Raw genomic sequence first — 56,624 nt, 5'->3', positions numbered from 1 at the left:
CGCGATGCGCGCGCCAAAACGGTCAAGCAGCGGATGATCGGGCGGCAAATGTCCGGATACGACAACAACATGCCCGTTGGACGACGTGCCGAGGAAGGTTTCGGCCAATTCCCAACCGGATTGTCCGGCATCGAGGTTGAGGTCGGTGACAAGAAGGTCGGGCGTTTCGCCGTTTTTCATCCGGTCGAGCGCTTGCCGGTAGCCGGACGCCGTTTCGGTCCGGCAGCCGAGCGATGTCATCGCACGCGCTATGGCCTGCAATGCGGCAGGTTCGTCATCGACCGCGAGGCAGAGCCGGTTCAAGCCCACCGATAGCGAGGGTGTATCTGCCATCGCTATCGGCAGATACAGCGATACAGCGGTTCCTTCGCCGCGCGCCGAGGTGATCTGGATATCGCCACCCGACTGCCGGATGAATCCATAGACCATCGACAGGCCAAGCCCGGTTCCGGTGCCGTCTGCGCGTGCGGAATAGAACGGCTCCATGGCATGGCGCATGACGTCGGGCTCCATGCCATGACCGTCGTCCTGAACGGTGATGACGGCCCGTCCGCCGTCGGCTTCGGCCAGTTTGATCGAGACTTCCCCCGGCCCCTCGATCGCCTGATTGGCATTCAGGCAGAGGTTCAGGATAGCGCTTTCCAACTGACCGGGATCGACGCGAACATGAAGAGGAGCGTCGGCTGCGTGAACCTTCAAGGTGACATCGTCACGCATCGCAAAGCTGATCAGGTCTGTAAGCCCGTCCATCAGCGTGTTCAGCTCGACGATCTCTGGCTCCAGATGCTGCTTTCGGGCGAACACCAGAAGCCTCTGAGTCAGGGCGACGCCGATATCCACAGCGTCGCGGATTCGGTTGCGCAGGGCTTCATCGCCCGTGTCTCCCGGCTTCCAGAGCTGCAGCGATCCGGCGATGGTCGACAGGATATTGCCGAAATCATGTGCGACCTCGCCCGTGACCTGACCAAGGCTTTCAATGCGCTGAATCTGGGCCAGACGTTCGTCAACCCGCCGCTTTTCGGTCGTGTCGGCAAAGAGCCAGACCGCCCCACCATCGGGAAGGGAATTGCGCCGCGCCTCTACGATAAACCCGTCGCGGCTTTGCCAGTCTCCCTCCCCGCTTCCTTCAAAGGGCGCGGCCGCGCGCAACTCTTCAAGTGTCGGTCTTTTAGAAAGCAGGGCGGGCGGGACGCGCAGAATGCGCGGCAGGCAGGGATTGGCGACCACCAGTCTGCCGTCCTCACCCATGATGGCTACACCGTCGCTGATATTGCCGAAGACCCGTTCAAAGAGTGCGTTCTTCTGGGCAAGTTGCCGGTTGGACCGGTCTAGCCGGAGCGCATTGGCGCGGAATGCCCGGAACGCGTGGAATAGCTTTCCGATTTCGTCGCCGGAGCCTTCCCCCCGTGGCAGGCGGCTGGTGCGGTCGCCCGAGGCGAGTCGCATCATTGCATCGGCGATCGCGGCAAGGTTGCCGGTCACATAGCCCGATACGAAAAGGGCGGCCCCCGCCGCGATGGCGATGCTGGTCAGCGCCGCGCCAATCACGGCGAGGCGCGCGACTGCAATGCTCGATGATGTGGCGTTTCGTTCGCCAGACAGTTTGGCTTCTGCGGTGGCTACGACATCCGCACTCGTCTCACTAAGGGCTTCCGAGGCACGGCGAATGCGAAAAAGCGCATTCTGCCCGGCCAGACGTTCGCTCAGTTCAAGGCGCCTTGTCGTGAACAGCCCGTCCGCGCCAGCGACGAGGCGCGTGACAAGATCGAGCGCCTCCTGCTGGTCTGGATCAAGCTGGTCGGGCACAACCGTGGGCAATTGCAGATAATACTCTCGCTGGAACTCGCCCGCAGCGATGAGGCTGTCGGCCCGCCCCGCGCCGATGGCCGCGCTTGCGAGCCGTTGAAGCTGCAGCCAGCCGCGTCGGACCGGGAGCGCCGCGCCCGGATCGGCGGTGGCAAGCGCGACCCGGCGTTCCACGCGTGAAAGCTCGGCCACCAGCCTGAGGCTACGTTCGCGCACTTCGGTCATCCGGCCGGTGGCGGCAACGAGGTCTTTGACGGCGATGTCCATCGAAGCAAGTGGGCCTGACACGTCATCATTTTCGCCCGCCGTGCTGCGTATCTCCGTGATAGTACGGCCGATCGCATCGGCCTCTTGCCGCACGCGGATAACCGAGGGAAGGTTGAGCAGATAGGGTGCCGAGGTCGCAAGGTCAGCCGCACTGCGTGACAGTTCCGGCGCATCGGCGACTTCCGCAAGTGTTTCGCGGTGCAGGGCCTCTAGCCGCGCTTCGGCGTGGGCGAGCGCGATCATGGCGACGCTTCCGGCGACCAGCGTCGAAGCCGCCAAAGCGGCAAGCGCCGCCCAGAGCCGACCGCGCACGCTCCAGCGAAGGTCGGGCGACCTCATGCGCCTGCCTGCGCCATCACAAAGACATAGCCTTGTCCGCGCCGGGTTTGCAGGTGAATGGGCTTCGAGGGAACCCGTTCGATCTTGCGCCTGAGCCTCAGGATCAGCACGTCGATCGTGCGGTCGACATAGCTGGTCAGATCGCTGCCCAGTTCGTGCAGAAGCTCGGTGCGCGGGATCACCCGGTCGGGATGGCGCAGAAAGTATTCCAGCAGACGGTATTCGCCGTTGGTGAGTGCGATTTCATCGCCTTCCGCATTGAATAGCTCGCGTTTCTGAAGGTCGAGCCGCAGGTCCCCGAATTGGATGGCAGTGTCGGGTACGGTCGGCGCGGTCGCCATGCGCCCGGTCCGGCGTAGAACGGCGCGGATCCGCGCGATCAGTTCACGCGGGTTGAAGGGCTTCATCACGTAATCGTCGGCGCCGACCTCGAGCCCGATGATCTTGTCGATTTCGTCGCCGCGCCCGGTCACCATGATGATCGGCAGATCGCCGCGCGCGCGCAGGTCCATCGCGAGGGTGAGCCCGCTTTCGCCATTGAGCTTGAGGTCGATCAACGCCATGTCGAGCCCATCTGCGCCGTGCGCGCCGAAGGCTGCTATGCCCTCGAAAGCCCGTGCCTGGAACCCGTGTTCGACCAGAAGGTCCGCAACGGTATTGCGCATATTGGCATCGTCGTCGACGACGGCAATGACGGGCAGCTCGTTTCGGGTTTCGGTCATCGACGTTTCGGCTTTGTCCGGTGGTTCAGGACTATGGCATGGTTTGGGTGCCTATACCTTCGGATTTTGGTTTGCTTTGTTAAGGGGGGAGGATGGGGGCTGTAACACTGTTAACCGTTTCCCGCCCCCATGTTAGCACTGTTCACCAAGCCCTGCTCGCTCTGGCGAAGGTGGCTTTCCATCATGGGCAAAGCGGCTGCAGGTGACCCGAACGGCACCGTGGCGCGAACCCAAGGGAGGAACATGTGAAAAAACTGTCTTCGATCAGCCTCGCGGCTGTGCTGGCCGTTCTGGCCGCCCCCGCTTTCGCCGATGAACTGAATGTCGTCTGTTCGAACGAACAGGACTGGTGCGACCTGATGGCCTCGAATTTCGAGGCCGCGACCGGCATCGACGTCGCCATGGTGCGCAAGTCGACCGGCGAGACGCTGGCGCAGGTCCGCGCCGAGGCGGGCAATCCCAAGATCGACGTCTGGTGGGGCGGCACGGGCGATCCACACCTCATCGCCGCCGCCGAAGACCTGACCGAGGCTTCGGGGGCCGATACGTCGGCGCTACTGCCCTGGGCGGTCAATATCGCCGAAATTTCGAGCGGCAAGACGATCGGTATCCATGCCGGAGCGTTGGGGATTGCCTATAACGCCGATGTGCTGGCCGAAAAGGGTCTGAAGGCCCCGGCTTGCTGGAAGGACCTCGCTGATCCCGCCTACAAGGGTGAAATACAGGTTGCGAACCCGAATTCCTCGGGCACCGCTTACACCGAACTGGCGACGCTGACCCAGCTTTTCGGCGAGGATGAAGCCTTCAAGCTGCTGGCCGAGATCGGCGCCAACGTGAACCAGTATACCAAGTCCGGCTCTGCGCCTTCCAAGGCCGCCGCGCGCGGAGAGACGACGATTTCCATCGGCTTCATGCATGACATGGTGAACCTGCGGAAGTCTGGCTTTCCGCTTGAAATCGTCGCACCCTGCGAGGGGACGGGATACGAGGTCGGCGGCGTGTCTGTGATCAAGGGGGCCAAGAACCCCGATGCGGCGAAGAAATGGGTCGATTTCGTCCTGACGGCCGAGGCGCAGCAGGCCGGACTTCAAGTCGGTGTCTACAACGTGCCCTCGAATTCCGGTGCCACGCTCGACCCGGATTCGCCGGACCTGTCGTCGATCAAGCTGATCGACTACGACTTCGCCACCTATGGCGCATCGGACACCCGCGAGCGCCTTCTGGCCCGCTGGGATGCCGAGGTGAAGGGCGCGGGCGGCGCTGTCGAAGAGTAAGCCCGGTGGCGGGCCGCCCCGGCGGCCCGCGTTTCCCGAACGGGACAATCAAGGATAGCGAACGATGAAGCGGACGGCGGGGCTCTGGCTCCTGATCGGGCTTGCGGGCTATGCGCTCCTGCCCTGGTATATGGTGTCAGGCGGGGTCTTCAGCCTCGGCTGGGTTGTGGACATGACCGGAAAGGGGGCGGCTCCCGCCTTCTGGCAGGTCGTGACGCAGGGGAAATGGTGGCTCGCCGGTCCACTTCCGGCTTTCGCCGCCGTGGCGCTGGTGCAGGGTTTTGCGCGGGGTCAACTGACCGCTGCGCGGGCGCTCGTCGGCGCGGCGGCGGCGGGGCTTGGGCTGCTGGTCGCGCAGGGCCTTTTGATCCCCGGCAGCGCCGCACGGTTCGGCTGGATCGCGGGCGAGGGCCAGCCCGGCATGGGCGCCGGGGCTGCCATCACAGCGCTGGCGCTTCTGCTGATCCTGACCACCGGCATTTCCGGCCTTGGCCGGGGCCGGGGCGATGCCTTTGTCACCGGGCTGATCGGCCTGATCGTGGCGCTGGTGGCGATCTTTGTCTTTTACCCCGTCGCGCATGTCCTGATCCGCGCCTTCGAACTGAAGGGCGGCGCGGGATATGGCGTCTCGGAATTCCTCGGACGCTTCTTTTCTGCGAACCTCTGGGGGCTGGGTTGCCTCGCCGGGGGCGAATGCGGCCCGGCGGTCAATTCGCTGGTGCTCGGGGTGATGACGGGGGCGGGGACAACCGCGCTTGGCCTTGCCTTCGCGCTGATCTTCACCCGGACCGGCTTTCGCGCGAAGCCCGTTCTGCGCGTGCTGACGATCATCCCGATCATCACGCCGCCCTTCGTCATCGGTCTTGCCCTGATCCTGCTCTTCGGCCGCGCGGGGACGGTGACAGAGTTCTTCGCCGACACCTTCGGCTGGGAAAAGACCCGCTGGCTATATGGCTTCGGCGGCATCTACCTTGCGCAGATGCTGTCCTTCACCCCCATCGCCTTCCTCGTCCTGATCGGCGTGGTCGAAGGGGTCAGCCCCTCGATGGAAGAGGCGAGCCAGACGCTCGACGCCGACCGCTGGCAGACCTTCCGCCATGTCTCGCTGCCGCTGATGCGACCGGGGCTGGCCAATGCCTTCCTCTTGGGCTTCATCGAAAGCCTCGCCGATTTCGGCAACCCGCTGGTGCTGGGCGGCAATTTCAACGTGCTCTCGACCGAGATCTATTTCGCCATCGTCGGCGCGGTGGCCGATCCCGCCAAGGCCGCGATCCTGTCGATCGCGCTTCTGGTGATGACGCTTGGCGCCTTCCTGGTCCAGCGCCGCTGGGTCGGCAGGAAATCCTATGCCACCGTTACCGGGAAAGCTGATAGCGGCCGCCACGCGGCGCTGAACCCCGCGCTACGCTGGGCCTGCTACCTGACCGCTTTGCCCTGGGCCGCCTTCACCGCCGCGATCTATTCGATGATCGCCTTCGGGTCCTTCGTGAAACTCTGGGGCTACGACCATTCCTTCACGCTGGAACATTACATCCGCGCCTTCTCGGTCTCATTCGCCAATGGCATCCGCTTTACCGGATCGGCCTGGGACAGCTATTTCACCACGCTGACGATCGCCGGCATCTCGGCCCCGCTCACGGCCTTCGTCGGCCTTGCCACGGCCTATCTTCTCGTCCGCCAGAAATTTGCGGGCAAAGAGGCGTTCGAGTTCTCGACCATGCTCTCTTTCGCCATTCCCGGCACGGTGATCGGCGTGGCCTATGTCATGGCCTTCAACTTCCCGCCGATCGAACTGACGGGAACCTCGGTCATCCTCATCATCGTCTTCGTCTTCCGCAACATGCCGGTGGGCGTGCGCGGCGGCATTGCCGCCATGTCGCAACTTGACCGCAGCCTTGACGAGGCCTCGATCATGCTCGGCGCGAACAGTTTCACCACCGCGCGCCGGGTCATCGCGCCGCTGCTTGGCCCCGCGATCCTTGCCGCGCTGACCTACAGCTTCGTGCGCGCCATCACCTCGGTCTCGGCCGTCATCTTCCTCGTCTCGGCCCGCCACAACATGGCGACATCCTTCATCGTCGGCCGGGTCGAGAACGGCGAGTTCGGCTTTGCCATCGCCTATTCGGCGGTGCTGATCCTGACCATGCTCGCCGCCATCCTCATCCTGCAACTTCTCATTGGCAAACGCCGCCTGCGTAGGGCGGATCGTGTCGAGGCCTGATCATCGGAGACCCCAGATGCTGAACAAGACCCAGAAAGGCTCCGTCCGCTTCGAAAGCGTGGTGAAGAGTTTCGGCGAGGTGACGGCGCTAAGGCCGCTCGACCTTGATATCGCGCCCGGCACGCTCGTCACGCTGCTCGGCCCCTCGGGCTGCGGCAAGACCACGACGCTCCGGCTGATCGCGGGGCTGGAAAGCGCCACCGAGGGCCGCATCCTGATCGGCGGCCATGACGTGACGCATCTGTCGGCGACCTACCGCAAGGTCTCGATGGTGTTCCAGTCCTATGCGCTTTTCCCGCATATGACGGTGATCGAGAATGTGGCCTACGGCCTGACCGTGAAGCGAATGCCAAAGGCCGAGGCCCATGCCCGCGCCGAAGAGGGGCTGGAGATGGTCGGCCTGGCCGGTTTCGGCAAGCGCCTGCCCTCGGAACTCTCGGGCGGCCAGCAGCAACGCGTCGCCGTCGCCCGCGCCATCGTGCTGGAACCCGAAGTGCTGCTGCTGGACGAACCCCTGTCGAACCTCGACGCGAAGCTCCGCCGCCATGTGCGTGAGGAGATTCGCCAGATCCAGCAGCGGCTGGGCCTGACGGCGGTCTATGTCACCCATGACCAGGAAGAGGCGATGGCCGTTTCCGACCGCATCATCGTGATGAAGAACGCCGAGATCGCCCAGGAAGGCACGCCGCGCGACCTTTACGAACGCCCGGCAAGCGCCTTCATTGCCGATTTCATCGGTGACGCGAACCTTCTCCCCTGCGAGGTCACAGGCCACAGCGCCGATGGAACGTTCATCAGACTGGGCGACGACAACGTGATCCTTTCCACCGCAAAGGCGCCCGTCGGATCAGCGTCACTGGTCCTGCGCCCGCATCAGGTACGCATGTCCCGCACGCCCGCACCCGGCACTTTCGCCGCCGAGGTCAGTTATGCCGCATATCTCGGCAACCAGATCCAGTACACGCTGACCAGCGCATTGGGAGAGGTCTTTGCCGTCGTGCCGCCGGGCGCGGAACCGTTCGCAACGGGCGACAGCGTATTCGTCGGGTTTCCGAGCGCCGAGGTCCAGCTTGTACCCGCGGTGGCGGCTGATCAGTATATGACCAAGTGAGGTCGCAAGCGCCGTCGCACGAACGGTTGAAATGCGAAGGCCGCCTCGGCCCTTTTTCGCAAGAGATGCGGGACGCGCTATTGTCCAGCTGAACGCGCGCAGGCCGGGCGCTTGTCGTGGCCCGGCCTAGATGTTGGTGGCCCAGGCGAGCGTGGCGATACGGTCGGGACCCAGACGGTAGGTTCCTAGTGTGTCGAGCCTGTAGGCGCCGAGGCGGCTGTAAAAGTCGAGCGCCGGACGGTTCCAGTCGAGACAGCCCCATTCCAGCATTTCGCCGCCCCGGTCGCGGACGAGCCTGCACAGATGTTCCATCATGGCTTTGCCAATGCCCTGTCCGCGAAAGTCTTCCTCGACGAAGAATCCGTCGAGGAAAAGGCCATGCCGCCCGGTGAAGGCCGAGGAGGTTTCGTTGAAGAACATGAACCCGGCAGCTTGCCCGCCCAGTGTCGCAAAGATCGCTTCGCCCTTGCCGGTGCCAAGAAGCAAGGCAAGTTGCGCCTCAGTCGCAGTGATTTCGTCGGACATTTTCTGATAGGCGCCGAGCTTTTTCATGTAGCTCAGGACGAGACCTGCGTCTTCCGGAGCGGCACCGCGGAAGGCAAGATCGGCAGGGCGACGGTGATGGTCGGACATGGCATCCTCGTACGCGGCTCCGGGGTGAGAGTAGTATTTGATCAAATTGAGTCAAGATATTTGATCAAATCCAATCACCCCTTCTCCGCCCCGCCGCGCACTCTTGACCGCACATGGCCTTCCCCCTATACCCCGCCCGTCCGGGGCCCCTTGCGAGTCGTCCGGACCCTTGTGCTTTGGCCGATGCGCCTGCCTTCTTCGGCGGGAACCGGGTTGGGGCACAGGGCCAAAGAGAATGACCCTACCTCTGGCGGGCGCCCGGCCGAACGGCCATGCGGACCCGGATGAAGACCGAGAGCTCTGGGATCGTGTCAGACCTTCGCGGACCAACCGCGAGCAGATGAGGAAAAGCGATGGATATTATCGCCCAATTGGAGGCTGAGCAGATTGCCAGCCTCGGGAAAAAGATCCCCGATTTCAAGGCCGGCGACACCGTTCGCGTCGGCTTCAAGGTGACCGAAGGCACCCGGACCCGCGTTCAGAACTATGAAGGCGTGGTGATCAGCCGCAAGGGCGGCGACACGATCGCGGCCTCGTTCACCGTGCGCAAGATCTCGTTCGGCGAAGGCGTGGAGCGTGTGTTCCCGCTCTATTCGACCAACATCGAAGCTATCGAAGTGGTCCGCCGTGGCCGCGTCCGCCGCGCCAAGCTTTACTACCTGCGCGACCGTCGCGGCAAATCGGCCCGGATCGCCGAAGTCACCAACTACAAAGAAAAAGCCGAGTGAGGAGCGGACCGATGAAACAAGGCACTCATCCCGACTACCACTTCATCACCGTGAAGATGACCGACGGTTCGACCTACCAGACCCGTTCGACCTGGGGCAAGGAAGGCGACACGCTGTCGCTCGACATCGACCCGCTGGCGCATCCGGCCTGGACCGGCGGTTCGGCTAAGCTTCTTGACACCGGTGGCCGCGTGTCGAAGTTCAAGAACAAGTACGCAGGCCTCGGCTTCTGAGATCGACCTGCGGACTGATCAAAACGCCGTCCTTCGGGGCGGCGTTTTTCTTTTGCGGATCGGCTAAGATGGCGGGGGAGCGATCGCGCAAATTTCCCGCGTGCGCTTTTTTCGTCTCGTGCTAGCATCCGCGCGCCGCCGACAGGAAACAATGCGCGCGGCGGGACAAACGGCACAGGGGACTGGAATGATAAAAGAATTCAGGGACTTCATCGCCAAGGGCAATGTCATGGACATGGCCGTCGGCATCATCATCGGCGCGGCGTTCACGGCAATCGTCAGCTCGCTTGTCGCCGATCTGATCAATCCGATCATCGGCTTGATCACCGGCGGGATCGATTTCTCGAATCTTTATGTCAACCTCGGCGACGGCGAATTCGCGTCTCTGGCGGCCGCCCGGGAAGCGGGCGCACCGGTCTTTGCCTATGGCTCCTTCATTACCGCGGTGATCAACTTCCTGATCATCGCCTTTGTCGTGTTCCTGTTGGTGAAGGCGGTGAACAGGATCAAGGACGCGGCGGTCAAGAAGGAGGAGGCTGCTCCGGCCCCGGCCGGCCCGACCGAGCTGGATGTGCTCATGCAGATCCGGGATGCGCTGAAGAAATAAGTGCCGGTCAGACAAGCAAAAGGCCCGCCAGACGGCGGGCCTTTTTTCGTGAGCGGTGGTCTTATTTCAGGACGTCGGCCGCATTGACCGTCGGCAGGTTCAGCGCCTGGCCGACGGCGGCATATGTCAGCTTGCCCGCATGGACGTTCAGGCCGTTCAAGAGGTGCACGTCATCGGCGCAGGCCTTTTTCCAGCCCTTGTCGGCAAGCGCCAGCATGAAGGGCATGGTCGCGTTGCCGAGCGCGAGCGTCGAGGTACGGGCAACGGCGCCCGGCATGTTGGCCACGCAGTAGTGCATGATGCCGTCAACCTCGTAGATCGGGTCCTGGTGGGTGGTGGCCTTCGAGGTCTCGAAACAGCCGCCTTGGTCGATGGCGACGTCTACAAGCGCCGCGCCGGGTTTCAGTTCCTTCAGCTGCGCCTTCGAGATCAGCTTGGGTGCGGCCGCGCCCGGGATCAGTACGGCGCCGATGATCATGTCGGCCTGGCGAGCCAGCTCGATCGTGTTGCCTTCGTTGGCATAGGCGTTCTTGAAGGTGCCGCCGAAGACGTCGTCGAGATAGCGCAGGCGCGGGATCGAGCGGTCAAGAACGGTCACATCCGCGCCCATGCCGGCGGCGATCTTCGCCGCATGGGTGCCGACGACGCCGCCGCCGATCACGAGGACCTTGGCGGGCGACACGCCCGGCACGCCGCCGAGCAGCACGCCACGGCCGCCATTGGCCTTCTGCAGCGTCCAGGCGCCGACCTGCGGGGCCAGACGGCCCGCAACCTCGGACATTGGCGCGAGCAGCGGCAGGCCGCCGTTGCGGTCGGTCACTGTTTCATAGGCGATGCAGGTAGCGCCGGATTTGATCAGGTCGTGGGTCTGATCCGGATCGGGCGCGAGGTGAAGGTAGGTGAAGAGGATCTGGCCTTCGCGCAGCATCTTGCGTTCGACCGCCTGCGGTTCCTTGACCTTGACGATCATGTCGGCCTTGGCGAAGACCTCGGCCGCGGTGTCGAGGATCTTGGCGCCGACGGCGGTGTAGTCTGCATCGGCAAAGCCCGCGCCGGTGCCGGCGTTCTTTTCCATGTAGACTTCATGGCCGTGGCTGATGGCTTCGCGCGCGGCGTTGGGCGTCATGCCGACGCGGAATTCCTGCGGCTTGATTTCCTTGGGGCAGCCGATTTTCATCGTGGATCCTCCGAATGAACGATTGGATCCAGTATGCCGCAGCAGGCGCGCAATTGCTTTGCAAAGAACGGTTGTGGTATTGCTATGGTATCGAAGAATATTCGAAGAGATTCAAGTTCTGTCGAATAATGGTGCGCAGAAATGGAACTGGACGCAACAGATCGCCGGATACTTTCTGCGCTGCAGAAAGAAGGCCGCCTGACCAATGCCGACCTGTCGGAGCGGGTGAACCTGTCGCCTTCGGCCTGCCACCGCCGGGTGGCACGGCTGGAGGAAGAGGGATTCATCGGCGCCTATGTGGCGCTTCTGGACGCGCGCCGCATGGGGCGGCCGACGACGGTTTTCGTCGAGATCACCCTGTCCGGCCAGGCCGACGAGGTGCTGGAAGCGTTCGAGACAGAAGTGCGGCGGGTGCCGGATGTGCTGGAATGCCACCTTATGGCAGGGACGGCGGATTACCTCTTGAAGGTCGTGGCGCAAGACACCGACGATTTCGCCCGCATCCACCGCCAGTACCTCGCCCGCCTGCCGGGCGTCGCACAGATGCATTCGTCCTTCGCGCTGAGGACGGTCTTCAAGACGACGGCGATTCCGGTGTAGCGGGTGCGGCCTCGCTCCGCCGCCGCCGGATCGCGTCGGCGATCCAGAGCCGCGACAAGGCGTGGTACAGAGGCTCGGGCGAGATAAGGCGCGAAACGCCGTAACCTAGCATTGCCGCTGCCATGATCGGCACGACATTGTCGTGATTGCCGGTCATCTCGACCACGATCACCACGGTCGTCAGGGGCGCCTGAACAACGCCCGCGAAATAGCCCGCCATGCCGAGGATGGCGCCGAGTGTCACCGAAGCGCCGAGCAGGAGGCTGATCGAGCTGCCAAGCCCGGCGCCGACCGACAGCGAGGGTGCGAAAAGGCCGCCTGGGATGCCCGAGACGGTTGAGGCGAGGGTGGCGATGAGCTTCGCGAGGAAAAAGACGCCGGGCAGGCCGTCGCCCTCGATCGCGTCGCGCGCCTGGTCGTAGCCGGTGCCGAACGTCGCCCCGCCGGTCGCGACGCCGAGGACGGCAACGATCAGACCAGCGCCGCCGGCCACGAGAAGAAGCCGCCGTTCACGGGTGAAGATCCTTGCCCGCCGCAGCCGCGTGACCAGCCCCACCGTGGCAAGGCTAAAGAGGGCCCCAAATAGGCCGCCCGCGATTCCAGTTGCGGCGACCAGTCCCCAGTCCCCGGGAAAATGCGCGCTGACATGGGTGACGCCGAAGTAAGTATAGCTGCCGAGGATGGAGAGCGAGGCGACACCGGCGAGGATCACCGCCGAAAGGACAAGGCCGTTCGTCCGGGCCTGATAGGCGCGGCTCATCTCCTCGATCGCGAAGACGATTCCTGCGAGCGGCGTGTTGAAGGCTGCGGCGATGCCCGCCGCTGAACCCGCGAGGATCAGGCCGCGCGCATGCGCCATGCCGCCAAGCCGCCCCGAGGCCAGCATCAGCGCGGCCCCCACCTGTACCGTCGGTCCCTCGCGCCCGATCGATGCGCCGGCCAGAAGGCCCGCGAGCGTCAGGGAAATCTTGCCGACGACGATCCTCAGCGTCAGGTAGCCGCCCCGGTCCTCATCCTCGCGCAGATGCCGTGCTGCGATCGTCTGGGGAATGCCCGAGCCCTGCGAGCCGGGAAAGAACCGGTCGGCGGCCCAGGCGCAGGCAATGAATCCAAGGGGTGTGACCAGCAGCGGCAGCCAGCGCCGCCAGCCGTCACCGAAGGCCGTGAGGAATAGGCCGTGGGCCTCGTCAGCCAGCACCGCAAAGCCCGCGCTGATCAGGCCGATGGCGATGGCGCCTACCCAGAAGACCAGCCGCGACCGCCAGAGCCGCGGCGAGGCGACAAGCGCGCGCGAACGGCGCATCATCTGGCGTCTGATCACTCCCGGGCGCATGCGAATTCCCTGAGATTCAGGATTTCAGCACAGCCAGCAGATTGTGCCCGCGTGCCTTTGTCTCGTACCCTCGCTCCGTCAGCATGGCGGTCAGATCGGCAATCGGGCTTTGCCCGTACCTTTCCGGCCCGGCATCGATAGAGATTTTCCGCGGGCGAGCGGCGCCCATGCCTTCGATAACCTCGATTTCCGCTCCTTCCGCTTCAAGCTTCAAGAAATCGAGCCGCGTGATCCCCACGCGTCCCATCAGATCATCAAGCCGCAACGTCTGCACGGGAATGGACTCGCCCGTCGCGCCTCGGTCTGGGGAAAGAAGCGAATGATCGACACAGCGGCGGCTCATCTGCAGGGGCAGCGTCCCGGTCTTGTCGAACAGTCCGGCCTGCACAATCAGAGCCTGGTCGAATCCGGCAAGATTTGTAAGACAGCAATCATAATTTGTCGGCGCGGGTTCGATCACGATCACCCTCTCAGCGATCTCGACCACCGAACGCGCAAAGCCGCCCACGTAGCCGCCGCAGTCGACGACGATATCGCCCGGCTCGACCTCACACCAACCGTCCTCTTGATACTTCGCGCCTATGCTCTCGACATATCCCATGAGGATCGTGCGGTGATTCTCGCGGTGGAGCGGTCGCGGGAACGCGATCGCGCGGTCGTTCTGGTGAGCTACGATCTGGTCTGCCACCTCGAAGCGTGTTTCAGCGAAGATGCGATGGCTTCTCGACAGGTCCGTGAGAGAGGAGAGAATGTCGGCCTCCGAGCCAGCGTCTCCCGCGGCGCGGATCGCTTTGCGCATCCAAGGTTTCAGGGCAGGCGGTGGCGTCATGTGCATCAAGACTCTCCCGTGGCCGCGTTGGTCCGCACCAGCTATGTCAAACACTAATGCGTCTGGCCCGACGCGCAAGGCGGGCAAGCTGTTTGGCCGATCTGGCTAGAAAGACCGCGGCGTCGCGTCGGGCGGCGAACCTGTCGGCTCCGGGCAGATGCTGATGCGCTCAGGCGATCAGCCCGGTTTCCTTCAGAAGACCAAGGCGTTTCGCTTCATAATAGTAACCCTTGGCATACCACATGACGGCACGGTCTTCGCTGCCGCGCGCCACCAGCCAGGCGCCGCGCAGATACTTGCCGGCGTATTTCAGGTTGGTCTCGGCATCGAGAAGCCCCTCGGGCGTGCCGCGATAGCCCATGGTGCGGGCGGTCTGCGGCAGGATCTGCATCAGGCCCCAATAGGGGCCGTTGCGGGCCGCCGGGTTGTAGTTGCTCTCGCGTCGCACGACGCGATGGAGGAGCGATTCCGGAATGTCGTGGATCCGAGCATATTTGCTGATCAGCCGGTTGACGTCGGCCGGACCAGCGGGCTCGGCGCGGCGGGGCCGAGCGCCGCAGGCGGCAAGCGCTGCGAGGGAAAGGCCTAGGGCCGCGCGACGGGTGACAGACTGCATCTTTCCTCCTTGCCCCGGCCCCTCATAGCCGAGGAGAGTGCCCGCGCCAATCGGCGCACACCTGATCGGCAAGAGATCGCCGCCGGACAACGCGTCGGGCCGCACTTAGAGATCGAAGCCTGCGAAGACCGGCACATGGTCCGACGGCTGCTCCCATCCGCGCGCGGCGCGGAGGATGCGGCTGCCGTGACCGGCGTTCGCGATGTCGGGCGTGGCCCAGATATGATCGAGCCTGCGGCCCTTGTCGGCCGCATCCCAGTCGGGCGAACGATAGGACCACCAGCTGTAAAGCCGGCCCTCGGGAATGTCCTTGCGGGTGATGTCGACCCAGCCGCCCGCCTCTTGCGCGGCGGCAAGATGGTCAACCTCGACCGGCGTGTGGCTGACGATCTTCAGAAGCGCCTTGTGGTTCCAGACGTCATCCTCGCGCGGCGCGATGTTCAGATCGCCCACAAGGATCGCCTTCTGGGGTCGCTCCTCGCGGAACGAGTCGCGCATATGGGTCAGGAAATCGAGCTTCTGGCCGAACTTCACATTCTCGGTCCGGTCGGGAATGTCGCCGCCCGCGGGTACATAGAAATTGTGGATCGTCACGCCGTTGTCCAGCCGCCCGGCCACGTGGCGGGCATGGCCGAGGCTGGCGAAATCATGCGAGCCCGCGAGCGTCATCGGCAGTTTCGACAGGATTGCCACGCCATTGTAGCTTTTCTGGCCCTTTGCCACCCGCCAGCGATAGCCGAGCTTCTCGAAGGCCTCGACCGGGATTTGCTCTTCGGTGCATTTGCATTCCTGCAGGCACAGGATGTCCGGCGCCTCCTCGCCCATCAGCTTCGCCACGATCGGTTCGCGCAGGCGCACCGAATTGATGTTCCAAGTGGCGACGGTGAATGACATGGGCGGGCTCCTTCCTGATCGGGCGCGACAATGGCAGCTTGGGCGGGAAAGCGCGAGGGCCAATGCGTCCGGCCCGTTCACACTTGCCGGACCCGATAGTGCGTGCAAGATGTGTCGCGACCCAATACGGATGCCTATCATGCGCCTGCCTCTTCTCGCCCTTCTGCTCGTCATCCTCGGTCTTCCTGCCTTTGCCCGTCCACTGACCGAGGCGGAGGCGAAGGCGCTCGAATCCGCCGTGGCGCGCTATGGCCGGGCGACGATGGCGAAAGAGGCGGAGAAGGTGGTGGGCACCATCCCGCCGCGCGTTCTGAACGTGGTCGCCGGTACCGCCGGGATTGAGGCGAAGAAAGTGACCGAGACGCTCGTCGCCCAGACGAAAGAGGTGATGAAGACGACGAAGATCACCGATTTCGTCACCGCGCCCGGGCCTTGGGAGGGAAACGACGCGACGCTTCCCGACGGGACGGCGGTGGTCTGGGCGGTAGTGCCCGCGCAGTTCGTGGCCGAAGGCGGCGGCAAGAAGACCCTGAACCAGCAGCCGCTTCTGGCGATCGAGGAAGGCGGCAAATGGTATTTCAGCCGGATCGACGGCCCGGCCCAGTTGCAGATCGTCGGTTTCGCCTATCCGTTCGTGGCCGGGCTTCAGTTGCCGCCCGCCACCTCCGTCCCTGCAAACTGAGGGCGCTTTGGCCGCAGCCCTTCTTCGCCGAAACCGCAATTACCGCCTGCATTTCACGGCAAGCGTGATTTCGAACCTCGGCGATGGCGTGTCGGTTCTGGCCTTTCCCTGGCTTGCCACGCTTCTGACCCGCGATCCTTTCCTGATCTCGCTCGTTGTGACTGGCGGGCGCCTGCCCTGGTTTCTGTTCGCGCTCCCCGCCGGGGTCTGGACCGACCGGGCTGACCGGCGGCGGATGATGATCAGGGCGGACCTGGTGCGGATGCTCCTGACTTTCGGGGTCATCGCGCTGATCTTCTCTATCCCCGCCCTGCCGCAGCCCGACAGCGCCGGCCCCGGCGCCATACTGGCACTTGCAGGCCTTGCCTTTCTGCTCGGCACCGCCGAGGTCCTGCGCGACAACGCCGCCCAGACGCTGATGCCCGCGATCGTCGCTCCCGCCGACCTCGAACGGGCGAACGGCCAGATGTGGAGCGCCGAGCAGGTGATGAACCAGTTCATTGGCCCGCCGCTCGCAGGCGCGCTGATCGGCTTCGGCATTGCCTGGCCCTTCGGCCTCGATGCCGCAAGCTTCGCCACTGCGGCGGCTCTCGTCGGGCTCATGGTGCTGCCGCCCGTGGCCCTGCCGCCGCGCCGACCGTTCCTGACCGAGTTGAAGGAGGGGCTTGCCTGGCTTATGGCCAATCCGCTGGTGCGCCGTCTCGCGGTGATCCTCGGGCTGACCAACGCCGTCTTTACCGCCGCCATGACCATGGCAGCCCTTTATGCGCAGGAAATCCTCGGGCTCGATGCCTTCGGGTTCGGCCTACTTCTGACCACGGGCGCGGCGGGCGGGGTGCTTGCGGGCCTTGCCGGACCGATGATCGCCGCGCGCCTCGGGCCGGAGAAGACCGTGCATCTTTCCATGGCGATCTTCACCGGTGCATACTTCCTGCTCGGACTCTGGCCAACGCTCCCGGGTGCTGCGCTTGGTTTCTTCGGTGATGCGTTCGGCGGCGTCCTGTGGAATGTGGTGACGGTGTCTTACCGCCAGCGGGTGATCCCGCCCGCGCTGCTTGGCCGGGTGAATTCGGTCTATCGCTTCCTCGGCTGGGGGATAATGCCCGCTGGCGCGCTGATGGGAGGTGTCCTCGTCCGCCTTGGCGAGCCGTATCTGGGACGTGAAACCGCGCTTCTCGCCCCCTTCCTCATCGCCGGGATCGTGACACTGGGCCTGACGATCTATGGTTTCTTCCGGCTGAGGTTCCCCGAAGAACAGCCCTGAGACGGGCCTAGATCAGCCCTGCCGCGTGGGCGCCTTCCAGAAGACTTTCGGCCAGATGATGGGCATGGCGCCCATCGGTTACCTGCATGTCTGGCACCTGCACCACCACCATCCCGGCGGCCCGCGCCGCTGCCGCGCCGGTATCAGAATCCTCAAAGGCGATGCAGCGCTCCGCGCGCTGGCCGAGCCTTTTCGCCGCCAGAAGGTAAGGGTCCGGTGCGGGCTTCGGCCTAGTCACGCAATTGACCGTCACCACCGCGCCGAAATAGCGGTGAAGGCCGGTCTTCGACAGCTTGTGGTCGGCGCTCTTTCGCTGGCTCGATGTTGCAACGGCGCGCGGCAATCCCAGCGCCTCCAGCCGGTCGAGAAGCTCGGTTGCGCCGGGGCGAAGCGGAATGCCCTCTTCCAGCGCCGCGAAGAACAGCCCGTCCCATCGGCTACCGAATCGCTCGATGGGAAAATCCTCACCATAATGAGAGAGTAGCGCGCGTGCGCCGGTGGCATTGTCCTTGCCCACGAGGCCTTCGAACAGGCCGTCTGTCTTTGGCAGGCCAAGATCGGCCAATGCGCGATAGCCTGCGGTGATTGCGAGACGCTCGGTATCGAGCAGAAGTCCGTCGAGATCGAAGATCGCGGCATCGTAACGCATGTGCACAGGCCTTTCGCTGGCCCGGTCGCGGAGCCGCAGGATTGCAGGGCGGTGGGCGGGGGTGAGAGGCTGGACAACGACCCAAGCGGGGCTCGTTACGGCTGCTTCCTTCCGGACCTGACCGGGTTGGCGAGGCGCTCACCCGCGCCAACCTCTCGTCGCCTAGATAGGCGCTGCACGCTGGAAATGCAAGCTGACGCGCATGCCGCACTTTGGTTTGGCCGACGAGAGGGCGGAGCCGCTCTTCGGCCCTCTCAGGCCTCATCGCTCTACAGCGAAGAGCCGCCGCAAGGGGGCGATGAGCGGCCACCTGCGCGGAGATCTCAAAATACGACCCGACAGCGCAGGAACCGCGGCGGCGCCGGACCCACGACCTCGACCTGCAGGGGCAGCGCCTCGTGAAGGTGCTCTGCGGCATCGACATGCGTATCGAACCAAAGCGCGGTGCCGAGTGGCACGCCGGTCAGTCGCCAGTCGCACTGCGGGCCAAGGCCGAGATTCGCACCGCTCTCGACGAAATGGCGCAGCACGGTGGTGCAAAGGGCCAGCGGGTCGGCAATCATGCTGTCTGTAGGCAGTTCGGGGTAATTCCCCCCGCCGCCTGCGCGAAAATTGTTGGTGACAAGCAGGAACTCCTGACTGGCCGCGACCGCCGCGCCCTGAAAGCGCAGGTTCCGTATCCGGCGCGCATCCGGGCTGACAAGGCTGCCGTCGGGGGCGTGGCGCGCGCGGGCGCTCAGGTCCACGTCATAGCTCAGCCCCGCAACCGTGTCGAAATCATAGGGCCGCGCCTCGGCGTGTAGGAGCGGCTGGTCGCCCGTCCCCGGCACGACCTGCCGATACTGAGACACGGCGCGCTCCAGCCAGTCGCGCATCTGGGCGCCGGTCACACGCACGGCCCGGATCGAGTTCGGGAACGGATATAGATCGTGGATATGGCGCAGCAGAAAGTCGCCCGCCGCGATCCGCGTGAAATTGCAGGGGCCCGCCAGCCCGCCGAACTTGAAGGGGCTGGCCGCCGAAACGCGCGGCAGGTGCGACAGCCCCGCCGCATTCGCAACCGTTGCCAGCCAAGACAGCTGGGCCGCATGGATCAAATCCATCATCGGCACCGGCAGCAGGGGCGCGAAAAAGCTGTTGAGCGCGCGGTCCGCCCGCCCGATCGGGCGGCGGACATAGTCGACGGTGTTGGCGTGGCAGGAGGCTACCGAATGTTCGACCTCCCTGTCGACGCCAAAGCGGGCGACGAACTGGCCGGCGCTGTCGCGCAATGCCACGGGTTCCAGCCGGCTTTGGCTGCTGCGGACGGTCCAGCGGCCATCGCGGAACAGAAGGTCAAGGTCGATGATCCCCAGATGCGAGCCGCGAAACCCCGGCTCGACGGCGGGCTTGCCGCAGATCTTGCCTTCTGCGGGGTCGATCTCGTCTGTGGGGCGAATACCGGTGCCGGGAAACAGGCGGTGCGTATGTCCGGCAATCACCACGTCGATATCGCCGAGCCGCGCGACCTGAACGGCAGCATTGTCCGGCTGCAGCCCGGCGCTTTCCCCGCCGATCCCCGAATGGCAGAGCGCCACGACGATATCGGCGCCACGACGGCGCAGATCGGCTGCCCAGGCAGCGGCGGCGCCGACCTCGTCGCGCGTCTTGAGGCGCCCGGCGAGATGCTTGCGTTCCCAGGTTTCCACCTGTTGCGGCAGAAGGCTCAGCACCCCAATCTTCAGAAGTGCCGAGCGGCCCGCGTCATTGATCAGCAATCGCTCCAGCATCAGCGTGGGGGTGGTGAAGAATTCATCTTCCCAGGGCGTCGCGCCCAGTCGGCGGGCGATATTGGACGACAGGACCGGGAAGACGGCATCTTCAAGCGCGCGTTCAAGGAAGGCGACACCATAGCCAAACTCGTGATTGCCCAGCCCGACCGCGTCGTACTCCACCGCATTCATCGCCGCGACGACCGGATGGTGGCGGCCCTTTGGCAGCTGGCCGCCGATCGCGGTCAGCTCGCCCAAGGGGCTGCCCTCGATGAAATCGCCATTGTCGAGCGTGATCGAATTGGCCACCTCGGCACGCGCCCGCCGGATCAGCGTCGTCAGCCGCGCGAGGCCAACCGCCTCAAGTGGACGGTCGGCGGCATAATCGTAGGGCATCACATGCGCGTGGATATCGGAGGTCGCGAGGATCCTCAGGCCGTAGATCTGCTGCTGCGGTCCGCGAACTGTGTCTGCCAACGCCTTTTCCGCCAGAACCGGTGCATGGTTGCCCATTAGGTCAAACGGCTCGCACCCGCCTGTCAGCCCCTGATATCAATGGTTTGCATGGTACACGAGAAATCCCGCTGCCACCACCGGGATACGTAAATTAGTACAACAAATCTCCTAAAAGTTGCATTTTTTGCAACAGTCGGGCCTTCGCTTGTACCTCTGTCGTTCATATGGTCTCAGATGGGTGTTCCGGACCGGAGGATGACGTGCAAGGCGATCCGACAGTAACCTTTGGCGCGGCCGGTCTAGACCGGGCCGCCCGCCTGCGGGCGGACGATGCGGCGCTGCGCGATCTCGCCGGCAGTGAAAGTGCGCTCTGCCTCGCTCTCTGGCGCAGCAAGCTTCTGATGTCAGGCCCGCGCGTCCTTCGCCTGTCACCGACTCATCCGCTGGTCGCGGGCCGCGAGCTGCTGTTCCTCGGCCTATCCGGCGGCGCGGCGCAGTTCGCCGCCGATCTGTCCGAGTGGGAGCCCGCGGAAAAGGCCGACGGCAGTGCCTTCGTAGATGCGACGGCTCAGCATCACCCGCTGATCGGGCCCGATTGGGGCGAGGCGGCGGGATTTGCCGAACTGCGCACCGTGCTGGGCGATCTCGATCCGGTCGAGGCGGAACTGGCGGCGACAGCCAAGGCCCTTTGGGCCTGGCACCAGACGCACGGCTTCTGCGCCCGCTGCGGCGCGGAAAGCAGGATTGCCAAGGCCGGATGGCAGCGCGATTGCCCGCGCTGCGGCGCCCAGCACTTTCCCCGCACCGATCCCGTGGTGATCATGCTGATCACCCGCGGCAACAAGGTGCTTGTCGGCCGTTCGCCCGGTTGGCCAGAAGGGATGTATTCCCTGCTCGCGGGTTTCATGGAACCGGGCGAGACGGTCGAGGCCGCCGTCCGCCGCGAGGTTTGGGAGGAGGCTGGCCTTGCGGTCGGGCGCGTACGCTATCTGGCCAGCCAGCCCTGGCCCTATCCTTCCTCTCTGATGATGGGTTGCGCTGGCGAGGCGCTGGCGGATGAACTTTCCATCGACCCGACGGAAATCGAGGCCCTGCTCTGGCTGACGCGGGAAGAGCTGGCAGAGGTCTTCGCGGGCAGCCATTCCGTGGTCAAACCGCCACGCCGGGGCGCGATTGCCGGATATCTGCTTCACGAATGGCTGTCGGGCCGGGTAAGGAACGACTGGTAACCAGTCAGAGAGGCACCGGCGGCGAACGATGCGGCTTACCTCCAAAACCGATATCGATGCGACGCCCGAAGCGCTTTTCGCGGCGATGACCGACCTTGACTGGATCGAAGGGCTCGCGCGGCGTGGTGGCGTCCGGCTGGAACGCCTGTCGGGCACCGGCCCCGTAGCGCGGGGATCGTCGTGGCAGGCGGGCTTGCGCCTGCGCGGCAAGGACCGCACCATCGTGAGCCAGATCGAAGCACACGAGCCGCCGCGCCGACTGCTTCTGGCCGGCGACACTGTGAGCTTCAGCTTTCTCGTCGAACCGACGCTCATTCCCCTCTCGCGGCAGATGACGCGCGTCGCGCTCGCCATCGAGATCAAGCCGCTGACCTTTGGGGCGCGGATCATGATCCAGACCCTGAAGATCGGCAAATCGCGGCTGCAACAGCGGCTCGACCGGCGGCTGGAAATGGCCGCGCGGATGCTCAAGGAACGGGTATCGCGCATCTGACGCGGCGTAAGTGCCGATCAAAGTCTTGCTTTGGTCACAAAGCGCGGGCACCATCTGTTCCAGGCCCTTCTTCCTGAGGAGACATTATTGGGCATCAGTGCCTTGACCCCGCCGCCGCATCCGGAAGACCATCACGAAACGCTTCTGGAATTTTCCAACAACCGGCTTCTGATCGACCTGTGCGGCGAGTTCGACCGCAATCTGGCGCAGATCGAACATCAGTTGGGCATCCATATCCTCAGGCGGGGCAATCAGCTGGCGCTTGTCGGCCCATCCGGCCAGCGGGGTCAGGCGGCGGCGATCCTCCAGACGCTTTATGGCAGGCTTGAAGCGGGGCGCGCGGTGGACGCGGGCGAGATCGACGCGGTGATCCGTCTGACCGGTGAGGCGGGCACGCCCGCCCCGGTCAGCCTTGACGAACAACTGGAATTGTTCGCGCAGGGCAGGATCGAGATCCGCACCCGCAAGAAACAGGTCGAGCCGCGCACCGAGGCGCAGAAGGCCTATGTAAAGAACCTGTTCCTGAACGAATTGGCTTTCGGCATCGGCCCGGCGGGTACCGGCAAGACCTATCTGGCGGTCGCGGTAGGCGTCACCATGCTGATCGGCGGCCATGTCGACAAGATCGTCCTGTCGCGCCCCGCCGTCGAGGCGGGCGAGCGGCTGGGCTTCCTGCCCGGCGACATGAAGGAAAAGGTCGATCCCTACATGCAGCCGCTTTATGACGCGCTGAACGACTTCCTGCCCGCCAAGCAGGTCGAAAAACTGATGGCCGAAAAGCGGATCGAGATCGCGCCCCTGGCCTTCATGCGCGGTCGGACCCTGTCGAACGCCTTCGTCGTGCTCGACGAGGCACAGAATGCCACGACCATGCAGATGAAGATGTTCCTGACCCGTCTCGGCGAGGGCAGCCGCATGGTCATCACCGGCGACCGCACCCAGATCGACCTGCCGCGCGGCACGGCCTCGGGCCTTGTCGACGCGGAACGTATCCTCGACGGGATCAAGGGCGTCAGCTTCAATTATTTCACCGCGAAGGACGTGGTGCGCCATCCTCTTGTGGCGCGCATCATCGAGGCCTATGACCGCGACGATGGAGCCACTGGTTGACATTCTGATCGAGGATCCGCGCTGGAACGGGCTGGATCTGGACGCTTTGGCCGAAAGCGCGGCGCGTGCCACGCTGGCCGAGCTTGGCTTGCCGGGCGAAGGGTTTCTCATCAGCCTTCTGGGTTGCGACGACAAGCGGATCGCCGTGCTGAACGCCGATTTCCGCGGCAAGCCGCAGCCGACCAACGTGCTGTCCTGGCCGTCGGACGAACGCGGCGCGGCGGCAGATGGCGGCCAGCCCGCGCGGCCCCGGCCCGGCCCGGCGGACATGCCCGAGGAACTGGGTGACGTGGCCATCGCCTGGGAAACCTGCGCACGCGAGGCCGACGAGCAGGGCAAGATGATGGAGGCGCATGTGAGCCACCTTCTGGTACATGGTATCATGCACCTTCTGGGCTATGACCATGTGCGCGACGGCGATGCGGCGCTGATGGAAGCCACCGAGGCTCGCGTGCTGGCCGCAATGGGCATTGCCAATCCCTACGAGTGACGAAATGATCGGTTGCATGAAACGGACGGACCGGAATGGGTGAACAGGCAGATACGGTCTCCGCCGAGGGCGGAGAAGGCGCTGCTGGCGACAGTAGTCGCGAGGGCGGATTCTTCGGGCGGATTCTCAGGGCCTTCTCGCCCGCCGACGCCGAAGAAGACGCCGATGACGGACAAGGCGGCACCTCGCCCGCCAAGGTGGCTCTGCCGGGGGTCGGAAACCTCAGGAAACTCCGCGTCGACGACATTGCCATCCCAAAGGCCGAAATCGTCGCTGTGCCCTCGACCATCACGCTCGACGATCTGATCGCGCGGTTCAAGGAAAGCGGCTTTTCGCGGCTGCCGGTCTACAAGGGTTCGCTCGACAATCCGCTGGGGCTTGTCCATCTGAAGGACCTCGCGCTCGATTATGCCTTTGCCGAGGTGAGGCCCAAGTTCAGCCTGACCAAGATGCTGCGCCCGCTGATCTATGCGCCGCCATCAATGACGCTGGGCGTTCTTCTGCAGAAGATGCAGGCCGAACGGACCCATATGGCGCTTCTGATCGACGAATATGGCGGCGTGGACGGGCTGGTGACGATCGAGGACATCATCGAAGAGGTGATCGGCGAGATCGACGACGAACATGACGAGGCCGAGGACAAGCTGTGGGTTTTGGAGAAACCGTTCCAGTATCTGGTGCAGGCGCGCGCGCCCCTTGAGGATTTCGAGGCCGAGATCGGCATGCGGCTCGCCGACGAGGAAGACCGCGAGGAAATCGACACGCTGGGCGGTCTTGTCTTCATGCTGGCGGGCCGGGTGCCCCTGAAAGGCGAGACGGTCGAAAGCGAGGGCGGTGTGATCTTCGAAGTGGTCGAAGCCGATCCCCGCCGGGTCAAGCGGCTGAGAGTACGTTTGCCGCGCCCGCAGGAATGAAGCGACTGAAAGCGATCTTCCGGGCCGCTTTGCTGCCCGCGCTTGCGGGCGTGGCGGCGGCGGCCGGGCAGGCGCCATGGGGTCTCTGGGCGCTATCGCTATTCGGCTACGGCGTGATCCTGTGGCATGTGGCCGGGGCGGAAGGCTGGCGGCAACGGTTCTTTCGGGGCTGGGCGGCGGGGACGGGGCATTTCGCCGCCGTGATGTTCTGGATTGTCGAGCCGTTCATGGTCGATCCCGCGCGTGACGGCTGGATCGCACCCTTCGGCGTGACCTTCATGGCCACCGGTATGGCGCTTTTCTGGGGTGTGGCCGCACTTGGGGCAGGGCTGGGGCGTGGCTGGGCGGGCCGGGTTCCTGGCGTGGCGCTCGGCTTCGTTCTGGCGGACCTTGCGCGAAGCTATGTCCTGACCGGGTTTCCCTGGGCGCTTGCCGGCCATATCTGGATCGACACGCCCGTGGCGCAGATGGCGGCCCATGGCGGCCCGATCCTTCTGTCGGCGCTGACCCTCGGTCTTGTCGCCCTGCCGGTTCTGGCCCTTGGCCGGACCGGGCCGCTCGTCGTCGCCTGCGGCTGCGCCTCGGCGCTCCTCGCTGGGGTCTGGGCGGCGGGCAATGCGCGGCTCGCGGGGCCAATCGCGCCGCGCGACCCGGCGATCCATGTCCGCCTTGTCCAGCCGAACGCCACCCAGTCGCTGAAATGGGACCCGGGCATGTGGAATGTCTTCCTCGACCGGATGATCGCGGCCTCCGCCGCGCCGTCGGAGGCGCCGCTTGACCTGATCGTCTGGCCCGAAACCTCGGTGCCCTATCTGCTCGACCGCGCGGGCCCGATCGTCGAGGAGGCGCGTGCGGCATCGGGCGGTGTGCCACTGGCTGTTGGCCTGCAGCGCGAAGAGGGTTTGCGCTTTTTCAATTCGCTTGCCGTATTTGACGGCGAGGGGCGGTTGATGGGCCTTCACGACAAGCTGCATCTGGCGCCATTTGGCGAATATATCCCATTGGGCGACCTCCTCGGCCGGTTCGGCATATCGGCCTTCGCCGCGCAGGCAGGGAACGGCTATTCCGCCGGTGGCGAGGCACGGCTTCTCGACCTCGGGCCTGCTGGCCATGTCCTGCCGCTCATCTGCTATGAGGCGGTCTTTCCCCAGGATCTGCGCGCGTTTGCGGGCCGCGCGGACTGGATCCTGCAGGTGACGAATGACGGATGGTTCGGCGCGCTCGCCGGACCCTACCAGCATCTGGCGCAGGCGCGGCTCAGGGCGATCGAGCAGGGGCTGCCGCTGTTGCGCGACGCCAATACCGGGGTGACGGCGGTCATCGATGCGAAGGGGCGGGTGTTGCAGGCGCTGCCTCTCGACACCGACGGCTGGATCGATACTGCGGTGCCGCCCGCCCAGCCAGTGACCCTCTACGCCCGGACTGGCGACATCCCGGCAACAATGTTGCTTCTGGGTTGCATCGGGGTCATGGCGCTGAACAGGCGCCGACCGGCCATTGACCGTGGGGCACAAGGGCGCTAGGGCTGCCCTTCGAACCGCCACAACGGCTTCCTGGCGTGGCGGGGGTAACCCCAATGGAGCATTTCATGTCCCGACACGACTATATCTTCACTTCCGAGAGCGTCTCGGAAGGCCACCCGGACAAGGTCTGCGACCGGATTTCCGACGCCGTGCTTGACGCCTTCCTGACCGAGGACCCCCACGCCCGCGTCGCCTGCGAGACCTTTGCGACCACCGACCGCGTCGTGATCGGCGGCGAGGTGCGCGGTCCGGCCGCCGTCATCCAGCGCGTCGAGGACATCGCCCGCGCCTGCGTGCGCGACATCGGCTATGAGCAGGATGGTTTCCACTGGGCGAACCTCAAGGTCGACAGCTACCTGCATGCCCAATCCGCCGACATCGCCCAGGGCGTCGATGCGGGCGCCGGCAAGGATGAAGGTGCAGGCGACCAGGGCATAATGTTCGGCTATGCTGTCGACGAGACGCCCGAACTGATGCCGGCACCAATCCAATATGCCCATGCGATCCTGCGCCGCTTGGCGGAAGTGCGCAAAAACGGCTCTGAGCCGCGCCTTGGCCCTGACGCCAAGTCGCAGCTCTCGATCCGTTATGCGGGCGGCAAGCCGGTCGAAGTCACCTCGCTCGTTCTTTCGACCCAGCATCTTGATGCGTCCATGTCGTCGGCCGACGTGCGCGCGCTGGTCGAGCCCTATATCCGCGAAGTCCTGCCCGAGGGCTGGCTGACCGCCAACACCGAATGGTGGATCAACCCGACCGGCAAGTTCGTGATTGGCGGGCCGGACGGGGATGCGGGCCTGACGGGCCGCAAGATCATCGTCGATACCTACGGCGGCGCGGCGCCGCATGGCGGCGGCGCCTTCAGCGGCAAGGATCCGACCAAGGTCGACCGGTCGGCCGCCTATGCCGCGCGCTATCTCGCGAAGAACGTGGTGGCCGCGGGGCTCGCCCGGCGCTGCACGTTGCAACTGTCCTATGCGATCGGCGTGGCGAAGCCCCTCTCGATCTACGTGGACACCCACGGCACCGGCAAGGCGGACGAGGCGGCGATCGAGCGGGCGGTGGCAAAGGTCATGGACCTGACCCCGCGCGGTATCCGTACGCATCTTGGCCTGAACAAGCCGATCTTTGCGCGGACCTCGGCCTACGGCCATTTCGGCCGGGCGCCCGAGGCGGATGGCGGTTTCAGCTGGGAAAAGACCGATCTGGCCGAGGCGCTGCAGAAGGCTGTGTGACGGGCGACGGCGCCTGTAAGGGTTCCGGTTTCCGTCCCGCGCTGCTAAGACAGGATGCCCCGCAAGGGGCATTCTTTCATTCTGGAGACGAGAATGACCAAGACCGATGTATCCGGCCTGACCCAGCTTGGGTCAGCGACCGAGGCGCCGCGGACCCCCGAAGAGGCGGTGCTGGAACGGGTGCCTGCGGGCCATGCCGGCACACTTTACGTCGTGCGCTTTACCGCGCCCGAGTTCACCTCGATCTGCCCGATGACCGGCCAGCCGGACTTTGCCCATATCGTCATCGACTATGTGCCCAAGGATTGGCTGGTCGAGAGCAAGAGCCTCAAGCTTTATCTGCATTCCTTCCGCAACCACGGCGCCTTCCACGAGGATTGTTCGATCGACATTGCCAAGCGGCTGGTCAGCCTGCTCGATCCGGTCTGGCTGAGGATCGGCGCTTACTGGTATCCGCGCGGCGGTATTCCGATCGATGTCTTCTGGCAGACCGGTGTGCCGCCCGAGGGGGTCTGGATCCCCGATCAGGGCGTGGCGCCGTACCGCGGGCGAGGATAGTTTCGTCGGCTTGCGCGGGCGACCCGCCGGGAGGGCTCTGCCCTCCCGGACCCTCCCGGAGTATTTCAGGACAGAACGTGGAGAGGGCCGGGTGCGGCCCGGTTTGAGATGACGGACGAACGCGGAACGGAACGGCGGAATTTCTACGGGCGGGTGCATGGCAAGACCCTCAGGCAGAGCCAGAAGGCCTATCTGGCCGAGGATCTGGGGCGGCTGAGCCTTGAGGGGATATCGGTTGCGGACAATCCGGATCGCGTGGCGATCGATCTGGGCAGGGTTTTCGGGGTCCAGCCCCTGTGGCTTGAAGTGGGGTTCGGAGGCGGCGAGCATCTGGTGCATATGGCGGCGCTTTATCCGGATGTGGGCATCGTCGGCTGCGAGCCGTTCGTGAACGGGGTCGCCATGCTTCTGGGCAAGATCCGGGCGGCCGGAGTCGAGAACCTGGCGCTGCACCCGGGCGATGTGCGCGATCTCTTCGATGTCTGCCCGGACGGGACGTTTGAGAAGGCCTTTCTCAACTACCCCGACCCCTGGCCGAAGGCGCGTCATCATCGCCGCCGCTTCGTGACGCCCGGCTATCTGGCGGCGCTGCACCGGGTCTTGAAGGCGGGGGCGGAGTTCCGGGTGGCGACCGACATTCCCGATTATGTCCGCCAGACGCTGGAGGAAGTGCCGAAGGCGGGCTTCGCGCTTGTCACGCAGGGTGACGAGCCATGGGCGGACTGGATCTCGACCCGCTATGAGCAGAAAGCGCTGCGCGAGGGGCGGGCGCCGCACTACCTGACCTTCCGGCGCCTCTGATCCGGCTCGGGGCGCGACAGGATGGCAGATTGACCCGTCCGGATGGCAGAGCGAGGCTCGGCGCCATGTGAGGGCGCAATTTCTGGCGCCACGAAGGATGGGTCAGATGGCAGGCAACGCGCAGGCGATGCGCAACTGGACGGGACCGGCGGTCCTGTCCTACGGCTTCCGGCCTTTCTTCTTTCTCGCTGCGGTCTGGGCGGTGGTGTCGCTTGCGATCTGGGTTGCGGTGCTGAGCGGGCGCTGGCCCTATGATCTGCCCTTCGCGCCGCTCGACTGGCATGTGCATAGCCTGGTCTTCGGTTTTGTTCCGGCGGTGGCGGCGGGGTTTCTCTTGACGGCGGTGCCGAACTGGACCGGGCGCCTGCCGGTGGTGGGCTGGCCGCTCGCCGGTCTGGCGGCGCTGTGGCTTTCCGGGCGTCTGGCAACGACTTTGCCTCTGCCCCTGGGCGCAACGGCGCGCGCAGTCTGCGATCTGGTCTTTCCCGTCGCGCTCGCCACGCTCCTTGGGCGCGAGATCGTTGCCGGCCGGAACTGGCGCAATCTGGCGGTGCTGGGGCCGGTTCTCTTTCTGACCGGCGGTCAGATGGTCTTTCACCTACAGGCCGCCGAGGCGAATGGCAGCAGTGGAGCGGGCGCGCGGCTTGCGCTGTCGGCGGTCATCTTCCTTATCACCCTGATTGGCGGGCGCATCACCCCGAGCTTCACCCGCAACTGGCTGGTGCAGCGCGGTATCGCGACTTTGCCGGCACCGTTCGGGATTGTGGACAAGCTGGCGCTGCTTCTTGCCGCCGCGGCCCTTCTTGCCTTTACCCTCTCGCCCGACGGGATCCCGACCGGTCTTCTCGCCTGTGCGGCGGGCGTCGGCCTCTTCCTGCGACTGGCGCGCTGGCGGGGCTTTGCGACGCTGCCCGAGCCTCTGCTTGCGGCGCTGCATCTGGGATATGCCTTTGTTCCGGCCGGTTTCCTGCTTGTGAGCCTTTCCGCGCTCGACCCCGCACACGTGCCGCTTTCGGCAGCGCTCCATGCCTGGACGGCGGGGGCGGTCGGGATCATGACGCTTGCGGTGATGACGCGCGCGAGCCTGGGCCATTCGGGCCGGGCGCTGCATGCCGGTCCGGCTACGGTCGCGATCTACGGGTTCGTGGCAGCCGGGGCCACCTTGCGGATCGTCGCAGGCCTTCTGGGCGAGAGCGACCTCTTGCCGCTGGCGGGGTTGATCTGGGCGGCAGCGTTTCTGCTGTTTGCCGTCGCTTATGCGCCCGCACTCCTTAAGCCGCGCCTTTCGCTCAAGGCCCCGTCTGCACGCCTTGGGCATCGGGATTGAGGAATTCCGCCTCGATCCTGAGCGTCACCAGATCGCCGACGCCGATCGTGGTGCCGGGGGCGGGAATGCCGAAACCCATGCCAAAATCGGACCTGAACAGCGCGCCCTCAGCCGAAAAGCCGATCCGCGCGCCCGCATCGAGCGGATGGCCCGCATAGCCGCCATTGTAGCGGACGCGGAGGATGATGGGTTTCGTGATGCCGTGCAGTGTCAGATCGCCGGTGACGGCGGCCTCGTGCGGGCCGGTCTGGCGGACCTTGGTACTGACGAAGCGGATTTCCGGGTGATTGGCTGCATCGAGGAAGCTTTCCCCTGCAAGGATCGCATTGAAATCGTAAGCCGGGTCTGGATAAAGCGTTTCGACCGAGGCGGGATCGACCGTCGCTGTCAGCACCATGCTTTCGGGATCGACCGGATCGAAGCCGAGCGTTGCGTCCATCTTGCGGAAGAACGCGGTATAATCGGAAAAGCCCAGGTGGCTGACCGAGAAGATCAGGCGCGCGTGGGCGGGGTCGAGATGATAGGTGCCGGGCGGCGGCGCCTGCGAGGGGCCGGAGGTTTCTTCGGCCTCTGCGGACAAGCCGAAGAGCAGCAGAGTTGCAACGAAAAGGGCGATGTGGCGCATCGGGGCCTCCTGATGCCGCGGAGCCTCCGCGCCCGGGCAGCGTGCGTCAAGACCGGGGCGCTTCACCATCGCGCGATTGGCAAAAGCCTGCTGTTCGCGGGCTTCGCCGCTCATCGCAGGGACGCCCCTGCGAAGAGAAGCGAAGCGCACGATGAGCCGCCCGGCGAGCCGCCCGGTAAGGACTACCAGCGGATGCCGAACCTGAGCGCGTCGTAGATCGCCGCGTGGATGTTGCGCGACTGGACGGCATCGCCGATGCGGTAGAGCTTGAAGGAACCGGCCGGGTTCCGCGCCGGGAACAGATCGCCGGTGTCGGTCAGCGCGGCATAATCCACCGCGCCAATGTTCCGGCTTGCGGGCTTCAGCGCGAAATAAAGGTCGCCCATCGGCAGCGTTCCATGTTCGGCCACCAGATGGTCGACCTGGCGTTCCTCGCGCCAGCCGGGCGCATAATCGGAGCCGAGCGTCACCGTCAGCCCGTTGCCCGCCCGCGCCGCGCCCGCCACACGGGTGTTGATGGTGATCCGGGTGCCGGTTTCGTGGAAGGCGCGCATGTAGGGCACATGGTTCATGCCGCCCATGTCGGGGGCGAAGAACCGCTCGGGCGTCACCAGTTCCACCTCGGCGCCCGCCCGCGCCAGCATCTCGGCTGCCGTCATGCCCGCATGCGCGCCGCCGTCGTCATAGACCAATACCCGGCCTGTGGGCTTGACCGCGCCCGAGATCACATCCCAGCTCGAGATCGCCAGATCGGCGCCTGCCATATCGGGCATCTGCGGCAGGCCGCCGGTGGCGATGACCACGACATCGGGTCGAAAGTCGAGTACGTCCCTCTCTTCGGCAAAGACGTTGTATCGGACCTCGACGCCCAGCCGTTCCAGTTCCGCCAGCCGCCAGTCGATGATCCCGATCATCTCTCGTCGCCTGGGGTTCTGGGTCAGGAGGTTGACCTGCCCGCCCGCGCGGTCGGCGGCCTCCAAGACCGTCACCTCATGCCCGCGTTCCGCCGCAACCCTTGCGGCCTCAAGGCCCGCCGGACCTGCGCCGACAATCACTGCCCGCCGCCCGACCTCGGCACGCGCAATCTCATGCGGCATCCGCGCCTCGCGGCCCGTCGCCGCATTGTGGATGCAGAGCGCCTCGCCGCCCTCGTAGATCCGGTCGAGGCAGTAGGTCGCGCCCACGCAGGGCCGGATCCGGTCCTCGATGCCAGCCATCACCTTGCGCACGATATGCGGATCGGCCAGATGCGCCCGCGTCATGCCGACCATGTCGAGCTTGCCCGCCGCAATCGCATGGCGGGCGGTGGCCACGTCGGAGATCTTAGCAGCATGGAAGACCGGAAACTTGGTCGCTGCCCTGACCTCGCCCGCGAAATCGAGATGTGGGGCCGAGGCCATGCCGGAGATTGGGATCACCCCGGTCAGGGCCGCATCCGTATCGATATGGCCGCGGATCAGGTTCAGGAAATCGATCTTGCCGCTTGAGGCCAGCCGCTGCGCGATCTCCACCCCTTCCTCGCGCGACAGGCCCTTGTCCCAATCCTCGTCGGCAACCAACCTCAGCCCTACGATGAACTCCGGGCCAACGGCCGCACGGACGGCATCTAGAACCCTGTGGGTAAAGCGCAGGCGGTTTTCCAGCGATCCGCCCCATTCGTCGGTCCGCCGGTTGGTGGCGGGCGACCAGAAACTGTCCATGAAATGGCCGTAGCTTTCGAACTCGATCCCGTCGAGACCTGCCGCCTGCATCCGCGCCGCCGCATCGGCATAGTCCTGGACGATCCGGTCGATATCCCAATCCTCGGCCTCCTTGGGGAAGGCGCGATGGGCCGGTTCGCGGATCGGCGAGGCGGAGAGGACGGGCAGCCAGTCGGCCTTGTTCCACCCCGTCCGGCGGCCGAGATGGGTAAGCTGGATCATCACAGCCGCGCCATGTTCGTGCACATCGTCGGCCAGCGCCTTGAGGTAGGGTACGATCTCGTCGCGGTAGGCGTGGAGATTGCCAAACGCCTGCGGGCTGTCGGCCGACACGACCGCAGACCCCGCCGTCATGGTCAGCGCCATTCCACCCTTGGCCTTTTCACGGTGATAAAGCCGGTAGCGATCCTTCGGCATCCCGTCTTCGGAATAGGCGGGCTCGTGTGAGGTCGACATCACCCGGTTCTTCAGGGTCAGATGTTTCAACCGATAGGGCGTGAGAAGCGGATCGTTCGACATCGGGCACCTCCGGAACCGATCTTCACTGTTGCCGCACGAAGCCTCTGGTCAAATCGCGTCAGGAAATGTTGATTGGGCGCCAAATCGGGTGCAGGACCGGAGGGCGCGATGACATTTCTCGACCGCTTGGCGCAGATCGTCGGCCCGTCGAACCTGCTGACAGGCCCTGATTGCGCCCCCTATTCCCGGGACTGGATGGGCGAATATGCGTGGGCGCCCTTGGCCGTCGTCCGCCCGGCGAATACGGCGGAAGTCGCGGCAGTCGTGAAGCTTGCCGCCGCCGAAGGCGTGGCCGTCGTGCCGAGCGCGGGGCGCACCGGCATCACCGGGGCTGCCGTCGCCGAAGGGCAGCTGGTCCTCTCGGTCGAGCGCATGAACCGAATCCGCGCCCTCAAGCGCGAAGCCCGGCTTGCGGTGGTCGAGGCGGGGGTGATCCTCACGCAACTGCATGAGGCGGCAGAAGCCGAAGGGCTTTATTTCCCGCTCTGGTTCGGGGCGCGCGGATCGGCGATGATCGGTGGCGTGCTCTCGACCAACGCGGGCGGGTCGAACGTGCTGCGCTATGGATCGACGCGGGCGCTGTGTCTCGGGCTCGAGGTCGTGCTTGCCGACGGGCGGGTGATGAACCTGATGAGCGAGTTGCACAAGGACAATACCGGCTATGACCTGAAGCAGCTTTTCATCGGCGCCGAAGGTACGCTTGGCATCATCACGGCGGCGGTGATGAAGCTTGTGCCCGCGCCGCGCGCCCATGCGACGGCGGTGCTTGCCGTGCCCGACCTTGCGGCGGCGCTCTCGCTGCTCAACCGGCTGCAGGAGGCAACTGGCGGGTTGGTCGAGGCGTTCGAATTCATGCCGCGCGGTTATCATGAAAGGCTGCGGGTCGCCCGCCCCGACCTCGGCCTGCCCTTTCCCGAAATTCACGATGTGACGATCCTTGTCGAGCTTGGCGCCACCGCGCCCCGCGATGCCGAACCGGGGCCGGACGGGGCCGTGCCGTTGGCCGCGCTTCTCGAAGAGGTGCTTGGCACCATGTTCGAGGAAGGTCTGGTGATCGACGCGGTTATCGCCCAGACCGAGGCGCAGCGCCGCGCGATCTGGGCACGGCGCGAGGCGGCGGCGGAAATCATGGTGGGGGTCGCGCATACCGTCGATACCGACATTTCCGTGCCGCTCGACCGGGTGGCGGAGTTCCTCGACCGGGCGCTCGCCAGCCTTGCGCGGCTCGATCCGGGTGCCACGACGATCACGGTTGCTCATCTGGGCGACGGCAACCTGCATTATTCGGTGGTCCCGGCCTCGGGCGGCACGGACCTGAAAGCGCGGCTGATGGAGGACGTCGAGGGGATCGTTGCCGATCTGGGCGGCAGTTTCTCCGCCGAACATGGGATCGGAATTTCGAAGAAGGGCTCGATGGCGCGGCGGAAGGATCCGGTGGCGCTTGACGTGATGCGGGCGGTGAAGGCGGCGCTTGATCCGCAGGGAATCCTGAATCCCGGAAAGGTCATTCCCGACCGATCATGATCCCCGCGCTTGGCCCCGTCCTTCGCGCACCCGGGCTCAGGCTCGCGGCGCTTCTCCTGATCCTGAACGGTGTGTTCGGGGCGACGCTCGCGCCCTATACCTCGCTCATCGGGATCGAGCGTCTGGGTCTCTCGCATGAGGCCTATGCCGCGATGATCATCTGCGCCTCGACGGTTTTCGTCATCAGTTCGGTCCTGTTCGGCATTCTCGGCGATCAAAGACTAGATCGCCGCCGCCTGTCGCTGGCGGCAGCCGCGGCGATGGCACTCGGGACCGGGCTGATGAGCCTCTTCCCCACGGCCCCGGTCTTTCTCTTCGTGCATGGAGTGCTCACGCCCTTCGGGGGCACGCTCTTCGTGCAAAGTTTCGCTCTGGCCCGCGAGGCGGCGGCGGCGCGGCCGGAGGCGGAACGACCGGCGATCCTGACCACGATCCGGGCGGGATTCGCACTGCCCTGGGTCCTGGTCCTGCCGATCTGGTCGGCGCTCTTTCGTACCGGCATCGACATTCTCTGGGTCTATCCGGCTGCCTGCGCAGCGGCGCTGGCGCTGGTCGCGGTTCTCTGGCGGGCCGGGCGGGCGCAGGTGGGCGGGCGGATCGCGGGCGGCCTGTCGCTCCGCGCTGCGCTGCGCGAATTGTCGGCTCTGCCGGTCATGGCGCGCGTGCTGCTCCTCGGCCCGGCGAGTTCGATCGTGGCTCTCTACATGACGCTTCTGGGACTGGTGCTGGAAGGGGCAGGTCGCACGGCAGGCGACGTGGCGCTTTATGCGGCGGGTCTTGCGGGGCTCGAGGTGCCGTTCATGCTGATGCTGCCCCGGGTGCTGGCGCGGGTCAGTCAGACGCGGGTGATCGCGGCGGGGACGGCGCTTTATTGCTGTCATCTGGCGCTGCTCGCACCGCTTGCCGCCACACCCTTCGTCTGGCTGCTGCTCCTGCCCGGCGCGATGGGGGGCGCGGCGATCCTGACCCAGCCCATCGCCTATCTGCAGGAGCTTCTGGCCGACCGCCCCGGCGCAGGTGCTTCGCTGATGGCGCTGCAGAAGATCGCGGGCGATGGGGTGACGGCCTTATGCTTCGTCCTGGGCACCGCATTGGCCGGTTACTGGCTGGTGGCGCTTCTCGGGACCTTTATTGCCTTGCTGTCCATCGGAGCGCTTCTCGCGCTCGACCGCCACAGAACCTAGACGCGAGCCACCTCGGGCACTTCGTGCCTCGTCGGTAGGAAGAGGCCTGCGAGCAGTGCACGGAGTGCTAGACGAGCCATTGCCAGAAGAGCGTCAAGTTTGGTCGAAGAAACCTTTCGGGGCCTTCGCAAGCAGTTCCTGCGCAAGGTCTTCGCCCGCCGCGGCCCCGTCGGCGACAGGGATGCGCCGATCGCCGGAAATCGCATCCGATCCGTCGGGGCGAAGGATTTCGCCGCGAAGCCAGAGACTGTCGCCATCGAGCAGTGCAAGCCCCGCGATTGGCGTCTGGCAGGACCCGTCGAGCCGTTTCAGAAAGGCACGTTCGGCGGCGAGCCTTTCGCCCGTGGGCCGGTGATGGATTGCGGCCAGCATCTCGGCCGCGCGCCCGTCGCCCTTGCGCCGTTCGATCCCGATCGCGCCCTGGGCGACGGCGGGCAGCATCTCTTCGGGTTCGATTGCCGCGCGGGCGACATGGGCCATGCCGAGGCGGTTCAGGCCTGCCATCGCGAGGAAGGTCGCGACCGCCACGCCGTCTTCCAGCTTCTTCAACCGGGTCTGGACGTTGCCCCGGAACTCCACCAGCCGCAGGTCGGGCCGCCGGTGGGCAAGCTGCGCCCGGCGGCGGAGCGAAGAGGAGCCGACCACCGCGCCTTCGGGCAGGTTGGCAAGTGCTGCGACGGCCGGCGAGACGAAAGCGTCGCGCACATCCTCGCGCGGCAGGTAGCAGTCGAGCATCAGCCCGTCGGGCTGCAGGGTCGGCATGTCCTTCATCGAATGGACGGCGATGTCGACGGCGCCCTCGCTCAGCGCCTCTTCGATCTCGCGGGTGAAAAGCCCCTTGCCGCCGATGTCTTTCAAGGGCCGGTCCAGCACCCGGTCGCCGGTCGTCTTGATCACCACGATCTCGAAGGCGGCTTCCGGCAGACCGAAGGCCGCCATCAGCCGGTTACGCGTCTCATGCGCCTGGGCGAGCGCGAGCGGCGAGCCGCGGGTGCCAATGCGGAAGGGTTCTGTCTCGGTCGGTCGTTGCATGGCCTTTCCCTAGCTTGCGACCCTCTGCCGCGCAATGGGCCCCGATGACGCGCCCACCTTGACAAGGGGTCGCTGGGGCCATTGAAGGGACCCGAAGGAGCGCCCGGATGACCAAGACAATCCTAATGGCCCTGAAGGGCGAACGTCAGGCGGTGCCGCCCGTCTGGATGATGCGGCAGGCCGGGCGCTATCTGCCGGAATATCGTGCGACACGGGCGAAAGCGGGGGATTTCCTGTCGCTTTGCTACACGCCCGATCTGGCCGCCGAGGTCACGCTGCAGCCGATCCGCCGCTACGGGTTCGACGCGGCGATCCTCTTTGCCGACATCCTGCTGATCGCTCAGGCGCTGGGTGCGGATCTGTGGTTCGAAACCGGCGAAGGCCCGCGCCTGTCGATGATTACCTCTGCCGCCGATCTTGCACGGCTGAAGCCGGTGGAGGCTGTCCACGAGACCCTGTCGCCGGTCTACGAGACGGTGCGCATTCTTTCGGAAGAACTGCCGAAGGAAACGACGCTTATCGGCTTTGCCGGCGCGCCCTGGACGGTTGCGACTTACATGATCGCCGGGCGCGGCACGCCCGATCAGGGACCGGCCCATGCGCTGAAGGCGGCCGACCGCGCGACCTTTGCCGCGCTGATCGACCGTCTGACCGAGGCGACAGTCGAGTATCTGAGCGCGCAGGTCGAGGCGGGCGCCGAGGTGGTGAAGCTTTTCGACAGCTGGGCCGGATCGCTGAAGGGCGCGGACTTCACCGATTTCGCGGTGAAACCCGTTCAGCGGATCATAGCCGAACTGAAAAGGCGCCATCCCGGTCTGCCGATCATCGCCTTCCCGCGCGAGGCGGGCGAGGGCTATGTGGGTTTCGCCCGCGCCACCGGCGCCGATTGCGTGGCGCTTGACAATTCCGTCAGCGCCGACTGGGCGGCCGAACATGTGCAGGTGGACGGTTGCGTGCAGGGCAATCTCGCCCCCCATCACATGGTTACGGGCGGCGCGGCGCTGGTCGAGGAAACCCGGCGGATCGTTCGCGCCTTTGCGGGCGGGCCGCATATCTTCAACCTTGGACATGGCATCACGCCCGATGCCGATCCGGACAGTGTTCAGCGCATGATCGACGCGGTGCGCGAGGGGTGAGTGGGGACGGGGGGCTCTGCCCCAATCCCTCCAGGATACTTGGCAACGGAAGATCGGGGCGTGGAATAGGTCAAAACTATTGACTTAGTTTTTGATGCATCCGAGAGTGGCGCCGATTTCGGGAGGATTCGATGCAGTGGGCGGATGTGCTGGCGACCCGGTCGTCGCGGATGAAGGCGTCTGAGATACGGGAGCTGCTGAAGCTTCTCGACCAGCCCGACATAATTTCCTTCGCGGGCGGCATTCCCGATCCGGCGCTCTTCCCGGCGGAGGCTTTCCGCGACGGGTTCGCGGCGGCGCTTGAGGGTGGCGCGGCGGCGGGTGCGCTGCAATATTCGGTCTCGGAAGGCTACCGGCCGCTGCGCGATTGGCTGGCGCGCCACATGACGGCGATCGGCGTGCCCTGCGGGGCGGAGAATATCCTGATCACCTCGGGCTCGCAGCAAGCGCTTGATTACCTCGGCAAGCTGATGCTGTCGCCCGGCGACACTGCGCTCGTGACCTGGCCCACCTATCTGGGCGCGCTTGGCGCATTCAATGCCTACGAGCCGCGCTATGACCGGCTTGACCCCAAGGGCAACCGCCCGGCAGACGATATTGCGGCAGCGGCGAGGGACGCGGGCGGGCGGGTGAAGTTTGCCTATCTGTCGGCTGATTTCGCCAATCCGACCGGCGAGACGCTGGACCTGACGGGGCGCGAGGCGCTTCTGGATCTGGCGGGCGCGCTCGATTGCGCGGTGATCGAGGATGGAGCCTATCAGGCCCTGCGCTTCGACGGCACGCCGGTGCCGCCGATCCTGGCGCTCGATATTGCGCGGACGGGCTCGATCGAGGCGGCGCGAACGATCTATTGCGGTTCCTTCTCCAAGACTTTGGCGCCCGGCCTGCGCGTGGGCTGGGTCTGCGCGGCGAAAGAGGTGATCGGGCGGCTGGTCCTGATGAAGCAGGCAGCGGACCTGCATTCCTCGACGGTGAACCAGATCGTGACCCATCGCGTGGCCGAAGCTCTGTTCGACAGCCACACGGCGACACTGCGCGCGACCTACGGCGCGCGGCGCGACCATATGCTGGCAGCGCTCGCCCGCGAGATGCCGGAAGGGGTGCGCTGGCAGCGGCCCGAGGGCGGCATGTTCGTCTGGCTGACGCTTCCGCAGGGAATGGACGGCGCAACGCTGCTGGCCCGGTCGCTGGAGACCGAGCGGGTGGCCTTCGTCCCGGGCCGCGCCTTCTTTGCCGACGGATCGAATGCCAACAGCCTGCGCCTGAGCTTCTCCTGCGCCAGCGAGGCGATGATCGACGAGGGCATCGGCCGCCTTGGCCGTTTGATCCGCGCCGAAATGGGCAAGGCGGCAGCCTGATCCATGCTCTGGGTTCCGGTCACCATCGTCGCCGCCTTGGCGCAAACCGGGCGGAACGCGGCGCAGGCCGGGCTGACGAAGCGCATCGGGACCGTCGGCGCCACGCAGGTGCGGTTTCTGTTCGGCCTGCCGTTCGCGCTGGTCTTCCTGCTGATTGTCCGCCTGGCGACCGGCGAGCCGTTGCCCGCGCCCGGCGCCCGTGCGCTCGGTTTCACCGCCATCGGCGCCCTAGCCCAGATCGGCGCGACCGCCCTTATGCTGAAGGTGATGCAGGCGCGGTCCTTCGCGCTCGCCACCGCCTGGATCAAGACCGAGCCGGTGCTGCTGGCGCTGGGCGCGGCGCTGATCCTTGGCGATCCGCTCGGGCCGGGGATGCTGCTGGCGATCGTGATCGCGACCGCAGGCGTGATCATCAGTTCGACCAAGCCCGGTGTCGCGTTCTGGGGCGAGGTGACGCCCGTCCTGACCGGTATCGCTGCGGCGGGCCTCTTCGGCCTGTCGGCGATTGGCTATCGCGGCGGCATCGTGACCCTAGGCGACGGCTCGTTCCTAATCAGGGCCACCAGTACGCTGGTGATCGCGCTGACGCTGCAGACGGCGGTCCTGATCCTGTGGATGGCGCTTGCCGACCGGCAGGCACTTGTCGCCTCCTTCCGGGTCTGGCGTGCCTCGCTTGGTGCGGGGTTTCTTGGCGCCTTCGCCTCGGAATTCTGGTTTCTGGGCTTTGCGCTGACCGCTGCGGCGAACGTCCGGACGCTGGCGCTGATCGAGGTGATCTTCGCCCAGGCGGTTTCAATCTACTGGTTCCGGCAGAAAGTCAGCCGCCGCCAATGGTTCGGCATGGCAATAATCGTTCTGGGTGTGGCGCTTCTCTTGCGGGCCGAGGCGCGGACCTAGCCCCGGGTCTTCCACGCGAACCAGAGCGCCACGAGAGCGAGAAGCGCGGAAAGCGCGCGCCGAACGACCAGTTCCCGCACCGGATCCTCCAGCCAGCGCCGCGCGAAACCGGCGGCGGTGACGATTGCGGCATGGATCAGCGTCGCGGTCAGGACATAGAGGATGGAGAGAAACAGGGTCTGCGACAGGACCGGGCCGGAAAGGTCCACGAACCCGGGCAGCACCGCGACATAGAAGACGGCGGCCTTGGGATTGAGCAGGTTGGTGATTAGCCCACGCCGGAAATAGCGCCAGAGAGATGCGCCCGGACCGGCCATGTTTTCGACCGCGCCATCACCGCGCCAGCCGTCCCAGGCGAGCCAAAGGAGGTAGAGAACGCCGCCCCAGCGCAGAGCCTGATAGGCGGCGGGCGAGGCGCTGATCGCTGCCGCTAGCCCAAGTGCCGCCGCGATGCCTATAAGCGCGAGGCCAAGGGCCACGCCGCCCACCGCCGCATAGCCGGGCCTGCGCCCTTCGGTCACCGCGACGATGGCAAGCCAGGTCATGTTCGGACCGGGCGTCAGTTCGATGATCGCCGAGAGCGCCAGGAATGCGCCCATAGTTTCAAGCGTCAGGCCGAACGGATCCACCTCAGACCCACTTGGCCAACGGCGGCAGGCTCATCAGAACCGCATTGGCATCATGTCCGGTCTCAAGCCCGAACTTGGTGCCCCGGTCGTAGACGAGGTTATATTCGGCATAGAGCCCGCGATGGACAAGCTGCCGGTCCTTTTCCGCCTCGCTCCAGGGCGTGGCGCGGCGGCGGTCGACGAGCGGCAGGAAGGCAGGCAGGAAAGCCTCGCCCACCGAGCGGGTGAAAGCGAAGTCCGCCTGCCAGTCGCCGCTGTTCAGATCGTCGAAGAAAATGCCGCCTACGCCGCGCGCCCGGCCCCGGTGCGGGATGAAGAAATATTCGTCCGCCCAGGCCTTGAAGCGGGCGTAGTAATCCGGGTCGTGGGCATCGCAGGCGCCCTGCAGCGCGGCGTGGAAATGCGCGGTATCCTCGGCATATTCGATGCAGGGGTTAAGGTCGGCGCCGCCACCGAACCAGAAGGCATGCGGCGTCCAGAACATTCTGGTGTTCATATGGACGGCGGGCGCATGGGGGTTCTGCATATGGGCAACGAGGCTGATGCCCGACGCCCAGAAGCGGGGATCCTCCGTCATTCCGGGAACGCCGCGCGCCGCCATCGCTTTCTGCGCCCTTTCACCCAGACGACCGTGCACGGTCGAGACATTCACTCCCACCTTCTCGAACACCCGGCCGCCGCGCATCACGCTCATCAGCCCGCCGCCCGCGTCACCGCCGTCTTCGGCCGTGCGCACGGTAGGCGTCACGTCGAACCGACCCGCCGCGCGGTCGGCGAACGGGCCGGACAGATGGCTATCCTCCAGCCCCTCGAAAGCCGCGACGATCCGATCGCGCAAGGTGCGGAACCAGTCGGAAGCTTCGGTCTTTTCGCGGTCGAACGTCTCGGTCATCTGCGGCCCTTTCCCATGCTTTCCTGCTAGCAGGTTCCCGCCGGACCGGCCATAGCGACCCTTGCGCGCAGGCGGCGGCGGAGTAGACTCCGGCTGTATTCAAGGAGCGTTGCCATGCGTACCCGTGCCCTTCTGCTGATCCCACTTGCCCTCGTTGCCTGCGGCACACCGCAGGAGCAGTGCATCCGCCGCGAGACCGGGGAGCTGAGAAAGATCGAACGGCTGATCGCCGAGACCCAAGGCAACCTCGCGCGCGGCTATGCCTATGAATACCGCGAGGTGACGCGCTGGGCCTGGGTCGCCTGTATCGCCCCGGGCCCGCACACGCCGGGCACCCGGGTTCGTACCCAGATGTGCTGGGAGCCGCAGGAGGATACGGTGCGCGAAGAAGTACCGATCGATCCGGCGGCAGAGAAGCGCAAGCTCGCAGGACTTTTCGAACGGCGGGCGGCGCTGATGAAGGCCGCCGCGCCCGCCGTCGCGGCCTGCAAGGCCGCCTATCCGGAATAGGCCGGTTCCGCCGCACCGCGTCGCGTGAACCGCCAGGTGGCATAGAGCCCGATGGCGAGCGCGGGCAGGCAGCCGATGAAGAGGCCGCGCGCCAGATGGGCGGCTTCGGGCGCCGTCATTTCGGTGCTGAAACCCATCGCGTTGGCGAGGATGCCCAGAAGCGCCGCCCCGAACGCATAGCCGAAATGGCCGATGGTCGAGGAGGCGCCGGATAGACGGTCTAGGTCGTCCGGCGCCGTCAGGCGGCGCGCGCGGCGCAGCACGAAGGTCCAGGCGAGGCCGAAGCCGAAACCCTGAAGGCCCGAGGGGATGGTGATCAGGGCCAAGGGTCCGTGCGGCAGGATCCAGATGGCGCTGGCGACCCCCGCCGCCACGCAGCAGATACCAAGCGCGATATGGAACGGATCGCGGCTTTCCGGCGCGCCGGAGAAGGCAAAGGCCGCCACCGTCCAGGCGATCGCTTCGACCGCCAGCACCATCCCGGCCTCGGTCGGCGACGCGTCGTGGATCAACACCATCAGGAGGGGTCCGTAGGCGATCAGCGCGATGGTCGCCACGCTCATCGCGAGGTTCATCAGCTGCGCCGCGCCGATCGGCGTGCGCGGATCAAGCGGGCGGCGCGGCAGAAGGCGGTCCACGCCTGCCCGCTCGTCGGCGACAAGGAAGAGGGTGAGCGCGGCGAGACCGGACATGAGAAGCAGGCTGGTACGAAGCGGCGAAATGCCGATCCCGGCCCAGGCCACGGCAAGGATCCCGAGCCCGAGGAGCGCGAGCCGCCCGAGCGGCAACCGACCGCCCTGCGCGACGGACCCGGCGGCGGGCGGCAGGCGCAGGATCAGAAGGATCCAGACGGCGAGCGCCAGCGCCTGTGCGCCGAAGAAGACAAAGCCCCAGCGCCAGCCCAGATGTTCGGCGAACACCCCGCCGACCAGCGGGCCGAGAAAGGCCGCGCCGCCCCAGAGGACCGAAATCACCGCCATGACGCGGGCCAGATGGCGCGCGGCGAACAGCCGGTTCATGGCGATGAAGGACATGGCCGTCAGCCCGCCGCCGCCGATCCCCTGTAGGAGCCGCCCGATCAGGAGAATGGGCATCGTCGGCGCGACGGCGCTGAGCATACAGCCCGCCGCGAAGATCAGAGCCGCGCCTCCCATAGGCTTCCTGAGGCCGACGCGGCGCGTCAGCCAGGCCCCGGTTGCGCCCGCGAGGATCGTGCCGATTTCGTAAAGCGCGATCGACCAGGCGACATATTCCTCGCCGCCGACCGATGCGACGATGGCGGGCATCATCGTCGCCACGATCAGCGCATCGGCCGCATGCAGCCAGACGCCAAGGCAGACGAGCATCAGGGACGACATCTGCGCGCGCGTCAGAACCTCCCGCCAGGGCACATGCGCCGCATCCATTTCCTCGGTCGTTCCCGTCATGATCCGCTCTTCCAGATTGAGTCTCGGGACCTTCTAATTTCTCAAGCTAGGTTGAGATCAAGTGCTTTCTCCGCACGCTGGACCATTGCTGGAATTAGCAGGCAGGGGCTATTGCGCCCGACGTCGGATGGAATCACCATTCCCCAGGCGGAAGCAATGGCTGTTGTGATACACGGCGCATCTGTATCATTCACCGGGGCAGCGCCCGAACGCACCGGACGCTTGATCCAACACGGAAGGCGAAGGCGGCATGATAGGGTATGTAACGCTCGGCGCCGATGACATGGGGGCGGCGGAAAGGTTCTATTCCGCCTTCCTGCCGCGCCTTGGCTATGAACTGGCGATGTCGGCCGAGGGGCTGAGCTGTTCGCTTCCCGGCGGACCGGACGACCGGCAGGCACCGGTGGATATTTACGTCCGCCATCCGTTCGACGGGCAGGGCGCATCGGTCGGCAACGGCACGATGGTGGCGTTCCGCGTCGAAACCCAGGCCTTGGTGCGCTACCTTCATACCGCCGCGCTGGCAGCAGGCGGGCGGAACGAGGGCGCGCCGGGTTTTCGCGCTGCCTATGGCCCGCATTTCTACGTTGCCTATCTGCGCGATCCGCAGGGCAACAAGATCGCGCTCTACTGCAACAGCCGGGATGAGCCGCCGCGACCAGACTGACCGAGGCCAGGTATAATCCAGACGCTCAATGCGCGGTCAACACCGGCACCGGCGATTTTTCCAGCATTTCCAGCGTCGTGCCGCCAAGGATCGCCTCGCGGAAGCGGGAATGGCCGTAGGCGCCCATGACCAGAAGGTCGGCATTCACATCCTCGATATGGCGGCAAAGCTGGTCGGAGACATGGGGCAGCGTCTTTGCCAGCACTGACACCTCGGTGCGGATGCCGTGGCGCGACAGGAATTGCGACAGCATGCCGCCGGGGTCTGACCGTTCCGGCCCGTGCGCGGGCGGAGCGACGACGGCAACATCGACGAAAGACGCGGCCTTCAGCGCCGGCAGGGCGGCCCGGATCGCCGCCATCGACTGATCGCTCTGGTTCCAGGCGACGACGATGCGGCGGCCGTAGTCGGCGTCGACCTTTCCGGGCGGCAGCATCATCACGGCGGCGCGCCCATCGAACAGCGCCGATTCGAGGATCTGCTCCTGCTCCGAATCGGATCCCGCGCCATAGGGCTGGGGCACCACCACAAGGTCGGCGAACCGCGCGAGCCGCCCGACCTCCGGCCCGACCGCGCCCATCTGGGCGATGGCGGTATCGACAGCCCAGCGGATATCCTCGGGCGCAAGCTGGGCGCGGACGGCGGTTTCGATCGCTTTTGCCTCTTTTTCTGCCTGCTGGAGCGTTTCCTGCAGAACGATCGGCGCCATGGGCGCGGCCCCGATATAGTAATAGCCGCTCTGTGTGCGGTCTATGGACAGGCAGAGAACGTCAAGATGCGCGTCCTCGCGCCGGGCAAGCGCCACGGCGGCGTCGATCTGGGCGGCGGCCGATTTGGCCGCGGTGACAACGGTCAGGATGGATTTGTAAGCCATTCGTCTCTCCCTCCGGGATGATCCGGGCACCCCCGATATGGGGGTCGCTGCCATGCAAAGATAGCTCAGGCCCAATGCGCCGCTTTGACGCGGATCAAAGCGCGCGCTTGCGGCTTGACCCAGATCAATGTGAAACGGGTGGGGACCGGACTAAGTGCCGGTCAGTGAACGGGGGGTGGGACTCTGTCCTGTCCGAACCCGCGAAGCGACGAAGGGACGCGAAAATGTGGGATTACATCAAGCTTGCCGTGCTGGCGGCGATCGCGGTTCTGGCCGCCATCGCGGCCAATTACGCGCATGACCTGGCCTATATGGTGAACGCGCTGACCGTCATGCTGGCCGCCGCCGCGACATTCGTCTGGGCGCTCAGGACGGCGGGTGACGTGCGGGTGCATCCTGAGGACGAATATAACGATGGCGTTGTCAGGGCAGGGGCGATTGCCACCACGCTCTGGGGTGTCGTGGGTTTTCTGGTCGGCGTGATCATCGCATTCCAGCTGGCCTTTCCGGCGCTGAACCTGTCGGACCTGACGCAGGGCTATCTGAACTTCGGCAAACTGCGCCCGCTGCACACATCCGCGGTCATCTTCGCCTTCGGCGGCAACGCCCTGATCATGTCGACCTTCTACATCGTGCAGCGCACTACGGCCGCGCGGCTTTGGGGCGGAAATCTCGCCTGGTTCGTCTTCTGGGGCTATCAACTGGTGATCGTGCTGGCCGCGACCGGCTATATCCTCGGCGCTACCCAATCGAAGGAATATGCCGAGCCTGAATGGTATGTCGACTGGTGGCTGACGATCGTCTGGGTCGCCTTCCTCGTCACCTTCATGGGCACGCTGTTCAAGCGCAAGGAACCCCATATCTACGTGGCGAACTGGTTCCTTCTGTCGTTCATCGTCACCGTCGCCATGCTGCATCTGGTGAACAACATCTCGATCCCGGTCTCGATCTTCGGATCGAAGTCGGTGCAGCTCTTCTCGGGCGTGCAGGATGCGATGACGCAATGGTGGTACGGCCACAATGCTGTGGGCTTCTTCCTGACCGCAGGCTTCCTCGGCATGATGTATTACTTCGTGCCCAAACAGGCTGAGCGCCCAGTCTATAGCTACAAACTGTCGATCATCCACTTCTGGGCGCTGATCTTCCTTTACATCTGGGCCGGTCCCCACCACCTGCACTATACCGCGCTGCCCGACTGGGCCGCGACCTTGGGCATGGTCTTCTCGGTCATCCTGTGGATGCCGTCCTGGGGCGGCGCGATCAACGGGCTTATGACGCTCTCGGGCGCGTGGGACAAACTTCGCACTGACCCGATCCTCAGGATGATGGTCATCTCGATCGGCTTCTACGCCATGTCGACCTTCGAAGGGCCGATGATGTCGATCAAGGCAGTGAACTCGCTTTCCCACTACACCGACTGGACCATCGGCCACGTCCATTCCGGCGCACTGGGCTGGAACGGCATGATCACCTTCGGCGTCCTCTACTATCTTGTGCCGAAGCTCTGGAAGCGCGACGGGCTCTACAGCCTCAGCCTTGTGAACTGGCACTTCTGGCTCGCCACCATCGGCATCGTGCTCTACGCCGCCTCGATGTGGGTGACCGGCATCATGGAGGGCCTGATGTGGCGTGAAGTGGATGCGAACGGCTTCCTCGTGAACGCCTTTGCCGACACGGTCGCCGCCAAGTTCCCGATGTATGTGGTGCGCGCGCTGGGCGGGACTTTGTTCCTGACCGGGGCCCTCATCATGCTCTACAATCTCTGGGCAACCGTCGCCAAGCAACCGGCTCGTGCCGGGCTCGGCGTCGCGATCCCGGCCGAATAAGGGGGGCCGGACCATGGCAATTCTCGAAAAACACAAGATCCTCGAAAAGAACGCCACGCTCCTCCTCGTGGGTTCGCTTCTGGTGGTGACGATCGGCGGGATCGTGGAGATCGCACCGCTCTTCTATCTGCAGAACACGATCGAGAAGGTGGAAGGCGTGCGCCCCTATACGCCGCTGGAACTCACGGGCCGCGACATCTATGTCCGCGAAGGCTGCTATGTCTGCCACAGCCAGATGATCCGCCCGATGCGGGACGAGGTCGAGCGCTATGGCCATTACAGCCTCGCGGCGGAATCGATGTACGACCATCCGTTCCAGTGGGGCTCGAAGCGCACCGGGCCGGACCTTGCCCGCGTCGGCGGCCGCTATTCCGACGAATGGCATGTCGCCCACCTGACCGACCCGCAATCGGTCGTGCCGGAATCGGTGATGCCAAAGTATGGCTTCCTGACCGACCGCATGATCGAGCCCGAGCATATCGTGGCGCGGCTTGAAACCGACGCGCTGGTGGGTGTGCCCTACACGTCCGAAATGATCGAGGCCGCGAAGGAAGACTTCAAGGCTCAGGCTTCGCCCGATGCCGATACCGAGGGGCTTCTGGCCCGCTATCCCAAAGCGAACGTCGCAAACTTTGACGCGCAACCCGGGATCAGCGAGATGGACGCGCTGGTGGCCTATCTTCAGGTTCTGGGCACGATGGTCGATTTCTCGACCTTCGAACCGGACCCGCAGCGATAGGGGGCGGACATGGACCTTTACTCCATCCTCAGGGAATTCGCCGACAGCTGGGCGCTTCTGGCGCTCTTCACGGTCTTCATCGGTGTGATCCTCTGGGCCTTCCGGCCCGGGTCGCGCGCGGTGCATGAGGACGTGTCGCAAATTCCCTTCCGCTATGAAGACAGACCCGCCCGCGCCGCGCCTGCGGCAGGGGTGAAGGAGACGGGACGATGAGCAAGAAACCTGTAGACAAGAAGGCGCCGCCTCCGACCACGGGTCATCAGTGGGACGGAATCGAGGAGTTCGACAATCCGATGCCGCGCTGGTGGCTCTGGATCTTCTACGCGACCATCGTCTGGGGGATCGGCTATACGATCCTCTACCCGGCCTGGCCACTGGTGAATGGCGTGACCCACGGGCTTTGGGGCGGGTCGACGCGGGCCGAGGTTGCGGCCGAGATCAAGGCCTTCGACGATGCGAATGCCGCGATCGAAGCAAAACTCGCCGCCGCGCCGCTCGACGCGATCGCGGCCGACCCCGAGCTTGGCCCCTTCGCCCAGAACGCGGGCAAGGCGGTCTTCTCGACCTGGTGCGCGCAGTGCCACGGCGCGGGGGCAGGTGGCGCCAAGGGCTTCCCGAACCTTCTCGACAATGACTGGCTCTGGGGGGGCACGATCGACGACATCCACTTGACGATCAGCCACGGCATCCGCAACACGACCGACGCGGACGCCCGCTTCTCGCAGATGCCCGCCTTCGGCGAGATTCTGGAAAAGGGCGACATCGACGCGGTGGTGAACCACGTCCTCGCAATCTCGGGACAGGAGCATGACGCGGCGCTGGCCGCGGCCGGGGCTACGGTCTTCGCCGACAATTGTGCCGCCTGCCACGGCGATCAGGGCACAGGCGACCGCGCACAGGGCGCACCGAACCTGACCGACGCGATCTGGCTCTTCGGCGGCGATGCAGCCGCGCTGACGGAAACCGTTACCAAGGCGCGTTTCGGCGTGATGCCCGCCTGGACAGGCCGCCTGAGCGAATCCGACATCCGCGCGGTTGCGATCTACGTTCACAGCCTTGGCGGTGGCGAATAAGCATTCGTCGGGGCGCCTCGACGCCCCGGCGATACGCACCGGCGCCCGTCCTGTTCGCGCGTTTCCTGAGGGCGCCGGTGCGTTCTGACCTGTTTCAGAAGCAGAGCGTCACCGCGATCCACCCTTGTCGGGCGTTCGTGCTGCTCAGATCGGCGCAACGAGCCTCTGCCTTTTTGGCTGCGCTAGGCGCGCATTGGCCCCTTTTTCTTTGCCCAGAACGGGGGCACATCGCCCGCCATGATGCAGCCGAAGGGGTCGATATAGTCCTCGATCGCCGCCAGATCGTAGGATTTGATCTGATCGACCACGGACGACGACTTCTTGTAGCCCGACGGCAATTCCGACGTATCGACCACTCCAGCATGGAAGCGGATGTCGAGCCCTTCGGTCTCGGCCTTCAGCATCTGCTCGGGCGTCATCCTGCCCATGCGCCGCCTGTGCTCTGAACGAGAGAAATTGCGCCCCGCCCCGTGCGGGCTGAAGCCCAATCCCTTCGGCGCATCCTTGCCGCGTACCACCAGCACCGGCTCGGACATGTTGAGCGGGATCAGCGTCAGCCCGGTCGCGTCGGCGGCATAGTCACCCCAGGCCGGGGTCGCGCCCTTGCCGTGCAGGTAGATGTCGCCGCGCCGGAAGACGAAGTTGTGTTCGTTCCAGAACCGGTCGCCCGTATCGCCCCGCGCGGCGTCCACCGTCGCCTGATGGATAGCGTTGTGATTGGCCTTGGTCCATTTGCGGATCAACTGCAGCGCTGCCCAGTAGTCGCGACCCTCCTCGGTGTCGGCGGGGATCCAGGCGTTCTGCTTCGCTGTTCCGGGCGACAGTTCCTTGCGATAGCGCTCGGCGACCTCCATGCCCAGCTTGTAGAGCACCGCCCCCGGACCGCGTGAGCCGTGGTGGGTCACGATCGCAGTCCGCCCAGTCTTGCGCGAGCGGCCGACGAAGAGGAAATGGTTGCCGTCACCCTGCGTCCCCATATGCTCCTGCGCCATGCGCAGGGCCTTGGGGTTCGACAGAAACGCATTCGCGCGAAACGCATCGAGAAGATCGAGCGATACGGTGAAGCGGTTGCCCTGCGGACGACCGCCGGGCCCGAAATGCGTGACCGATTGCGCAGCATCCAGCACCGCCTTCGGATCGGCGGACCCGAGATCGGTGATCATTACCGAGCAGCAGATATCGGCCGAATGCATGCCGGGATGGATCGCGTTCCGCGCCGCCGCAACGCCGCCCACTGGGATCGTACCGACAGGGCCCGCCGGACAGGCATCGGGCATGATCGCGCCCGCCTCGATCGTCGGCGTCCGCATCAGTTCCGTCATCGTGGCGCGGACCTTGAGGACATTGTCCTCTTCGTCGGGATCACCGATGTCGATATTCTCGTGAAACGGCACCGCACCGGGCGCGCGCAGGTCCATCGTCACCGGTTCCGGAGGGATCTCTCCCTCCAGTTCAGAGCGAATACGGACAAGGCCAAGTCCGGCCGCGCGCATTTCATTCGCCCGCGCCAGTAGTGCGGGAAAATGCTTGCCGGGGCGGTGACCCCAGTCTTTCAGCTGCTCGCCCGTCACGGGGTCGAAGGTCTTGTTGTCTTCAGTCATGTCCCAAACTCACTCGATAGAGGTCACGGCGACAAGGGTGTGGCTAAACGTTGCATATGCTCTACCGGGCTGAGCTACATCGCGGGGACGCGATGGCGGGATTTGAACCCGCGACCATATGATTAGATGTAGTTCCACCGGCATTCGTCGCGTCTGATATTGGTCCCGGGGGACAAGGGGTTCGTGAGAGGCCTTTCGGCAGTCGGTTCAAGCGATGTACTCCCACGGGCATTCCCCCGGGTCGTTCCTTTCAATTCTGGCTCGGCTGGTTGGGGTCGAACCAACGACATCCTGATTAACAGTCAGGCGCTCTGCCGCTGAGCTACAGCCGAATGTTGATGGCCCCGGCGACAAGGGTTTGGTGAAACGTCCCGCTCTACCCGCCTGAGCTACGCGCCGGTCCCAGAAGGGCGACGGCACGGCGGGATTCGAACCCGCGACCTGGAGAGTGACAATCTGTAGTTCCACCGGCATTCGCCGAGAATTTCGTTCCTTCCGTTTTGGGGAGGGTCAGGCGGACCATTCCGACTGACACCGTTTCACAGTTCGATCTTGCCGATCTCGCCGACCCAATGATCCGGGCCGGTCCGACCTTCGGCAAAGGCCGCGATCTGGTCGAAGACCACGTCCGAGAACCCGCCGATATTCAGCACATCCTCACGGGTCTGCGCCTGCGTCGTGCCGTAGGGCGCGATGTCGATGCAGACCAGTTTGGCCTTCGGGTTCCGTCGTTTCACCTTCTCCCACTCCGCCAGCATCGCAGTTCCCTGCCCGCCCGCCCGGGCGTCGACCCAGGACTGGTTGTCGGACACAAAGACCACGAGGTCCGGAGACCGGCCGCGATCGTTCAGCCACTTCAGCGGCGCCGAGCAGGTCGTCCCGCCACCCGCGAGGGCAGCCAGACGCTCCGCGTTCGTCAGGATCGTGTCGCGCGGCTCAAGACGCACGTCGCGCACGGCCGTGTCGAACGGCAGAACCTGGCATCCGCGGTTTACCCGCTGAAACGCGGCTGCCACGAGGGCCGCAACATCCACATGCCGCACGACCGAGGTCGCACCCGGGCGATACCCGTTCACCGACCACGTCATGGAGCCGGAAACGTCCGGGCACACAACGACCTGACCGGCGATCTTCGGTACGTTCCGCACGGCGATTTCCATCGCGTCGTGCAGCGCCTCGACGATCTCGCGCGGCATGTCGGCGGCCAGGTTCTGCGCCGCGACCATCAGCTGATACGGGAAGGCACTCGCCTTGCCGATAGCTTCAGGGTCACGCAGCAGGGCCGCGATATGGGCCACGTTCTTCGTCACGCCGAAAACACCGTGACGATGGAACGTGTTCAGGTTCTGGCGCACCATCTGCCACGATCCTTTGCGCGCGATCCGCGCCCAGTGCTGCGGCGACAGTTCCAGTTGCGTGAGCATCTGGAACGGCACATCCGGAACCGGACCCTTGCCCGTCGCCTTGAAGGCCAGCCAGTCCTGCACCGCCTGCGGCAGCAGGGCAAGATTGCAGGGCCGCCCGACGATCCAGGCAAAGAACGCCTCACGCTCCTTGCTCTCCGGCTTCGGGTGCACCATGCGGATCACGTCGGCCAGGGAGGGGTCGTTGCCGATGTTGGCCGCCAGAAGCGCCCGGTCGGACGCGCCGTTCAGCAAGGCCTGAACCATCGCCTTCGGCGCTGAACCGAGCGACTTGCGCCCAGTCTGACCCGACCGCACGACCTGCACGAAAGTGCGCAGCATCTTGCCGTTATCGACCACGCGGCCAAAGACCGCGCGGAACAGGACCGGATCGCGCCGGGCCAGAACTGCGAGCAGCACCGCCGGCATGTCCTTCATGTAACCCGACTGGCGGGCATAGACCGCAGCCTGAGCCAGAAAGCGCGGCTCGACCGTCTCGGCCAGATCGACGACATATTCCAGCTCGTCCTGTGGATCGGTGTAGAACATGCCGCCGAACGTCCCGGTCACGGCAACCTGCGCGAGCGCATGGGCATCGGAGTAAGCGTAGGCCGGTGCGCCTTCGGCGTTCCTCGCGGTCGCCTTCGGCAGCAACCGGCCCTTGATCGATGCAAACACGGATTTGTTCGCCATTTTTCTCTCGTCCTCTTTTCTACGAGGACCTTGTGGCATGGGATTCGGGGGATGCCGAGAAAAACGTGGATTCTCCATAAACCGTTGTAATAAAATAAGAATATCGGATATTGCTGGATTGAGGTACCATGTATACGATACATGAATATACGAAATTATCCAATCGGATATGGTATGCGCAATGTGGTCATCGGCTTCCTCGGCACCCAGCTCGATATGGGCAAACGCAAGCGCTGGAAGCCGAGCGTAAGCCTTTGCAGCCACCCCGATTTTCCGGTTCACCGGCTGGAACTTCTGCATGACGGGCGGCATCTGGGCCTCGCCGAGCATGTCCGGCGGGAGATCGAGGGCTTGTCCCCAGAAACCGAGGTTCTGCTGCGCCGCCTCGACCTTGCAAATCCTTGGGACTTTCAGGAGGTCTACGGAAAGCTCTTCGACCTTGCCCGCGACTACGGCTTCGACGAGGACCGCGAGCAGTATTTCGTTCACCTGACGACCGGCACGCATGTGGCACAGATCTGCTGGTTCCTGCTGACCGAAAGTCGCCATGTGCCCGCGAAGCTCGCCCAGACCGGCCCGCCGCGCGGCGAGGATGATGGACCGGGTACGCTCGACATCATCGACCTTGACCTCAGCCGCTACAACGCGCTGCAGCAGCGTTTCGACCTTTTGGCCCGCGAATACAGCGACCTTCTGAAGGGCGGGATCGAGACGCGCAGCGCCTCCTACAATGCGGTCATTGATCGGATCGAGCTGGTGGCGGGTACATCGGACGCGCCGATCCTACTTTTGGGCGAGAGCGGCACCGGAAAGACTGAACTTGCGCAACGCATCTACGAACTGAAGCTTCAACGGCGGCGGGTGAAGGGGCGGCTGGTCCAGATCAACTGCGCTACATTGCGGGGCAGTTCGGCATTGGCGACGCTATTCGGCCAAAGGCGCAGCCATACCGGACAAGCGGGTAGCGAGCGCAGCGGGCTGTTGCATGAGGCGAGCGGCGGGGTGCTGTTCCTCGATGAGGTTGACGAACTCGGGCTCGACGAACAGGCCGCGCTCCTCCATGCGATCGAGACCGGGCGCTACTATCCCCTAGGCTCCGATCATGAGGTGACCAGCCGCTTCCAGGTCATCGCCGGAACCAGCCGTGATCCGGTGCGCCTGACGGCTGAGGGCAGGTTCCGTCCCGATCTGCTGGCCCGGCTCAACATGTGGAGCTTCCGCCTGCCCGCCCTGCGCGACCGGCGCGAGGATATCGAGGCGAACCTTGTATTCGAACTCTCGCGCGCGGAACGCGAGCTTGGTGCACAGGTCGGATTTAGCACCGATGCACGCGACCTCTTCCTGCGCTTCGCCCGCGACCCGGCCACACCCTGGCTGGGCAACTTTCGTGATTTCGGCAGTTCCATCCGGCGGCTTTGTACACTCGCGCCGCGCGGTAGGATCACCCGTCCAATGGTCGAGGAGGAGATCGAGGGACTCCGGAAGGATTGGCGGGGGGCCAATGCGGATGACGATCATCGCCTGATCGCAGATACCCTCGGTGACGCCGCAGCCGACATCGACCCTTTCGATCGTGTGCAGCTTGCCGAGGTGATCCGCACCTGCCGAAGCTCCTCCAGCCTCAGCGATGCCGGGCGTTGCCTCTTCTCCGTGTCGCGCAAGCAGCGCAAGACTGTGAACGACGCCGATCGCCTCAGGAAATACCTCCAGCGCTTCGGCTTGGACTGGTCCATGCTGGCCGGATGAATAGGCGCAATAAACGTAGAATAATGCCGCAGCTGCAGAGCTATGCGCACCCCTGCAAGACTCTAGAAATCCAGATTCTCGACGCTCAGTGCATTCTGCTGAATGAATTCGCGGCGCGGTTCGACGACATCGCCCATCAGCTTGGTGAAGATGTCCTCGGCCTCGGCCAGATCGTCGACCTTCACCTGCAGAAGCGTGCGGGCCGAGGCGTCGAGCGTGGTTTCCCAGAGCTGCTCGGGGTTCATTTCGCCAAGGCCCTTGTAGCGCTGCAGCGTCAGGCCCTTCTCGCCTTCGGCGAGGATCGCGGCCAGAAGCTCGGTCGGGCCATGGATCGGCTGCTCCTTGTCCTTCCGAACGAGACGGGCGAGCGCGCCGTAGGTTTCCTGCAGGCTTTGCGTATGCGTGGCAAGGCGGCGGCTTTCGCCGGAGCGCAGGACCGGGCCATCCAATGTCCGCACCTCCTCGACGCCGCGTAGCGCGCGGGCGAAGCGCAGGCCGTGATCCTGTGTCGGGCGACCGGACCAGCCGCGTTCATATTCGACCGCAACCTCGTCGAGCCGCCGCGCGACCTCGTTCGCCACGCCCTGGGCGTCGGCATCGACCCGGCCGGGCATCAGCGCCCCTGCGATCGCCGCCTGTTCGAGGATATGGCGGGGATAATGGGTCGGGAAGGCGCCGAGGATGCGCTTGACCACGCGCGCTTCCTCGATCACGCGCGCGAGGTCCGCGCCGGTGATTTCTTCGCCCGAGCCGAGCTTCAGTACCGCGCCGTCGATCCCGGCCTGGACGAGGTAATCCTCCAGTGCGGCCTGGTCCTTCAGATAGACCTCGGACTTGCCGCGCGCCACTTTGTAAAGCGGCGGCTGGGCGATGTAGAGGTGCCCGCGTTCGATCAGGTCGGGCATCTGGCGGAAGAAGAAGGTCAGCAAAAGCGTGCGGATATGGGCGCCGTCGACATCGGCGTCGGTCATGATGATGATCTTGTGGTAGCGCAGCTTGTCGACATTGAACTCGTCGCGTCCGATGCCCGTTCCAAGCGCGGTGATCAGCGTGCCTATCTGTTCGGACGAGAGCATCCGGTCGAAACGCGCACGCTCGACGTTCAGGATCTTTCCGCGGAGCGGCAGGACGGCCTGGTTCTTCCTTTCGCGGCCCTGCTTGGCGGACCCGCCAGCCGAGTCACCCTCGACGAGGAAGAGCTCCGATAGAGCGGGGTCCTTTTCCTGACAGTCCGCCAGCTTGCCGGGCAGCGAGGCCACATCCATCGCCGTCTTGCGGCGCGTGAGTTCGCGGGCCTTGCGGGCGGCTTCGCGGGCCAGCGCGGCCTCGATGATCTTGCCGACGATGATCTTGGCCTGGGCGGGGTTCTCCTCGAACCATTCGGCAAGCTTCTCGTTCACCAGATTCTCGACCGCCGGGCGAACCTCGGACGACACCAGCTTATCCTTGGTCTGGCTGGAAAATTTCGGGTCGGGCACCTTCACGGACAAGACGCAGGTCAGCCCCTCGCGCGCGTCGTCGCCGGTGAAATCGACCTTCTCACGTTTGGCGATACCGGAGGATTGCGCGTAATTGTTGATGGTGCGGGTCAGCGCGCCACGGAAGCCCGCAAGGTGCGTGCCACCGTCGCGCTGGGGGATGTTGTTCGTAAAGGGCAGTACGCTTTCATGGTAGCTGTCGTTCCACCACATGGCGACCTCAACGCCGATCCCGGCACGTTCGCCTGTCATGTAGATTGGCTCTGCCATCACCGACTGCTTGGAGCGGTCGAGATATTTCACGAATTCCCGAACACCGCCTTCGTAGAACAACTCGGTCTGGATCGGCTCGGCGTGGCGGTCGTCCTCGATCACGATGCGGACGCCGGAATTGAGGAAAGCCAGTTCGCGCAGACGGTTTTCAAGTGTCTTGAACTGATAGTCGAGGTCCGAAAAGGTGCCGTCCGGCCGATTGGTCTTGGCGGACGCCAGGAAGCGCACTTCGGTGCCGCGCTTGCCGGGAGCGGGGCCCACCTCGTGCACATGGACGGTGCATTCGCCATCCTCGAAGCGCGCGCGATATTCGGTGTCGTTACGCCAGACGGTGAGTTCCAGCCATTCGGAGAGTGCATTCACCACTGACACGCCGACGCCATGCAGGCCGCCCGAGACCTTGTAGGCGTTGCCGCCCTCGTCGGTGTTGTTGAACTTTCCGCCCGCATGCAGCTGGGTCATGATGACCTCGGCCGCCGAGACGCCCTCTTCAGGGTGCATGTCGACCGGAATCCCTCGGCCATTGTCGCGGACCGAGACGCTGTCGTCAGCATGGATTTTCACCACCACTTCGGTCGCGTGACCGGCCAAGGCCTCGTCGATACCGTTGTCCACGACTTCGTAGACCATGTGATGCAGGCCCGAGCCGTCGTCGGTATCGCCGATATACATGCCGGGGCGCTTGCGGACAGCCTCCAACCCCTTGAGAACCTTGATGGAATCCGCGCCGTATTCGCCGGGCTTTTGCGCCTTCTCAGTCATGCCTGTCCGCCTGTTCGTTTTCTGCCCATTTTATAGGGGTTCGGCCCGGGATTGTCACGCGGAAGGCCCAAGATTTTGTGGTTTCGCCGCCGTTGGCGGCGATCCGCGGGGGGGGGGGGGGGGGGCCCCCCCCCCCCCCCCCGAGACGGGCGACACACGGCGCCGAGGGCGGCTGGGGTGTGGGGGG

Annotated in this window: 51 protein-coding genes, 1 tRNA gene, 1 other RNA gene and 1 riboswitch (1 of these 54 running past the window's edge); of the genes, 31 read left to right on the top strand and 22 right to left on the bottom strand. The window is 65.1% G+C overall.

The features are described 5' to 3' along the window. Both OU426_RS05900 and OU426_RS05895 read right to left on the bottom strand, forming a co-directional pair. Positions 1-2,412, bottom strand: partial view of an ATP-binding protein gene (locus OU426_RS05900; RefSeq protein WP_267632976.1) — the 5' portion only. It extends 81 nt beyond the left edge of the window; only the first 2,412 of its 2,493 coding nucleotides appear in the window; the start codon lies at positions 2,410-2,412; its stop codon lies beyond the left edge, outside the window. Further along, a complete protein-coding gene (locus OU426_RS05895) occupies positions 2,409-3,134 on the bottom strand; it encodes a response regulator (protein WP_267632975.1) in 726 nt (241 codons plus the stop codon). The genes OU426_RS05900 and OU426_RS05895 overlap by 4 nt, the downstream gene beginning before the upstream one ends. A gap of 245 nt (positions 3,135-3,379) precedes the next feature. On the opposite strand from OU426_RS05895, the gene OU426_RS05890 reads away from it, so the two are divergent. From OU426_RS05890 to OU426_RS05880, 3 genes are all read left to right on the top strand, one after another. Continuing rightward, a complete protein-coding gene (locus OU426_RS05890; RefSeq protein WP_267632973.1) occupies positions 3,380-4,408 on the top strand; it encodes an ABC transporter substrate-binding protein in 1,029 nt (342 codons plus the stop codon). 64 nt (positions 4,409-4,472) lie between these two features. Then, the gene (locus tag OU426_RS05885) at positions 4,473-6,629 is read left to right on the top strand and encodes an ABC transporter permease (protein ID WP_267632972.1); all 2,157 of its coding nucleotides are present in this window, start codon (positions 4,473-4,475) and stop codon (positions 6,627-6,629) included. A gap of 16 nt (positions 6,630-6,645) precedes the next feature. Beyond that, positions 6,646-7,740 (top strand): ABC transporter ATP-binding protein, encoded by a 1,095-nt coding sequence (locus OU426_RS05880; RefSeq protein WP_267632971.1) that lies wholly within the window; start codon positions 6,646-6,648, stop codon positions 7,738-7,740. A gap of 126 nt (positions 7,741-7,866) precedes the next feature. Here the strand turns inward: OU426_RS05880 and OU426_RS05875 are convergent, their stop codons facing one another. Beyond that, positions 7,867-8,373, bottom strand: coding sequence for a GNAT family N-acetyltransferase (locus OU426_RS05875; RefSeq protein WP_267632970.1), 507 nt, complete (start codon positions 8,371-8,373; stop codon positions 7,867-7,869). 353 nt (positions 8,374-8,726) lie between these two features. Here OU426_RS05875 and rplS point away from each other — a divergent pair, with 353 nt between their 5' ends. The 3 genes from rplS (at position 8,727) to mscL (ending at position 9,941) form a co-directional block, all read left to right on the top strand. After that, a complete protein-coding gene (gene rplS / locus OU426_RS05870; RefSeq protein WP_267632969.1) occupies positions 8,727-9,101 on the top strand; it encodes a 50S ribosomal protein L19 in 375 nt (124 codons plus the stop codon). A gap of 11 nt (positions 9,102-9,112) precedes the next feature. Then, positions 9,113-9,334: a 50S ribosomal protein L31 gene (gene rpmE, locus OU426_RS05865; RefSeq protein WP_267632968.1), complete on the top strand. Its 222-nt coding sequence runs from the start codon at positions 9,113-9,115 to the stop codon at positions 9,332-9,334. Between the two features lie 187 nt (positions 9,335-9,521). Beyond that, a complete protein-coding gene (gene mscL / locus OU426_RS05860; protein ID WP_267633402.1) occupies positions 9,522-9,941 on the top strand; it encodes a large conductance mechanosensitive channel protein MscL in 420 nt (139 codons plus the stop codon). 61 nt (positions 9,942-10,002) lie between these two features. Here mscL and ald read toward each other — a convergent pair whose 3' ends face one another. Next, positions 10,003-11,118, bottom strand: a complete 1,116-nt coding sequence (gene ald, locus OU426_RS05855) for an alanine dehydrogenase (protein WP_267632967.1) — start codon at positions 11,116-11,118, stop codon at positions 10,003-10,005. 141 nt (positions 11,119-11,259) lie between these two features. Here ald and OU426_RS05850 point away from each other — a divergent pair, with 141 nt between their 5' ends. Next, entirely contained in the window at positions 11,260-11,718 is a 459-nt protein-coding gene (locus OU426_RS05850; protein WP_267632966.1) for an Lrp/AsnC family transcriptional regulator, read from the top strand. Here OU426_RS05850 and OU426_RS05845 read toward each other — a convergent pair. The 4 genes from OU426_RS05845 to OU426_RS05830 form a co-directional block, all read right to left on the bottom strand. Then, positions 11,693-13,051: a chloride channel protein gene (locus OU426_RS05845; RefSeq protein WP_267632965.1), complete on the bottom strand. Its 1,359-nt coding sequence runs from the start codon at positions 13,049-13,051 to the stop codon at positions 11,693-11,695. The genes OU426_RS05850 and OU426_RS05845 overlap by 26 nt on opposite strands. A gap of 16 nt (positions 13,052-13,067) precedes the next feature. Next, the gene (locus OU426_RS05840) at positions 13,068-13,886 is read right to left on the bottom strand and encodes an FkbM family methyltransferase (protein WP_267632964.1); all 819 of its coding nucleotides are present in this window, start codon (positions 13,884-13,886) and stop codon (positions 13,068-13,070) included. 163 nt (positions 13,887-14,049) lie between these two features. Continuing rightward, positions 14,050-14,496, bottom strand: coding sequence for a lytic transglycosylase domain-containing protein (locus OU426_RS05835; RefSeq protein WP_267632963.1), 447 nt, complete (start codon positions 14,494-14,496; stop codon positions 14,050-14,052). Between the two features lie 105 nt (positions 14,497-14,601). After that, the gene (locus OU426_RS05830; RefSeq protein WP_267632962.1) at positions 14,602-15,390 is read right to left on the bottom strand and encodes an exodeoxyribonuclease III; all 789 of its coding nucleotides are present in this window, start codon (positions 15,388-15,390) and stop codon (positions 14,602-14,604) included. Between the two features lie 139 nt (positions 15,391-15,529). Between OU426_RS05830 and OU426_RS05825 the strand changes: the two genes are divergently transcribed. Beyond that, positions 15,530-16,072, top strand: a complete 543-nt coding sequence (locus OU426_RS05825; RefSeq protein ID WP_267632960.1) for a hypothetical protein — start codon at positions 15,530-15,532, stop codon at positions 16,070-16,072. Between the two features lie 7 nt (positions 16,073-16,079). Further along, the gene (locus OU426_RS05820) at positions 16,080-17,336 is read left to right on the top strand and encodes an MFS transporter (RefSeq protein WP_267632959.1); all 1,257 of its coding nucleotides are present in this window, start codon (positions 16,080-16,082) and stop codon (positions 17,334-17,336) included. A 7-nt stretch (positions 17,337-17,343) separates the two neighbouring features. Here the strand turns inward: OU426_RS05820 and OU426_RS05815 are convergent, their stop codons facing one another. The 3 genes from OU426_RS05815 to OU426_RS05805 all read right to left on the bottom strand — a co-directional run bounded on the left by OU426_RS05815 (position 17,344) and on the right by OU426_RS05805 (position 20,213). Beyond that, entirely contained in the window at positions 17,344-17,985 is a 642-nt protein-coding gene (locus OU426_RS05815; RefSeq protein ID WP_267632958.1) for an HAD family hydrolase, read from the bottom strand. 60 nt (positions 17,986-18,045) lie between these two features. Then, positions 18,046-18,142: signal recognition particle sRNA small type (ffs, locus tag OU426_RS05810), an RNA gene on the bottom strand. Between the two features lie 166 nt (positions 18,143-18,308). Next, positions 18,309-20,213, bottom strand: coding sequence for a bifunctional 2',3'-cyclic-nucleotide 2'-phosphodiesterase/3'-nucleotidase (locus tag OU426_RS05805; RefSeq protein ID WP_267632957.1), 1,905 nt, complete (start codon positions 20,211-20,213; stop codon positions 18,309-18,311). A gap of 203 nt (positions 20,214-20,416) precedes the next feature. On the opposite strand from OU426_RS05805, the gene nudC reads away from it, so the two are divergent. The 10 genes from nudC to OU426_RS05755 all read left to right on the top strand — a co-directional run bounded on the left by nudC (position 20,417) and on the right by OU426_RS05755 (position 29,869). Further along, positions 20,417-21,421: an NAD(+) diphosphatase gene (nudC, locus tag OU426_RS05800; RefSeq protein ID WP_420712571.1), complete on the top strand. Its 1,005-nt coding sequence runs from the start codon at positions 20,417-20,419 to the stop codon at positions 21,419-21,421. Between the two features lie 28 nt (positions 21,422-21,449). After that, a complete protein-coding gene (locus OU426_RS05795; protein ID WP_267632955.1) occupies positions 21,450-21,914 on the top strand; it encodes an SRPBCC family protein in 465 nt (154 codons plus the stop codon). 87 nt (positions 21,915-22,001) lie between these two features. Further along, entirely contained in the window at positions 22,002-23,024 is a 1,023-nt protein-coding gene (locus tag OU426_RS05790; RefSeq protein ID WP_267632954.1) for a PhoH family protein, read from the top strand. Then, the gene (ybeY, locus tag OU426_RS05785; protein WP_267632953.1) at positions 23,008-23,514 is read left to right on the top strand and encodes an rRNA maturation RNase YbeY; all 507 of its coding nucleotides are present in this window, start codon (positions 23,008-23,010) and stop codon (positions 23,512-23,514) included. The genes OU426_RS05790 and ybeY overlap by 17 nt, the downstream gene beginning before the upstream one ends. 35 nt (positions 23,515-23,549) lie before the next feature. Beyond that, positions 23,550-24,428, top strand: coding sequence for a CBS domain-containing protein (locus OU426_RS05780; protein WP_267632952.1), 879 nt, complete (start codon positions 23,550-23,552; stop codon positions 24,426-24,428). Then, the gene (gene lnt, locus OU426_RS05775) at positions 24,425-25,951 is read left to right on the top strand and encodes an apolipoprotein N-acyltransferase (RefSeq protein ID WP_267632951.1); all 1,527 of its coding nucleotides are present in this window, start codon (positions 24,425-24,427) and stop codon (positions 25,949-25,951) included. The genes OU426_RS05780 and lnt overlap by 4 nt, the downstream gene beginning before the upstream one ends. An 11-nt stretch (positions 25,952-25,962) precedes the next feature. After that, a riboswitch (SAM-SAH riboswitch) is annotated at positions 25,963-26,012 on the top strand. A 4-nt stretch (positions 26,013-26,016) separates the two neighbouring features. Beyond that, a complete protein-coding gene (gene metK / locus OU426_RS05770) occupies positions 26,017-27,183 on the top strand; it encodes a methionine adenosyltransferase (protein ID WP_267632950.1) in 1,167 nt (388 codons plus the stop codon). 93 nt (positions 27,184-27,276) lie between these two features. Further along, positions 27,277-27,741, top strand: coding sequence for a preQ(1) synthase (gene queF, locus OU426_RS05765; protein WP_267632948.1), 465 nt, complete (start codon positions 27,277-27,279; stop codon positions 27,739-27,741). Between the two features lie 108 nt (positions 27,742-27,849). Then, positions 27,850-28,542 carry a tRNA (guanine(46)-N(7))-methyltransferase TrmB gene (trmB, locus tag OU426_RS05760; RefSeq protein WP_267632947.1) on the top strand — a complete coding sequence of 231 codons (693 nt, stop codon included), beginning with the start codon at positions 27,850-27,852 and terminating at the stop codon, positions 28,540-28,542. Positions 28,543-28,648: 106 nt separating this feature from the next. Next, entirely contained in the window at positions 28,649-29,869 is a 1,221-nt protein-coding gene (locus tag OU426_RS05755; protein WP_267632946.1) for an NnrS family protein, read from the top strand. Here the strand turns inward: OU426_RS05755 and OU426_RS05750 are convergent. Then, positions 29,832-30,494, bottom strand: a complete 663-nt coding sequence (locus tag OU426_RS05750; protein ID WP_267632945.1) for a YceI family protein — start codon at positions 30,492-30,494, stop codon at positions 29,832-29,834. The genes OU426_RS05755 and OU426_RS05750 overlap by 38 nt on opposite strands. 182 nt (positions 30,495-30,676) lie before the next feature. Further along, positions 30,677-32,713: an NADH:flavin oxidoreductase gene (locus tag OU426_RS05745; RefSeq protein ID WP_267632944.1), complete on the bottom strand. Its 2,037-nt coding sequence runs from the start codon at positions 32,711-32,713 to the stop codon at positions 30,677-30,679. Between the two features lie 108 nt (positions 32,714-32,821). Here OU426_RS05745 and OU426_RS05740 point away from each other — a divergent pair, with 108 nt between their 5' ends. Together OU426_RS05740 and OU426_RS05735 are read left to right on the top strand one after the other, a co-directional pair. Beyond that, entirely contained in the window at positions 32,822-34,237 is a 1,416-nt protein-coding gene (locus OU426_RS05740) for an FAD-binding oxidoreductase (protein WP_267632943.1), read from the top strand. Continuing rightward, positions 34,234-35,421, top strand: a complete 1,188-nt coding sequence (locus OU426_RS05735) for an MFS transporter (protein ID WP_267632941.1) — start codon at positions 34,234-34,236, stop codon at positions 35,419-35,421. Before OU426_RS05740 ends, OU426_RS05735 begins: the two co-directional genes overlap by 4 nt. A 93-nt stretch (positions 35,422-35,514) precedes the next feature. On the opposite strand, the gene hemC is transcribed toward OU426_RS05735, so the two are convergent. Beyond that, a complete protein-coding gene (gene hemC, locus OU426_RS05730) occupies positions 35,515-36,453 on the bottom strand; it encodes a hydroxymethylbilane synthase (protein ID WP_267632940.1) in 939 nt (312 codons plus the stop codon). A gap of 107 nt (positions 36,454-36,560) precedes the next feature. Between hemC and hemE the strand changes: the two genes are divergently transcribed. The 3 genes from hemE (at position 36,561) to OU426_RS05715 (ending at position 39,844) form a co-directional block, all read left to right on the top strand. Further along, entirely contained in the window at positions 36,561-37,589 is a 1,029-nt protein-coding gene (gene hemE, locus OU426_RS05725; protein ID WP_267632939.1) for a uroporphyrinogen decarboxylase, read from the top strand. Between the two features lie 131 nt (positions 37,590-37,720). Then, entirely contained in the window at positions 37,721-38,947 is a 1,227-nt protein-coding gene (locus tag OU426_RS05720; protein WP_267632938.1) for an aminotransferase-like domain-containing protein, read from the top strand. A gap of 3 nt (positions 38,948-38,950) precedes the next feature. Continuing rightward, a complete protein-coding gene (locus tag OU426_RS05715; protein ID WP_267632937.1) occupies positions 38,951-39,844 on the top strand; it encodes an EamA family transporter in 894 nt (297 codons plus the stop codon). On the opposite strand, the gene OU426_RS05710 is transcribed toward OU426_RS05715, so the two are convergent. Both OU426_RS05710 and hemF read right to left on the bottom strand, forming a co-directional pair. Further along, positions 39,841-40,473 (bottom strand): LysE family translocator, encoded by a 633-nt coding sequence (locus tag OU426_RS05710; protein WP_267632936.1) that lies wholly within the window; start codon positions 40,471-40,473, stop codon positions 39,841-39,843. The genes OU426_RS05715 and OU426_RS05710 overlap by 4 nt on opposite strands. Before the next feature lies 1 nt (position 40,474). After that, positions 40,475-41,365, bottom strand: a complete 891-nt coding sequence (gene hemF, locus OU426_RS05705) for an oxygen-dependent coproporphyrinogen oxidase (protein ID WP_267632935.1) — start codon at positions 41,363-41,365, stop codon at positions 40,475-40,477. Between the two features lie 114 nt (positions 41,366-41,479). On the opposite strand from hemF, the gene OU426_RS05700 reads away from it, so the two are divergent. Continuing rightward, the gene (locus tag OU426_RS05700) at positions 41,480-41,875 is read left to right on the top strand and encodes a hypothetical protein (RefSeq protein ID WP_267632934.1); all 396 of its coding nucleotides are present in this window, start codon (positions 41,480-41,482) and stop codon (positions 41,873-41,875) included. Here OU426_RS05700 and OU426_RS05695 read toward each other — a convergent pair. Beyond that, entirely contained in the window at positions 41,863-43,302 is a 1,440-nt protein-coding gene (locus OU426_RS05695; RefSeq protein WP_267632933.1) for an MFS transporter, read from the bottom strand. The genes OU426_RS05700 and OU426_RS05695 overlap by 13 nt on opposite strands. 250 nt (positions 43,303-43,552) lie before the next feature. Here OU426_RS05695 and OU426_RS05690 point away from each other — a divergent pair, with 250 nt between their 5' ends. Further along, positions 43,553-43,969: a VOC family protein gene (locus tag OU426_RS05690; protein WP_267632932.1), complete on the top strand. Its 417-nt coding sequence runs from the start codon at positions 43,553-43,555 to the stop codon at positions 43,967-43,969. A gap of 25 nt (positions 43,970-43,994) precedes the next feature. Here OU426_RS05690 and OU426_RS05685 read toward each other — a convergent pair whose 3' ends face one another. Then, positions 43,995-44,843, bottom strand: coding sequence for a universal stress protein (locus OU426_RS05685; protein WP_267632930.1), 849 nt, complete (start codon positions 44,841-44,843; stop codon positions 43,995-43,997). 224 nt (positions 44,844-45,067) lie between these two features. On the opposite strand from OU426_RS05685, the gene ccoN reads away from it, so the two are divergent. The 4 genes from ccoN to ccoP are packed head-to-tail and all read left to right on the top strand — an operon-like array spanning position 45,068 to position 48,481. Continuing rightward, positions 45,068-46,669 (top strand): cytochrome-c oxidase, cbb3-type subunit I, encoded by a 1,602-nt coding sequence (gene ccoN, locus OU426_RS05680; RefSeq protein ID WP_267632929.1) that lies wholly within the window; start codon positions 45,068-45,070, stop codon positions 46,667-46,669. A gap of 13 nt (positions 46,670-46,682) precedes the next feature. Next, entirely contained in the window at positions 46,683-47,408 is a 726-nt protein-coding gene (gene ccoO, locus OU426_RS05675) for a cytochrome-c oxidase, cbb3-type subunit II (protein ID WP_267632928.1), read from the top strand. A gap of 9 nt (positions 47,409-47,417) precedes the next feature. Further along, positions 47,418-47,621: a cbb3-type cytochrome c oxidase subunit 3 gene (locus OU426_RS05670; RefSeq protein WP_267632927.1), complete on the top strand. Its 204-nt coding sequence runs from the start codon at positions 47,418-47,420 to the stop codon at positions 47,619-47,621. Then, complete coding sequence (ccoP, locus tag OU426_RS05665; RefSeq protein WP_267632926.1) at positions 47,618-48,481, top strand: cytochrome-c oxidase, cbb3-type subunit III; 864 nt, start codon at positions 47,618-47,620, stop codon at positions 48,479-48,481. Before OU426_RS05670 ends, ccoP begins: the two co-directional genes overlap by 4 nt. 182 nt (positions 48,482-48,663) lie before the next feature. Here the strand turns inward: ccoP and OU426_RS05660 are convergent, their stop codons facing one another. The 3 genes from OU426_RS05660 to OU426_RS05650 all read right to left on the bottom strand — a co-directional run bounded on the left by OU426_RS05660 (position 48,664) and on the right by OU426_RS05650 (position 52,178). After that, positions 48,664-50,082 carry an RtcB family protein gene (locus OU426_RS05660; protein WP_267632925.1) on the bottom strand — a complete coding sequence of 473 codons (1,419 nt, stop codon included), beginning with the start codon at positions 50,080-50,082 and terminating at the stop codon, positions 48,664-48,666. A 257-nt stretch (positions 50,083-50,339) separates the two neighbouring features. Beyond that, positions 50,340-50,414, bottom strand: a tRNA-Asn gene (locus tag OU426_RS05655). 207 nt (positions 50,415-50,621) lie between these two features. After that, positions 50,622-52,178 carry a vWA domain-containing protein gene (locus OU426_RS05650; RefSeq protein ID WP_267632924.1) on the bottom strand — a complete coding sequence of 519 codons (1,557 nt, stop codon included), beginning with the start codon at positions 52,176-52,178 and terminating at the stop codon, positions 50,622-50,624. 174 nt (positions 52,179-52,352) lie between these two features. Between OU426_RS05650 and rtcR the strand changes: the two genes are divergently transcribed. After that, the gene (rtcR, locus tag OU426_RS05645; protein WP_267632923.1) at positions 52,353-53,924 is read left to right on the top strand and encodes an RNA repair transcriptional activator RtcR; all 1,572 of its coding nucleotides are present in this window, start codon (positions 52,353-52,355) and stop codon (positions 53,922-53,924) included. 62 nt (positions 53,925-53,986) lie between these two features. Here the strand turns inward: rtcR and gyrB are convergent, their stop codons facing one another. Continuing rightward, positions 53,987-56,437 (bottom strand): DNA topoisomerase (ATP-hydrolyzing) subunit B, encoded by a 2,451-nt coding sequence (gene gyrB, locus OU426_RS05640; protein ID WP_267632922.1) that lies wholly within the window; start codon positions 56,435-56,437, stop codon positions 53,987-53,989. Positions 56,438-56,624 lie beyond the last annotated feature (187 nt).

Origin of the sequence: Frigidibacter sp. RF13, assembly GCF_026626305.1 — a bacterium.
Classification (GTDB): domain Bacteria; phylum Pseudomonadota; class Alphaproteobacteria; order Rhodobacterales; family Rhodobacteraceae; genus TMP-24.
This window is presented reverse-complemented; position numbering and strand designations above follow the sequence as displayed.

Coding starts and splice junctions, on each gene's coding strand:
- OU426_RS05880 (WP_267632971.1), top strand. CDS start 6,646: ATGCTGAACAAGACCCAGAAAGGCTCCGTCCGCTTCGAAAGCGTGGTG.
- lnt (WP_267632951.1), top strand. CDS start 24,425: ATGAAGCGACTGAAAGCGATCTTCCGGGCCGCTTTGCTGCCCGCGCTT.
- OU426_RS05720 (WP_267632938.1), top strand. CDS start 37,721: ATGCAGTGGGCGGATGTGCTGGCGACCCGGTCGTCGCGGATGAAGGCG.
- OU426_RS05650 (WP_267632924.1), bottom strand. CDS start 52,178: ATGGCGAACAAATCCGTGTTTGCATCGATCAAGGGCCGGTTGCTGCCG.
- OU426_RS05830 (WP_267632962.1), bottom strand. CDS start 15,390: ATGTCATTCACCGTCGCCACTTGGAACATCAATTCGGTGCGCCTGCGC.
- OU426_RS05835 (WP_267632963.1), bottom strand. CDS start 14,496: ATGCAGTCTGTCACCCGTCGCGCGGCCCTAGGCCTTTCCCTCGCAGCG.
- OU426_RS05850 (WP_267632966.1), top strand. CDS start 11,260: ATGGAACTGGACGCAACAGATCGCCGGATACTTTCTGCGCTGCAGAAA.
- rpmE (WP_267632968.1), top strand. CDS start 9,113: ATGAAACAAGGCACTCATCCCGACTACCACTTCATCACCGTGAAGATG.
- trmB (WP_267632947.1), top strand. CDS start 27,850: ATGACGGACGAACGCGGAACGGAACGGCGGAATTTCTACGGGCGGGTG.
- ybeY (WP_267632953.1), top strand. CDS start 23,008: ATGGAGCCACTGGTTGACATTCTGATCGAGGATCCGCGCTGGAACGGG.
- OU426_RS05885 (WP_267632972.1), top strand. CDS start 4,473: ATGAAGCGGACGGCGGGGCTCTGGCTCCTGATCGGGCTTGCGGGCTAT.
- OU426_RS05840 (WP_267632964.1), bottom strand. CDS start 13,886: ATGCACATGACGCCACCGCCTGCCCTGAAACCTTGGATGCGCAAAGCG.
- ccoP (WP_267632926.1), top strand. CDS start 47,618: ATGAGCAAGAAACCTGTAGACAAGAAGGCGCCGCCTCCGACCACGGGT.
- OU426_RS05780 (WP_267632952.1), top strand. CDS start 23,550: ATGGGTGAACAGGCAGATACGGTCTCCGCCGAGGGCGGAGAAGGCGCT.
- OU426_RS05740 (WP_267632943.1), top strand. CDS start 32,822: ATGACATTTCTCGACCGCTTGGCGCAGATCGTCGGCCCGTCGAACCTG.
- mscL (WP_267633402.1), top strand. CDS start 9,522: ATGATAAAAGAATTCAGGGACTTCATCGCCAAGGGCAATGTCATGGAC.
- OU426_RS05815 (WP_267632958.1), bottom strand. CDS start 17,985: ATGCGTTACGATGCCGCGATCTTCGATCTCGACGGACTTCTGCTCGAT.
- OU426_RS05755 (WP_267632946.1), top strand. CDS start 28,649: ATGGCAGGCAACGCGCAGGCGATGCGCAACTGGACGGGACCGGCGGTC.
- OU426_RS05875 (WP_267632970.1), bottom strand. CDS start 8,373: ATGTCCGACCATCACCGTCGCCCTGCCGATCTTGCCTTCCGCGGTGCC.
- hemF (WP_267632935.1), bottom strand. CDS start 41,365: ATGACCGAGACGTTCGACCGCGAAAAGACCGAAGCTTCCGACTGGTTC.
- rtcR (WP_267632923.1), top strand. CDS start 52,353: ATGCGCAATGTGGTCATCGGCTTCCTCGGCACCCAGCTCGATATGGGC.
- ald (WP_267632967.1), bottom strand. CDS start 11,118: ATGAAAATCGGCTGCCCCAAGGAAATCAAGCCGCAGGAATTCCGCGTC.
- hemE (WP_267632939.1), top strand. CDS start 36,561: ATGACCAAGACAATCCTAATGGCCCTGAAGGGCGAACGTCAGGCGGTG.
- hemC (WP_267632940.1), bottom strand. CDS start 36,453: ATGCAACGACCGACCGAGACAGAACCCTTCCGCATTGGCACCCGCGGC.
- OU426_RS05750 (WP_267632945.1), bottom strand. CDS start 30,494: ATGCGCCACATCGCCCTTTTCGTTGCAACTCTGCTGCTCTTCGGCTTG.
- OU426_RS05735 (WP_267632941.1), top strand. CDS start 34,234: ATGATCCCCGCGCTTGGCCCCGTCCTTCGCGCACCCGGGCTCAGGCTC.
- nudC (WP_420712571.1), top strand. CDS start 20,417: ATGGTCTCAGATGGGTGTTCCGGACCGGAGGATGACGTGCAAGGCGAT.
- OU426_RS05845 (WP_267632965.1), bottom strand. CDS start 13,051: ATGCGCCCGGGAGTGATCAGACGCCAGATGATGCGCCGTTCGCGCGCG.
- ccoO (WP_267632928.1), top strand. CDS start 46,683: ATGGCAATTCTCGAAAAACACAAGATCCTCGAAAAGAACGCCACGCTC.
- rplS (WP_267632969.1), top strand. CDS start 8,727: ATGGATATTATCGCCCAATTGGAGGCTGAGCAGATTGCCAGCCTCGGG.
- metK (WP_267632950.1), top strand. CDS start 26,017: ATGTCCCGACACGACTATATCTTCACTTCCGAGAGCGTCTCGGAAGGC.
- OU426_RS05700 (WP_267632934.1), top strand. CDS start 41,480: ATGCGTACCCGTGCCCTTCTGCTGATCCCACTTGCCCTCGTTGCCTGC.
- OU426_RS05895 (WP_267632975.1), bottom strand. CDS start 3,134: ATGACCGAAACCCGAAACGAGCTGCCCGTCATTGCCGTCGTCGACGAC.
- OU426_RS05685 (WP_267632930.1), bottom strand. CDS start 44,843: ATGGCTTACAAATCCATCCTGACCGTTGTCACCGCGGCCAAATCGGCC.
- OU426_RS05795 (WP_267632955.1), top strand. CDS start 21,450: ATGCGGCTTACCTCCAAAACCGATATCGATGCGACGCCCGAAGCGCTT.
- OU426_RS05670 (WP_267632927.1), top strand. CDS start 47,418: ATGGACCTTTACTCCATCCTCAGGGAATTCGCCGACAGCTGGGCGCTT.
- OU426_RS05745 (WP_267632944.1), bottom strand. CDS start 32,713: ATGTCGAACGATCCGCTTCTCACGCCCTATCGGTTGAAACATCTGACC.
- OU426_RS05660 (WP_267632925.1), bottom strand. CDS start 50,082: ATGACTGAAGACAACAAGACCTTCGACCCCGTGACGGGCGAGCAGCTG.
- OU426_RS05715 (WP_267632937.1), top strand. CDS start 38,951: ATGCTCTGGGTTCCGGTCACCATCGTCGCCGCCTTGGCGCAAACCGGG.
- OU426_RS05690 (WP_267632932.1), top strand. CDS start 43,553: ATGATAGGGTATGTAACGCTCGGCGCCGATGACATGGGGGCGGCGGAA.
- gyrB (WP_267632922.1), bottom strand. CDS start 56,437: ATGACTGAGAAGGCGCAAAAGCCCGGCGAATACGGCGCGGATTCCATC.
- ccoN (WP_267632929.1), top strand. CDS start 45,068: ATGTGGGATTACATCAAGCTTGCCGTGCTGGCGGCGATCGCGGTTCTG.
- OU426_RS05825 (WP_267632960.1), top strand. CDS start 15,530: ATGCGCCTGCCTCTTCTCGCCCTTCTGCTCGTCATCCTCGGTCTTCCT.
- queF (WP_267632948.1), top strand. CDS start 27,277: ATGACCAAGACCGATGTATCCGGCCTGACCCAGCTTGGGTCAGCGACC.
- OU426_RS05695 (WP_267632933.1), bottom strand. CDS start 43,302: ATGACGGGAACGACCGAGGAAATGGATGCGGCGCATGTGCCCTGGCGG.